This is a genomic window from Jiella avicenniae (genome assembly GCF_021390325.1).
GTDB classification, from domain to species: domain Bacteria; phylum Pseudomonadota; class Alphaproteobacteria; order Rhizobiales; family Rhizobiaceae; genus Jiella; species Jiella avicenniae.
In genome coordinates this window covers 1-56405 of record NZ_JAJUWU010000010.1, presented here as the reverse complement: position 1 = coordinate 56405, position 56405 = coordinate 1, and the positions used below count along the sequence as shown (strand labels likewise).

At 65.5% G+C, this 56405-nt stretch carries 50 protein-coding genes and 1 tRNA gene (1 of these 51 running past the window's edge); 16 read left to right on the top strand and 35 right to left on the bottom strand.

Features of this window, described 5'->3' with window-relative positions:
- From LZD57_RS11705 to edd, 7 genes are all read left to right on the top strand, one after another.
- Nucleotides 1-1190 carry the 3' portion of a glutamine synthetase family protein gene (locus LZD57_RS11705; protein WP_233719812.1) on the top strand. Its footprint begins 241 nt before the window's first position, so 1190 of the gene's 1431 nt are visible here — the last part of the coding sequence; its start codon lies beyond the left edge, outside the window; its stop codon occupies nt 1188-1190.
- 23 nt (nt 1191-1213) lie between these two features.
- Nucleotides 1214-2497, top strand: a complete 1284-nt coding sequence (locus tag LZD57_RS11700) for an NAD(P)/FAD-dependent oxidoreductase (protein ID WP_233719806.1) — start codon at nt 1214-1216, stop codon at nt 2495-2497.
- Between the two features lie 373 nt (nt 2498-2870).
- On the top strand, nt 2871-3524 hold the full coding sequence (locus LZD57_RS11695) for a biliverdin-producing heme oxygenase (protein WP_233719805.1): 654 nt from the start codon (nt 2871-2873) through the stop codon (nt 3522-3524).
- Entirely contained in the window at nt 3521-6130 is a 2610-nt protein-coding gene (locus LZD57_RS11690) for an HWE histidine kinase domain-containing protein (RefSeq protein ID WP_233719804.1), read from the top strand. Before LZD57_RS11695 ends, LZD57_RS11690 begins: the two co-directional genes overlap by 4 nt.
- Nucleotides 6131-6383: 253 nt before the next feature.
- Nucleotides 6384-7862 carry a glucose-6-phosphate dehydrogenase gene (zwf, locus tag LZD57_RS11685; protein WP_233719803.1) on the top strand — a complete coding sequence of 493 codons (1479 nt, stop codon included), beginning with the start codon at nt 6384-6386 and terminating at the stop codon, nt 7860-7862.
- Between the two features lie 73 nt (nt 7863-7935).
- Nucleotides 7936-8640, top strand: a complete 705-nt coding sequence (pgl, locus tag LZD57_RS11680; RefSeq protein WP_233719802.1) for a 6-phosphogluconolactonase — start codon at nt 7936-7938, stop codon at nt 8638-8640.
- Between the two features lie 118 nt (nt 8641-8758).
- Complete coding sequence (edd, locus tag LZD57_RS11675) at nt 8759-10576, top strand: phosphogluconate dehydratase (protein WP_233719801.1); 1818 nt, start codon at nt 8759-8761, stop codon at nt 10574-10576.
- 51 nt (nt 10577-10627) lie between these two features.
- Here the strand turns inward: edd and LZD57_RS11670 are convergent, their stop codons facing one another.
- From LZD57_RS11670 to aptA, 9 genes are all read right to left on the bottom strand, one after another.
- Complete coding sequence (locus tag LZD57_RS11670; RefSeq protein WP_233719800.1) at nt 10628-10960, bottom strand: hypothetical protein; 333 nt, start codon at nt 10958-10960, stop codon at nt 10628-10630.
- Between the two features lie 245 nt (nt 10961-11205).
- Complete coding sequence (locus LZD57_RS11665) at nt 11206-11907, bottom strand: SDR family oxidoreductase (protein ID WP_233719799.1); 702 nt, start codon at nt 11905-11907, stop codon at nt 11206-11208.
- A 140-nt stretch (nt 11908-12047) separates the two neighbouring features.
- A complete protein-coding gene (locus LZD57_RS11660) occupies nt 12048-12413 on the bottom strand; it encodes an endonuclease domain-containing protein (protein ID WP_233719798.1) in 366 nt (121 codons plus the stop codon).
- Between the two features lie 95 nt (nt 12414-12508).
- On the bottom strand, nt 12509-13960 hold the full coding sequence (hydA, locus tag LZD57_RS11655; RefSeq protein WP_233719797.1) for a dihydropyrimidinase: 1452 nt from the start codon (nt 13958-13960) through the stop codon (nt 12509-12511).
- Nucleotides 13957-14331 carry a type II toxin-antitoxin system PemK/MazF family toxin gene (locus LZD57_RS11650; RefSeq protein WP_233719796.1) on the bottom strand — a complete coding sequence of 125 codons (375 nt, stop codon included), beginning with the start codon at nt 14329-14331 and terminating at the stop codon, nt 13957-13959. Before LZD57_RS11650 ends, hydA begins: the two co-directional genes overlap by 4 nt.
- On the bottom strand, nt 14328-14564 hold the full coding sequence (locus LZD57_RS11645) for an antitoxin MazE-like protein (protein WP_233719795.1): 237 nt from the start codon (nt 14562-14564) through the stop codon (nt 14328-14330). The genes LZD57_RS11650 and LZD57_RS11645 overlap by 4 nt, the downstream gene beginning before the upstream one ends.
- Nucleotides 14565-14682: 118 nt before the next feature.
- Nucleotides 14683-15288, bottom strand: a complete 606-nt coding sequence (locus LZD57_RS11640) for a DUF1643 domain-containing protein (RefSeq protein WP_233719794.1) — start codon at nt 15286-15288, stop codon at nt 14683-14685.
- A complete protein-coding gene (locus tag LZD57_RS11635; RefSeq protein WP_233719793.1) occupies nt 15288-16535 on the bottom strand; it encodes a Zn-dependent hydrolase in 1248 nt (415 codons plus the stop codon). The genes LZD57_RS11640 and LZD57_RS11635 overlap by 1 nt, the downstream gene beginning before the upstream one ends.
- Nucleotides 16536-16865: 330 nt before the next feature.
- The gene (aptA, locus tag LZD57_RS11630; protein WP_233719792.1) at nt 16866-18194 is read right to left on the bottom strand and encodes an omega-aminotransferase AptA; all 1329 of its coding nucleotides are present in this window, start codon (nt 18192-18194) and stop codon (nt 16866-16868) included.
- A 153-nt stretch (nt 18195-18347) separates the two neighbouring features.
- On the opposite strand from aptA, the gene LZD57_RS11625 reads away from it, so the two are divergent.
- Entirely contained in the window at nt 18348-19007 is a 660-nt protein-coding gene (locus LZD57_RS11625) for a TetR family transcriptional regulator C-terminal domain-containing protein (protein WP_233719791.1), read from the top strand.
- A 200-nt stretch (nt 19008-19207) separates the two neighbouring features.
- On the opposite strand, the gene LZD57_RS11620 is transcribed toward LZD57_RS11625, so the two are convergent.
- Both LZD57_RS11620 and preA read right to left on the bottom strand, forming a co-directional pair.
- Nucleotides 19208-21655, bottom strand: a complete 2448-nt coding sequence (locus LZD57_RS11620; RefSeq protein ID WP_233719790.1) for a putative bifunctional diguanylate cyclase/phosphodiesterase — start codon at nt 21653-21655, stop codon at nt 19208-19210.
- A 359-nt stretch (nt 21656-22014) separates the two neighbouring features.
- The gene (preA, locus tag LZD57_RS11615) at nt 22015-23358 is read right to left on the bottom strand and encodes an NAD-dependent dihydropyrimidine dehydrogenase subunit PreA (RefSeq protein WP_233719789.1); all 1344 of its coding nucleotides are present in this window, start codon (nt 23356-23358) and stop codon (nt 22015-22017) included.
- Between preA and LZD57_RS11610 the strand changes: the two genes are divergently transcribed.
- Nucleotides 23327-23788 (top strand): type II toxin-antitoxin system HicB family antitoxin, encoded by a 462-nt coding sequence (locus LZD57_RS11610; RefSeq protein WP_233719788.1) that lies wholly within the window; start codon nt 23327-23329, stop codon nt 23786-23788. The genes preA and LZD57_RS11610 overlap by 32 nt on opposite strands.
- The gene (locus LZD57_RS11605; protein WP_233719787.1) at nt 23745-23900 is read left to right on the top strand and encodes a type II toxin-antitoxin system HicA family toxin; all 156 of its coding nucleotides are present in this window, start codon (nt 23745-23747) and stop codon (nt 23898-23900) included. Before LZD57_RS11610 ends, LZD57_RS11605 begins: the two co-directional genes overlap by 44 nt.
- Nucleotides 23901-24098: 198 nt before the next feature.
- Here LZD57_RS11605 and LZD57_RS11600 read toward each other — a convergent pair whose 3' ends face one another.
- The 3 genes from LZD57_RS11600 to LZD57_RS11590 form a co-directional block, all read right to left on the bottom strand.
- Complete coding sequence (locus LZD57_RS11600; RefSeq protein ID WP_233719786.1) at nt 24099-25469, bottom strand: NAD(P)-dependent oxidoreductase; 1371 nt, start codon at nt 25467-25469, stop codon at nt 24099-24101.
- Nucleotides 25470-26200: 731 nt separating this feature from the next.
- Nucleotides 26201-26650, bottom strand: coding sequence for a type II toxin-antitoxin system PemK/MazF family toxin (locus LZD57_RS11595; RefSeq protein WP_233719785.1), 450 nt, complete (start codon nt 26648-26650; stop codon nt 26201-26203).
- The gene (locus tag LZD57_RS11590; protein ID WP_233719784.1) at nt 26647-26916 is read right to left on the bottom strand and encodes a type II toxin-antitoxin system Phd/YefM family antitoxin; all 270 of its coding nucleotides are present in this window, start codon (nt 26914-26916) and stop codon (nt 26647-26649) included. Before LZD57_RS11590 ends, LZD57_RS11595 begins: the two co-directional genes overlap by 4 nt.
- Nucleotides 26917-27280: 364 nt before the next feature.
- Between LZD57_RS11590 and LZD57_RS11585 the strand changes: the two genes are divergently transcribed.
- Nucleotides 27281-28057, top strand: a complete 777-nt coding sequence (locus tag LZD57_RS11585) for a glutaredoxin family protein (RefSeq protein ID WP_233719783.1) — start codon at nt 27281-27283, stop codon at nt 28055-28057.
- A gap of 31 nt (nt 28058-28088) precedes the next feature.
- On the opposite strand, the gene LZD57_RS11580 is transcribed toward LZD57_RS11585, so the two are convergent.
- From LZD57_RS11580 to LZD57_RS11565, 4 genes are all read right to left on the bottom strand, one after another.
- Nucleotides 28089-28721: a PQQ-dependent catabolism-associated CXXCW motif protein gene (locus LZD57_RS11580; protein WP_233719782.1), complete on the bottom strand. Its 633-nt coding sequence runs from the start codon at nt 28719-28721 to the stop codon at nt 28089-28091.
- 1 nt (nt 28722) lies between these two features.
- A complete protein-coding gene (locus LZD57_RS11575) occupies nt 28723-29646 on the bottom strand; it encodes a substrate-binding domain-containing protein (RefSeq protein ID WP_420844797.1) in 924 nt (307 codons plus the stop codon).
- Nucleotides 29647-29649: 3 nt separating this feature from the next.
- On the bottom strand, nt 29650-30471 hold the full coding sequence (locus LZD57_RS11570; protein WP_233719781.1) for a c-type cytochrome: 822 nt from the start codon (nt 30469-30471) through the stop codon (nt 29650-29652).
- Between the two features lie 307 nt (nt 30472-30778).
- Nucleotides 30779-32626 (bottom strand): methanol/ethanol family PQQ-dependent dehydrogenase, encoded by a 1848-nt coding sequence (locus tag LZD57_RS11565; protein ID WP_233719780.1) that lies wholly within the window; start codon nt 32624-32626, stop codon nt 30779-30781.
- Between the two features lie 746 nt (nt 32627-33372).
- Between LZD57_RS11565 and LZD57_RS11560 the strand changes: the two genes are divergently transcribed.
- Nucleotides 33373-34320, top strand: a complete 948-nt coding sequence (locus tag LZD57_RS11560) for a quinoprotein relay system zinc metallohydrolase 2 (RefSeq protein ID WP_233719779.1) — start codon at nt 33373-33375, stop codon at nt 34318-34320.
- A gap of 292 nt (nt 34321-34612) precedes the next feature.
- Entirely contained in the window at nt 34613-35395 is a 783-nt protein-coding gene (locus LZD57_RS11555; protein WP_233719810.1) for a quinoprotein dehydrogenase-associated SoxYZ-like carrier, read from the top strand.
- An 18-nt stretch (nt 35396-35413) separates the two neighbouring features.
- Here the strand turns inward: LZD57_RS11555 and LZD57_RS11550 are convergent, their stop codons facing one another.
- The 3 genes from LZD57_RS11550 to LZD57_RS11540 all read right to left on the bottom strand — a co-directional run bounded on the left by LZD57_RS11550 (nt 35414) and on the right by LZD57_RS11540 (nt 37579).
- Entirely contained in the window at nt 35414-35758 is a 345-nt protein-coding gene (locus tag LZD57_RS11550; RefSeq protein ID WP_420844799.1) for a hypothetical protein, read from the bottom strand.
- Between the two features lie 304 nt (nt 35759-36062).
- Nucleotides 36063-37085 (bottom strand): YVTN family beta-propeller repeat protein, encoded by a 1023-nt coding sequence (locus tag LZD57_RS11545; RefSeq protein ID WP_233719778.1) that lies wholly within the window; start codon nt 37083-37085, stop codon nt 36063-36065.
- Nucleotides 37082-37579, bottom strand: a complete 498-nt coding sequence (locus LZD57_RS11540) for an SRPBCC family protein (RefSeq protein WP_420844798.1) — start codon at nt 37577-37579, stop codon at nt 37082-37084. Before LZD57_RS11540 ends, LZD57_RS11545 begins: the two co-directional genes overlap by 4 nt.
- 274 nt (nt 37580-37853) lie before the next feature.
- Here LZD57_RS11540 and pimC point away from each other — a divergent pair, with 274 nt between their 5' ends.
- A complete protein-coding gene (pimC, locus tag LZD57_RS11535) occupies nt 37854-39056 on the top strand; it encodes a pimeloyl-CoA dehydrogenase large subunit (protein ID WP_233719776.1) in 1203 nt (400 codons plus the stop codon).
- A gap of 337 nt (nt 39057-39393) precedes the next feature.
- Nucleotides 39394-40545 carry an acyl-CoA dehydrogenase family protein gene (locus tag LZD57_RS11530; protein ID WP_233719775.1) on the top strand — a complete coding sequence of 384 codons (1152 nt, stop codon included), beginning with the start codon at nt 39394-39396 and terminating at the stop codon, nt 40543-40545.
- A gap of 64 nt (nt 40546-40609) precedes the next feature.
- Here the strand turns inward: LZD57_RS11530 and ligD are convergent, their stop codons facing one another.
- From ligD to LZD57_RS11505, 5 genes are all read right to left on the bottom strand, one after another.
- On the bottom strand, nt 40610-43348 hold the full coding sequence (gene ligD / locus LZD57_RS11525; protein ID WP_233719774.1) for a DNA ligase D: 2739 nt from the start codon (nt 43346-43348) through the stop codon (nt 40610-40612).
- A gap of 3 nt (nt 43349-43351) precedes the next feature.
- Nucleotides 43352-44392, bottom strand: coding sequence for a non-homologous end joining protein Ku (gene ku, locus LZD57_RS11520; protein WP_233719773.1), 1041 nt, complete (start codon nt 44390-44392; stop codon nt 43352-43354).
- A gap of 126 nt (nt 44393-44518) precedes the next feature.
- Nucleotides 44519-45133, bottom strand: coding sequence for a hypothetical protein (locus LZD57_RS11515; RefSeq protein WP_233719772.1), 615 nt, complete (start codon nt 45131-45133; stop codon nt 44519-44521).
- On the bottom strand, nt 45130-45468 hold the full coding sequence (locus LZD57_RS11510; RefSeq protein WP_233719771.1) for a DUF167 domain-containing protein: 339 nt from the start codon (nt 45466-45468) through the stop codon (nt 45130-45132). The genes LZD57_RS11515 and LZD57_RS11510 overlap by 4 nt, the downstream gene beginning before the upstream one ends.
- 23 nt (nt 45469-45491) lie before the next feature.
- Entirely contained in the window at nt 45492-45794 is a 303-nt protein-coding gene (locus LZD57_RS11505) for a YggT family protein (RefSeq protein ID WP_233719770.1), read from the bottom strand.
- A 241-nt stretch (nt 45795-46035) separates the two neighbouring features.
- Between LZD57_RS11505 and LZD57_RS11500 the strand changes: the two genes are divergently transcribed.
- A tRNA-Ala gene (locus LZD57_RS11500) sits at nt 46036-46111 on the top strand.
- Between the two features lie 140 nt (nt 46112-46251).
- Here the strand turns inward: LZD57_RS11500 and LZD57_RS11495 are convergent.
- The 9 genes from LZD57_RS11495 to LZD57_RS11455 all read right to left on the bottom strand — a co-directional run bounded on the left by LZD57_RS11495 (nt 46252) and on the right by LZD57_RS11455 (nt 55955).
- Complete coding sequence (locus tag LZD57_RS11495; RefSeq protein ID WP_233719769.1) at nt 46252-48003, bottom strand: hypothetical protein; 1752 nt, start codon at nt 48001-48003, stop codon at nt 46252-46254.
- Complete coding sequence (locus tag LZD57_RS11490) at nt 48000-49154, bottom strand: protein-glutamate methylesterase/protein-glutamine glutaminase (RefSeq protein WP_233719768.1); 1155 nt, start codon at nt 49152-49154, stop codon at nt 48000-48002. Before LZD57_RS11490 ends, LZD57_RS11495 begins: the two co-directional genes overlap by 4 nt.
- A 9-nt stretch (nt 49155-49163) precedes the next feature.
- Nucleotides 49164-50054, bottom strand: a complete 891-nt coding sequence (locus LZD57_RS11485; protein WP_233719767.1) for a CheR family methyltransferase — start codon at nt 50052-50054, stop codon at nt 49164-49166.
- A gap of 251 nt (nt 50055-50305) precedes the next feature.
- Nucleotides 50306-50773: a chemotaxis protein CheW gene (locus LZD57_RS11480; RefSeq protein ID WP_233719766.1), complete on the bottom strand. Its 468-nt coding sequence runs from the start codon at nt 50771-50773 to the stop codon at nt 50306-50308.
- A gap of 73 nt (nt 50774-50846) precedes the next feature.
- Nucleotides 50847-52574 (bottom strand): methyl-accepting chemotaxis protein, encoded by a 1728-nt coding sequence (locus LZD57_RS24150; protein WP_233719765.1) that lies wholly within the window; start codon nt 52572-52574, stop codon nt 50847-50849.
- A gap of 12 nt (nt 52575-52586) precedes the next feature.
- Nucleotides 52587-53066, bottom strand: coding sequence for a chemotaxis protein CheW (locus tag LZD57_RS11470; RefSeq protein WP_233719764.1), 480 nt, complete (start codon nt 53064-53066; stop codon nt 52587-52589).
- Nucleotides 53063-55132, bottom strand: coding sequence for a chemotaxis protein CheA (locus tag LZD57_RS11465; protein WP_233719763.1), 2070 nt, complete (start codon nt 55130-55132; stop codon nt 53063-53065). Before LZD57_RS11465 ends, LZD57_RS11470 begins: the two co-directional genes overlap by 4 nt.
- Entirely contained in the window at nt 55129-55497 is a 369-nt protein-coding gene (locus tag LZD57_RS11460; RefSeq protein WP_233719762.1) for a response regulator, read from the bottom strand. Before LZD57_RS11460 ends, LZD57_RS11465 begins: the two co-directional genes overlap by 4 nt.
- Nucleotides 55498-55628: 131 nt before the next feature.
- On the bottom strand, nt 55629-55955 hold the full coding sequence (locus LZD57_RS11455) for an STAS domain-containing protein (protein ID WP_233719761.1): 327 nt from the start codon (nt 55953-55955) through the stop codon (nt 55629-55631).
- Nucleotides 55956-56405 lie beyond the last annotated feature (450 nt).

Sequence of the window (56405 nt, the reverse complement as noted above, 5' to 3'; positions counted from 1 at the left end):
ACACGATCTCCGGCGAATATCCGGAAGAGAGCGGCGAGTTCCGCTATTCGCCCAACGACGGCGACCTGAAGCTTGTGCCGGACCTTTCGACGTTGTCGCTGGTTCCCTGGGAGAACGATCCGACCGCCCAGGTGATCTGCGATCTTGTCGATCATTCGGGCAGCGCCGTCGGCTATACGCCGCGCAACGTCCTCAGGCGCGTCCTGGCGCTCTACGAGAACAAGGGCTGGAAGCCGGTGGTCGCGCCGGAGATCGAATTCTACCTCGTCTCCAAGAACGTCGATCCCGACTATCCGCTGGTGCCGCCGATCGGCCGCTCCGGTCGGCAGATCCAGTCCGGCCAGTCCTATTCCATCGGCGGCGTCAACGAGTTCGACGAGCTAATCGACGACATCTACGACTTTTCCGACGCCCAGGGGCTCGAGATCGACACGCTGATCCACGAGGAAGGGGCCGCGCAGCTCGAGATCAATCTGCGCCACGGCAACCCGCTGGAACTCGCCGATCAGGTCTTCATGTTCAAGCGCACAATCCGCGAGGCGGCGCTCGGCCAGGACATCTACGCGACCTTCATGGCCAAGCCCATCCAGGGTCAGCCGGGCTCCGCGATGCACATCCACCAGTCGGTGGTCGACACGGCGACCGGCCGGAACGTCTTCTCGAACGAGGACGGCACGGCCTCCGACCTCTTCCACCACTTCCTCGGCGGCATGCAGCATTACGTGCCGAAGTCGATCCTGATGATGGCGCCCTACGTCAATTCCTATCGCCGGCTGACCTACGGCATGGGCGCGCCGACCAACACCGCCTGGGGCTTCGACAACCGCACCACGGCTTTTCGCGTGCCGAATTCCGATCCGGCCGGGCGGCGGGTCGAGAACCGCCTGCCCTCCTCCGACGCCAACCCCTATCTCGCCATCGCCGCCTCGCTCGCCTGCGGCTATCTCGGCATGGTCGGCGCCATCGCGCCGGGCGAGCCGACCGATCTCACCGTCAACGAGGACGGCGAAATCGCGCTTCCCCGCGGCCTGCTCGAAGCGGTGGCGGCCTTCGAGGCGGAGGACCACTTCAAGGACGTGTTCAGCCGGGAATTCGTCGCCACCTATGCCGGCGTCAAGCGCGGCGAGCACGAGACCTTCATGCAGGTGATCAGCCCCTGGGAGCGCGAATTCCTGCTCCTGCAGGTCTGATGCCGCGCGAAAGGTCCGACGCCATGGACAGCTACGTCTCGCCGATCGCCCCCGGCCGCTCCTACTATCAGGACACGGTCGAGCGCCCGCGCCATCCCCGCCTCGACCAGCGCGTCGAGACCGACGTCCTCGTCGTCGGCGGCGGCTTCACGGGCCTCTCCGCCGCCATCCATCTCGCCCGCGCCGGCGTCGACGTCACGCTGGTCGAGGCGCATCGCCTCGGCGACGGCGCTTCGGGCCGCAATGGCGGGCAGATGGGCACCGGCCAACGCATCTGGCCGGGGGAAGTCGAGGCGCTCTACGGCTTCGAACGGTCCAAGGCGCTGTTCGATCTCGCCGAAGAGGCCAAGGCCCATCTCTTCGAGTTCATCGCCGCCAACGGCATCGACGCCGACCTGCGCATGGGCCAGCTCTCGGTCGTCCACAAGCGCTCCTATGTTCCCGAATATCGCGGTCAGGTCGAAGCGCTGAAGGCCCGCTACGGCTACCGGAGCGTCGCTTTCATGGACGCTGGCGAGACCGCCGAACGGCTCGGCTCGCGCCGATATTTCGGCGGCATCCGCGACGGGGGCACGGGCCACGTCAATCCGCTGAAACTTCTCGTCGGCCTCGCCCATGTCGCGACCGCGAGCGGCGCGAGGATCTTCGAGGAGACGAAGATCCTCTCGACCCGGCGCGAGAACGGCCGGACCGTCGCGGCCACGGCACGCGGCGAGATCCGTGCCGAGCGGATCCTCTATGCGGTGAACGCCTACGGGCCGGGGCTCGACAAGGCGATCGACGCCCATGTCATGCCGATCGGCTCCTTCATCGGGGCGACCGAGCCGCTGCCGGACAGCGCCGGCGTGCTGCCGGGCGGCGAGGCCTGCGACGACTCGCGCTTCGTCGTGCGCTATTTCAGGAAAAGCGTCGACAACCGGCTGCTCTTCGGTGGTCGCGAGGCCTATACGTCGGAGGCCGGCGACATCACCCGCCACATCCGCAAGCAGATCGCCGAGGTGTATCCGCATCTGAAGGGCGTCCGCCTCACCCACGCCTGGGGCGGTTCCGTCGGCATCACCATGCAGCGACTGCCCTTCGTGCGCACGCTCTCGCCGGGCGTGACCACCATCGGCGGCTTTTCCGGCCATGGCGTCATGCTGGCGAACTTCGCCGGTCGTCTCTACGCCGAGCGAATCGTCGGCAATCGCGACCGCCTGGCGGAGTTCGAGGCCCTGGACATCCCGTCGTTTCCCGGCGGAAGCCGCCTTCGGGCGCCCCTTCTGTTCCTTGCGATGACGTGGTTTTCCCTGCGTGACAAGATATAAGTCGACCGTAATGTTTTTCACTTTGAACTCGGCCGCTGCAGCTTGCAGTCTACGAAAGTCCGTTTTAATTTTGCCGGCTACTGAATGATTGTGCCGCCGATCGACCGAATTCGTCTTTCGGAGCCTCAATTTCTCCATCAGGTGACTAACTATCATGCTCGTCGAGTCGCGGGGTGCCGATTCGCCATGGTGAAAACGCGTCCGAGACGGGGATCGGATCTCGAGGGCCTTCGAGCGAAAAAAAGCCAATTCGGCGCAGACCCGGATTGGCCAGTCAATTCAATGGCCCCCGCCCCGACGGTGGCTGCAGACCTCGGACCGGGAGGCTGCAGACCCTTGTAAGTGCGTAAAATGACATACATTTCGGGTTCCGATGAACGAATTTGCGGCTATCAGAACAATCGGTTCCACGGCGATTTCCACTCCTCCCGGCCCCGACGCCCTGCGGTCGTTTCTCCGCGACCATACGGCAGAGAGCCACGCGCGGCTCGATAACCGCTTCGGCGCGTTCGCAGGCCCGCGAACGGTCGAGAGCTATCGGCGATTCGTGGCGATGAACCTGCTCGCTCATCGCGCACTCTCGGCCTTCTTCACCGACGCGCGGGTTTCAGCCGCAACGCCGCTGCAGACGTCGGTGCGGACGAATCTGATGCATCTCGAAGCCGATCGTGCGGCGATGGACCTCGATTGCGCGACGGCCTGCGAGTTTTTCGTGGAAACCCTGGGGGCGGCCGAGATCGCGGGTCTCACCTATGTTCTGGACGGCTCCCGGCTGGGCGCTCGCTTCATCCACCGCCGCCTCGAAAAGGCCGGCGCTCTCGACTCGCAAGGCGGCGAAGCCTCGGCGCGGTTCCTGCGGTCGGCTTTCGACCGGGACGGGGCGGGCCCTCATGGCATCGAGACCCCCGGCGCGGACGTTGAGACCAAGGAACGCGCGCTGGCTGCCGCCCTCGCGACATTCGCTCTCTTCGAGCGTTGTCTCGATCGGATCGTCGCACACGAGGTCGGGAAGGAACCGTCGCGATGAGTTTCACCGTCCCGACCACCGACGAACTCGATCTGTCGAACTGCGACCGCGAGCCCATCCACCAGCTCGGACGCGTACAGCAGTTCGGCTATCTCGTGGCCATCTCGATGGACTGGATCATCCAGCACGTCTCTGCCAACGTCGCCGAGATCTTCGGCAGCGGTCCGGACGATCTGCTGGGTGTGCCGCTGGCGGACATTCTGCCGCAGTCGGCGATCCATGCCATTCGCGGCAAGCTCCAGCTTCTCTCGCCCAATGACGGCTCGGAGCGGATCTTCGGCGCCGATTTCCTCGGCGACGGCCGGCGCTTCGACGTCGCGGTCCACATCGCGACGAACTCGATCATCATCGAGCTCGAGGCGACGACGGAGCACGCCCTCGGCAACGGCAACCCCGGTTCGCTGATCAAGGCGATGATTGCCCGGATCCAGCGCGCCGAGGCGACCGATGCCGTCTTCAAGGAATGCGTCCGGCAATTGCGCGCCGTGACGGGTTTCGACCGCGTCATGCTCTATCGCTTTGCCGACAACGGGTCCGGGGCGGTCGTTGCCGAAGCGTTGAACCGCGATCTCGAACCGTTCTTCGGCTTGAACTATCCGGCGACGGACATTCCGCGCCAGGCCCGCCGCCTCTACGTGAAGAACCGCGTGCGGATCATCTCGAACGTCGAGGCACAGGACGTCGACATCGTCCCGCCCACCAATCCGCATGGCGAGCCCCTCGACCTGTCGCTCTCGGTGACCCGCGCCGTCTCGCCGATCCACGTCGAATATCTGAAGAACATGGGAGTCTCGGCTTCCTTCTCGATCTCGATCGTCATCGACGACAAGCTGTGGGGGCTATTCGCCCTCCATCACTATTTGCCGCGCCATCTCTCCATGGAGATGCGCTCGACGATGGAACTCTTCGGCCAGGTGATCTCGCTCGTCATCGAGGGTCGGCTCGCCAAGGAAATGCGCCTTGTCGAAGAAGAGGCCAGGGACGTCCACGACCGCGTCGTCGGTCGGCTGATCGCGACCTCGCCGACCATGGAGGAACTCGTCGACTTCGCCGACGACTTCCGCGAACTGATCCCCTGCGACGGGTTCGCCGTTTGGGCGAAGGACGTGGTGCGGACGGTCGGCCATTGCCCGTTTCCGGACCAGATGCCCGGCATCGCGCGCTTCCTCAATCGCGCTTCGGCAAGCCGCGTCTATGCGACGGACGAACTCTCTTCGGTCTATCCGAAAGCCCACGAGTTCGTCGATCGTGCCGCCGGCCTGCTCGCCATTCCGATCTCCCGCTCGCCGCGCGACTACCTGATCTTTTTCCGCAAGGAACTCGTCGAGACCGTCACCTGGGCGGGCCGGCCGGACGACAAGCCGGTCGAATACGGGCCGAACGGTCCGCGCCTGACGCCGCGCAAGAGCTTCGAAGCCTGGCAGGAGACGGTGCGCGGCAGGTCGCGGCCGTGGTCGAATTCCAATCTCAAGGCCGCCGAAGCCCTGCGCGTGTCGATCCTCGAGGTACTGCTGCGCTTCAACGAGGAGGCTGAGCGCCAGCAGACGCTTGCGACGGAACGGCAGGAACTCCTGATCGCCGAACTCAATCACCGGGTTCGGAACATTCTGAGCCTGATGCGGGCGCTCGTCGTCCAGAGCCGGGCCAGCGCCAAGAGCGTCGACGACTTTGCGACCATCATCGGCGGCCGCATCCAGGCGCTCGCGCGGGCGCACGACCAGATCACCGACGACAAGTATCAGGCGCAGAGCCTCAGATCGATCATCCAGACGGAGATCGAGGCCTATGTCGGCCACAAGGTGGCGCGGGTCCACCTCAACGGGCCGCCGATCCTCGTCGAAGCCAAGACCTTCTCGACGCTGGCGCTGGTCTTCCACGAGATGGTCACGAATTCCGCCAAGTACGGAGCGCTCTCGGATTCCCTCGGCGAAATCTCCGTCGATTGGCGCATCGACGAGAACGACAGCTGCGAGATCCGCTGGCGCGAAAGCGGCGGGCCGCCGGTCCAGCCGCCGTCCCGCCGCGGCTTCGGCACGACGATCATCGAGCGGTCGATCCCGCACGATCTCGGTGGCGAGGTCTCGATCGAATATCATCTGGCCGGAATCCGGGGGCGCTTCCTGCTGCCGCCGCAGAGTTTCTGGCTGGCCGACGAAACGAACACGAAGACCCACTCACCGGGAGAAGAAGACGCCGCCTTGTCCAACGAAGCAATGCAGCCCCTCACCGACGCGCGGCTTGCCGGCAAGTGCGCCCTCATCGTGGAAGACAACATGATCATCTCGCTCGACGCAGAGCAGATGCTCCTCGACAATGGTGCGGCACGGGTCATGACGGCGATGAGCGTCAGGGAAGCCAAGCGGATCGTCGAGAACGAGGCTCTGGACATCGCCCTTCTCGACGTCAATCTCGGCGGCGAGACCAGCTTCGCCCTCGCGCCGATCCTCAAGCAGCGCGGCATCCCCTTCGTCTTCGTCACCGGCTACGGCGAAAAGCTGGATCTGCCGGAGGAGATCGACAGGGAGGTCGAGGCGATCAAGAAGCCCTTCGCGACGGATCAGCTGGTCGCCGCGCTGGATCGCGCCCTCGCCCGCAATTCGGAATGAGCGGCAGCCAGCGCAAAGCGCCCGCGGTTGCCCCGAGGGCGGCTGTGATAGATCCTCCGCCAGCCGGTAGAAATCCTCTTGCCGCCCTGCAAACCCCGGCCCCATCGCCTCGAAACGACGCGGGGAGAGGCGAGGCGGCGAAACAGGGGATTTTTTATTGGCACTGGAAAAATTCAAACGATTAGACTAGAGCACCGCAAGAGTGCCCCGCAGGATACGGCGCGGGCGCCGCATCCCGATCAAGAAGTGACCGATGTCCAGCCAGATCATTCCGGTCGATCCATTCGACTACGTCGTCTTCGGCGGCAATGGCGACCTTGCCGAGCGCAAGCTCCTGCCGGCCCTCTATCATCGCGACCACGACGGGCAGATTCCGGCCGAAGCGCGGATCGTCGGGGCCTCGCGCTCGGACCTTTCCGACGAAGACTATCGCGAATTCGCCCGTGAAGCGCTGTCGAAGCACGTCCGGCCGGAAGACATCCACGAAGTCTCGCTCGAACGGTTCCTCTCGCGGCTCCACTACCGGACCGTCGACGCCCAGGCGGATGGCGGCTGGGAGGAACTCCGCGCCCTTCTCGACGAAGTCGGCCACTCGCGGATCCGCGCCTTCTACCTGGCCGTCGGCCCCACGCTCTTCGCCCCCATCGCCGAGCGGATCGCCGGCAAGGGACTTTCCAACGAGCGCTCGCGGCTGATCGTCGAAAAGCCGGTAGGCCGGGACCTCGCCTCGGCCCGTGAACTCAACGAGACGATCGGTCGGCACTTCGCCGAGGAACAGATCTTCCGCATCGACCACTATCTCGGCAAGGAGACGGTGCAGAACCTGATGGCGCTGCGCTTCGCCAACGCCCTCTACGAGCCGGTCTGGAACTCCACCCATATCGACCACGTGCAGATCACCGTCGCCGAATCCGTCGGCCTCGAGGGCCGGGCCGGCTATTACGACAAGGCCGGCGCACTGCGCGACATGGTGCAGAACCACATCGTCCAGCTGATGTGCCTCGTCGCGCTCGAGCCGCCCTCGGCGCTCGACGCCGACGCCCTGCGCGACGAAAAGCTCAAGGTCCTGCGGGCTTTGAAGAAGATCGACCCGTCCAACGTCGAGAGCCGGACCGTGCGCGGCCAGTACAAGGCCGGCGCCTCGGGCGGGGCTGCGGTGAAGAGCTATCTCGACGATCTCGGCGACGGCGACAGCGACACCGAGACCTTCGTCGCGATCAAGGCGGAGATCGACAACTGGCGCTGGGCCGGCGTTCCCTTCTACCTCAGAACCGGCAAGCGACTGTCCGAGCGCATGTCGGAAATCGTCGTGACCTTCCGGCCGATTCCCCACAACATCTTCGACAGGGTCGCCGGCAACATCTCGCAGAACCAGCTGGTGATGCGTCTGCAGCCCGACGAAGGCGTGAAGCAGTGGCTGATGATCAAGGATCCGGGCCCGGGCGGCATGCGGCTGAAGCACGTACCGCTCGACATGACCTTCGCCGAATCCTTTAGGACCCGCAATCCCGACGCCTATGAGCGCCTGCTGATGGACGTCATTCGCGGCAACCAGACGCTGTTCATGCGCCGAGACGAAGTCCAGGCGGCGTGGGAATGGGTCGATCCGATCCTCAAGGCCTGGGACGAAAAGGGCGTCAAGCCGCAGGGCTACACCGCCGGCACCTGGGGGCCGTCGGCCTCCGTCGCGCTCATCGAGCGCGACGGGCGCACCTGGCACGAGCCGGACTGACCGGAACGGACGGACGACCGGCGGGCCGGACCTTCTGAAGGGCCGTATCTCCGACGTGGAGCGAGGCGAGCGCATGAGCGAACCGGTGATCCATCGCTACGAAACCCGCGAGGCGCTCGCGGAGGGGCTGGCCGCCGGCGTCGCGGCGGTGCTTGCCGGCGCCGTCGCCACGGAAGGCGAGGCACGACTGGCTGTGTCCGGCGGTTCGACGCCGAAACGCTTCTTCGAAAGGCTTGCGGCGGCTAAGATCGACTGGCGCAACGTGACGATCACCCTCGTCGACGAGCGCTGGGTGCCGGAAGACAACGAGCGCTCCAACGCCGCCATGCTGCGCCGGCACCTTCTCGCCGGCCCGGCGGCGGCGGCGCGCTTCGTGCCCTTCTACGAGCCGAGCACCATGCCGGAAGAGGTATTCGACACGTTGAACGACCGCTTCCACCCCATCGGCCGCCGTTTCGACGCGGTGATCCTCGGCATGGGCGGCGACGGGCACACCGCCTCGTGGTTTCCGCACGCGCCGGGGCTCGCCGAATGCCTCGACCCGGCGACCCATGACACCATCGCCATCGTTCATCCCCTCGGCATGGACGAGCCGCGGGTGACGCTGACCTTGCCCCCGGTCGTGGACGCGCGGTTTCTCGCGCTCCATATCGAAGGGGAGGAGAAACTCGCGACGCTCGAAGCCGCGAAGACCGGCGGGCCCGTTGCCGACATGCCGGTGCGCGCCGTCCTCGGCGCCGCGCGGACCGAGCCGCTCGCCGTTTTCTGGGCGCCCTGACGACGAAGTCGCGGCGATACCGAATGGAATCGGCGGCCTGCGTGCACATGAAACCTCCGGCGCGTTCGAAGCTTTGCTGCCCGACGCGCCTCCATCGTTCGACAAGGAACCGCAAGCGATGACTGCCGACCGTCGCATCGAAGAGATCACGAGCCGCATCCGCGAGCGGTCCGCGCCGACGCGCGAGCCCTATCTCGCCCGGATCCGCGCCAAGGGCGCCGAAGGGCCGAAGCGCTCGACGCTGACCTGCGGCAATCTCGCCCACGGCTTCGCCGCCTGCGGCCCGCTCGACAAGGAGCGGCTCGCGGGCGATCGCACGCCCAATCTCGGCATCGTCACCGCCTATAACGACATGCTTTCGGCCCACCAGCCCTTCGAGCGCTATCCGGAGCTGATCCGCGAGGCGGCGCGTCAGATCGGCGGCACGGCGCAGGTCGCCTCCGGCGTTCCGGCGATGTGCGACGGCGTCACGCAAGGCCAGACGGGCATGGAGCTGTCGCTGTTCTCGCGCGACGTCATCGCCATGGCGACCGCCGTCGGCCTGTCCCACGACATGTTCGATGCGGCCGTCTATCTCGGCGTCTGCGACAAGATCGTGCCTGGGCTCGCCATCGCGGCGCTAACCTTCGGCCATCTGCCGGCGATCTTCATCCCCGCCGGGCCGATGACCTCGGGCCTTCCCAACGACGAGAAGAGCCGCATCCGCCAGCTCTATGCCGAAGGCAAGGTCGGCCGGGATGAGTTGCTTCAGGCCGAATCCCAGTCCTATCACGGGCCGGGCACCTGCACCTTCTACGGCACAGCCAACTCCAACCAGATGCTGATGGAGATCATGGGCCTGCACACGCCGGGCTCGTCCTTCGTCAACCCCAACACGCCGCTGCGCGACGCTCTCACCCGCGAGGCGACGAAGCGCGCCCTGGCGATCACCGCGCTCGGCAACGAATACACCCCGGCCGGGCTGGTGGTGGACGAGCGCGCGGTCGTCAACGGCGTCGTCGGCCTGCATGCCACCGGCGGCTCGACCAACCATACGATGCACCTCGTCGCCATCGCCGCGGCCGCCGGCATCCGCCTGACCTGGCAGGACATCTCCGACCTCTCCGACATCACGCCTCTCTTGGCCCGCGTCTATCCGAACGGCCTCGCCGACGTGAACCACTTCAACGCCGCCGGCGGCATGGGCTTCCTCATCCGCGAGCTTCTCGACCGGGGCCTTCTGCACGAGGACGTGCGCACCGCCTGGGGCCAGGGGCTTCGCGCTTATGCCATCGAGGCGAAGCTGTCGCCCGACGGCGAACACGTGGTGCGCCACGACGCGCCGCGCGAGAGCGGCGACCCGAAGGTGCTGACGACGGCCGACAAGCCGTTTTCCAACAATGGCGGCCTCAGAATGCTGAAGGGCAATCTCGGCAAGGCCGTCATCAAGGTCTCGGCGGTCAAGCCCGAGCGCCGCATCGTCGAGGCGCCGGCAAGGATCTTCCACGACCAGAACGAGCTGAAGGTCGCCTTCGACGCTGGCGAGCTCGACCGCGACTTCGTCGCGGTGGTCCGATTCCAGGGACCGAAGTCGAACGGCATGCCGGAACTCCACAAGCTCACGCCCCTCCTCGGGGTGCTGCAGGACCGCGGCCACAAGGTCGCGCTCGTCACCGACGGGCGGATGTCCGGCGCAAGCGGAAAAGTGCCGGCGGCGATCCACGTCACGCCGGAGGCGAAGACCGGCGGCCCGATCGCCCGGCTCAAGGACGGCGACATGATCCGCCTCGACGGCGAGACGGGGACGCTCGAGGTACTGGTCGACGCGGCGGAACTCGACGCCCGCACGCCCGAGATGCCGGATCTCTCCGGCAACGAATTCGGCCTCGGCCGCGAACTCTTCGCCGCATTCCGCTCGGCGGTGGGGGACGCGGAGAGCGGCGCGAGCGTGTTCTGAGGGCCGAGGCTGCCGTCCTCCGCCGCTGAAACGGCGCCGACGGCAGCGCCCTCACCCCTTCGCCTGCGGCCAGACCATCAGCAGGAAGCCGACAAGGCCGAGGCCCATGCCGACCAGCTGGGTGAGCGGCGGCCGCTCCTGGAAGACGGCGAAGGCGATGACGTTGATGAGGATGAGCTGGGCGACCGAGGAGGCCGAGATCGCGACGCCGAGCCCGCTCTCGCGCATCAGCCGGACCATCATCAGATTGCCGACGCAGTAGAGCGTCAGCGACCCCGCGAGCACCCACGGCAGGCCGTTGTTCAGGTAGGACCGCGTCGCCGACGCGGCGGCGAGAAACACCGGCACGGTGCCGGCCAGCCACAGGATCGCCGCCGCGTTCATTGCCCCCGCATCCTCTGAGAGTGATTTTCGACAGAGCTATATCGGCTTTGAAGCCGGTTGCCACGCCCTGATTCAGCGACGCCGCGGCAATCCAGCACTCCTCATTCTCAGCTCACGGGTCCGGCGCTCGTCATCCTGAGCCTGTCGAAGGGCGACAGGCTCGGCGCGCCCCGGACCCTTCGCCTTCATGGCGCGACAAGCGAACCATCAGGCGAAGGACCATGCCGGCTTGGAGATGCCGAGGCTCACACCGACCGCGTGATGCCGCCGTCCACCCGGATGTTCTGGCCGGTGATGTAGGCCGCGCCGTCGGAGGCGAGGAAGGCGATGGTCTCGGCGATCTCCTCGACATGGCCGTAGCGCCCCATCGGGATCTTCTCGCGGAAGGTCTCCTTTTCCGGGAGGCTGTCGACGAAGCCCGGCAGGACGTTGTTCATCCTGACGTTCCTCGCCGCGTACTGGTCGGAGAATAACTTGGTGAAAGAGGCGAGCCCGGCCCGGAAGACGGCCGAGGTGGGGAACACCTCGCTCGGTTCGAAGGCGGCGAAGGTCGAGATGTTGATGATTGCCCCGCCGCCGTTCTCCGCCATGATCGGCGCGACGAGCCGGGCGGGCCGCACCGCGGAAAGGAAATACACCTCCATCCCCCGATGCCAGTCCTCGTCGGAAATCTCGAGGATCGGCGCACGGGGGCCGTGGCCGGCGCTGTTCACCAGAACGTCGATCCGACCCCACCGATCATGGACGGTCTCGACCAGCCGGCGGACGTCGTCGTTCGACTGGTTGGAGCCGGTGACGCCGATGCCGCCGAGCTCTTTCGCCAGCGCCTCGCCCTTGCCGGAAGAGGAGAGGATCGCAACGCGAAAGCCCTTTTCCGCAAGCTTTCGCGCGGCGCCGGCACCCATGCCGGACCCGCCAGCCGTGACGATCGCGACCTTGTCGGTCATCTGACGCACGCTCCCTTCGATTCGTTGCCCCCGCATGCTGCCCGTCGCCGGGCGATCAGATCAAGGCCGAGGGCTCACTGCAATGCCCGCCCCCTCCCCCTTGTGGGGAGGGGTAGGGGTGGGGGTCACGGCGCTGGTTCTCACCGCTTCAGTCCCAGAACGCCCATGATCTCCTCGATGCATCCGTCGAAGGCGTCGCTGATGTCTCCGGTGCTGAAACGAAGGACCCTGTAACCCTGTTGATTCAGCCACGCATCCCGGACAGCATCCCGCGCCAGACGATCCGGCCATTGATGAAACTCGCCGTCGACTTCGATCACAAGACGCTCGGCATGAGCGGCGAAGTCCGCGATATAAGGTCCGATCGGCGCCTGTTTGCGGAAATGGATGCCAAAGTGCCGCCGAAACGTCTTCAACTCGTGCCAGAGGCGCGTCTCGCCGTCCGTCATCGTTTTGCGCAGCTGGCGCGCCCTCTCGACGGATCTGCGCTCGATGCGCGTCGGCATGATCCAGCTTCTCCCAGGCCGCCAGTGTACCCCCACCCCTGCCCCTCCCCACAAGGGGGAGGGGAACGGCTAGCCTTCCAACGTTGCCGTCCAGATCACACCCCGCTCATCGGAATGCCCGTCCGCTCGACCTTCCGCGGCGCCGTCAGTTCCTTCCACGTCGAGAGCGCCTTGTTGACCGGCGCGTTGGCCGGCCGTTCGACGAAGCGGCCGTCGCCCTTTTCGGCGCGCACGTCGCCGTCCTTGTAGACGAGCTTGCCGCGGGAGAAGGTCATCACCGGCATTCCGGTCACCTCGACGCCCTCGAAGACGTTGTAGTCGATCGCCGACTTCTGGGTCTTGGCCGAGATGGTCTTCGTCGCCTTCGGATCGAAGACGATCAGGTCGGCGTCGGCGCCGACGAGGATCGCGCCCTTCTTCGGATAGACGTTGAGGATCTTGGCGATGTTGGTCGAGGTCACCGCGACGAACTCGTTCATCGTCAGCCGGCCGGTGGTAACGCCCTTGGTCCAGAGCACCGACAGCCGGTCCTCCAGCCCGCCGGTACCGTTGGGGATCTTGGTGAAATCCCCGAGCCCCATGCGCTTCTGCTCGGTGGTGAAGGCGCAGTGATCCGTCGCCACCACCTGCAGCGAGCCCGATGCGAGGCCGGCCCAGAGCGAATCCTGGTGGCTCTTGTCCCGGAACGGCGGCGACATCACGCGGCGCGCCGCATGATCCCAGTCGGGGTGGGAATATTCCCCGTCGTCGAGCACCAGATGCTGGATCAGCGGCTCGCCATAGACCCGCATGCCCTTCTGCCGCGCCCGGCGGATCGCCTCGTGCGCCTGTTCGCAGGAGGTGTGGACGACATAGAGCGGCACGCCGGCCTGGTCGGCGATCATGATCGCCCGGTTCACCGCCTCGCCCTCGACTTCGGGAGGCCGCGAGAAGGCGTGCGCCTCCGGGCCGTTGTTGCCTTCGGCCATGAGTTTTTGTTGGAGGAAAGCGACGACGTCGCCGTTTTCGGCATGGACGAGCGGCATCGCGCCGATCTCGGCGCAGCGCGTGAAGGAGGCGAACATCTCGTCGTCGTTCACCATCAAGGCGCCCTTATAGGCCATGAAGTGCTTGAAGGTGTTGATGCCGGCGTCGACCACCTGCGGCATCTCGTCGAAGAACTTCTGGCCCCACCAGGTGACGCCCATGTGGAAGGAATAGTCGGTGCGGGCCGGCCCCGCCTTCTGGAACCAGACCTGCAGGGCGTCCATCGGCCCCTGGTCCGGCGCGGGCAGGCAGAAATCGACGCACATCGTCGTGCCGCCGGCGAGCGCCGCCGCCGTGCCGGTGTCGAAGTCGTCGGCCGAATGGGTGCCCATGAAGGGCATTTCCATATGGGTGTGCGGATCGATGCCGCCAGGCATGACATAGGCGCCGGAGGCGTCGATCACCTCGTCGCCGGACAGGTCCGGCCCGATTGCGGCGATCCTTTCGCCGTCGACCAGGATGTCGGCCTTGTAGGTGAGATCGGCGGTGACGATGGTGCCGCCTTTGATGACTGTGGTCATGGCTTATCCCTGTCTATGGGCGAGCTATCGCCCTTGGCGCGAAGTGGATCGAGCGCGAGGAGCATCATCAGCGCCCGATCGACATCCAGCATGGTTTCGTCATCGAGATGGCCGATGGCATCGCGCACGCGATGGCGCGGCAGCGAGTAGAGCTTGTCGACCATGACGCGGGAGCGCTTTGCCAGACCATTTTCGTTTGTCGGATCGACTGCGACCCGCAACACCCGCGCGCCCTCGTCGAAGGTAGTCAGAAGCGCGATGACAACGCTATCGAGCCGGCTGTCCATACGATCGTTTTGAAGAACGACGGCAGGTCTTGCCTTTCCGTAGTCGCCCGGCAGCGCCACGATGACGACATCGCCGCGCTTCATCCCGCCTTCTCTTCCATTTCTTCGATGAGGCGAAGCGTCTCGCGCAGGGCTTCCTCCGTCCAAAGGTCGACGTCGGCGCGTTCTTCGGACGCGGATATCAGCCGGCAATCCTCCTCCACCTGCGCCCAGATTTCGTCCGACCAGATGTCGGGCAACCAGACTTCAACGGGACGATAACCTCTCGACAGCAGGCCTTCCCGCTGCCCCTGCGTCAGTTCACGCGGACGTCCCATCTGCGCCTCCGCTATTTAGTCAAGTACCAATGCGTCATTAGTACTAGCCTGGCTGAATTTCGATAATGATACACTGCTTGGCGCCTTACCATGTAGTGATTGCAAACGCCATTTGCGATCATATCGTATCATATCGTTCTGGCAGCCAATCATGACGAGTGCCCTGCCCTGGGTGTCTCGGACTTCCATCTGCATTGACGCCTATCCTCCAAAGCCCGAGACTTGATGAGGATTCCGATCGAGCGATACGGATACATTCTAGAAGAATCTGTGCAAACCTCCGCGCATGGCGGTTCCTGCCCCAAGAAGTGATCGCCGCATCAAATCTACTAATGTCGGCGGCAATTTTTGCGTAGCTTTCAAGGATGAGATCTTGGCTTGCTGAGCTCACCCAATCTTCGAGAATTTTTGGATTACCGTTTTCGATTGGAAAAACATTGTAGGCGATACATCCGTCAAACCCCCAGCGCCAGGATAAGGAAATCATATTCCACCCTACACCGCGCTTTTTGAATGGCTGCAACTGGTGGCTGATAGTGTTGCCGGCAGGATTTAGACTAACCCATGGCACGAGTACTGCCTTTGGGTCATCCAGGCGGCTCCATTGGCGTATTCTCTTCCAACGCGCGATATCGTTGAGGCGATAATCTGACACAATGCCCCGGTCGGGCCCGTTTCCACGTCGCATCTCTGGACTACGGAGGACACGCTCGACCGACTGCATTACTCCACCACTCCCGCCGTCTCCACCACCGCATGCATCAAGACGTTCGCGCCGTTCCGCGCCCAGTCCCTGGTGATCTCCTCGGCCTCGTTGTGGGAGAGGCCGTCGACGCAGGGGCACATGACCATGGCCGTCGGCGCGACGCGGTTGATCCAGCAGGCGTCGTGGCCGGCGCCGGAGACGATGTCGGTGTGGGTGAGGCCGAGCCGCTCGGCGGCGTCGCGCACGGCCTTGACGCAGCCCTCGTCGAAGGTCACCGGGTCGAAATGGCCGGCGATCTCGATCTCGTGGCCGATGTCCAGCGCCTCGCATATCGTGTCGATGCCGTCCTCGATCCGCTCGCGCATCTCTTCCAGCGTTTCCAGCGAGGGCGAGCGGATGTCGATGGTGAAGACGCACTTGCCGGGGATGATGTTGCGGGAATTCGGATGGACCTCCATGTGGCCGATCGCGCCGACGGCGTTCGGCTGGTAGTCCATCGCCACCTCGTGGACGAGTTCGGTCACCCGCGCCATGCCGAGGCCGGCATTGCGGCGCTTCGGCATCGGCGTCGAGCCGGTGTGGCTCTCCTTGCCGACGAGCGTCACCTGCAGCCAGTAGAGGCCTTGGCCGTGGGTCACGACGCCGATGTCGATCCTCTCGTCCTCGAGGATCGGCCCCTGCTCGATGTGGAGTTCGAAGAACGCGTGCATCTTGCGCGCGCCGACGGGCTCGTCGCCTTCCCAGCCGATACGCTTCAGCTCGTCGCCGAAGGATTTTCCCTTGGCGTCGATGCGGGCCTTGGCCCAGCCTTCCTCATGGACGCCGGCGAAGACACCCGAAGCGAGCATCGCCGGGGCATAACGGGTGCCCTCCTCGTTGGTCCAGTTGGCCACGACGATCGGATGCTTCGTCCTGATGTTCAGATCGTTCAGCGTCCGGACGATCTCCAGCGCGCCGAGGACGCCGAGCACGCCGTCGTACTTGCCGCCGGTCGGCTGGGTGTCGAGGTGGCTGCCGACATAGACCGGGAGAGCCTCGGGGTCGGATCCTTCGCGGGTGAAGAACATGTTGCCCATGGTGTCGACTCCCATGGTCATGCCCGCCGCTTCAGCCCAGGACTGGAAGAGCTTTCGCCCCTCGCCGTCCTCGTCGGTCAGGGTCTGGCGGTTGTTGCCGCCGGCGACGCCCGGGCCGATCTTCGCCATCTCCATCAGCGCGTCCCACAGCCGGTCGGCATTGATCTGGAGGTTGGAGAGCTGGCTCATGGGGTGTTCCTTTTGAAGGCTAGGCGAGGTGGCCGCGCGGTCTTTCACGGCATCTGATTTAACGCTCGCGGCGACATGTCCGAGCGGGCGCCGCACCTCTCCGCGTCGTCATTCTCGGGCCCCGTCCCGAGAATCCAGAGATCGTCGAGCGCCGTCCGCATCGACTGCAGAAGCTCGAAGCCGCCGATGCTGCGGCCTCCGCCCTGGATTCTCGGGACGGGGCCCGAGAATGACGAAGTTTTGGGGGCGGCGCCTTCTCCGGCAACGTGCCAGGGTTCCCGCGCTCCGTCAGCGGCACGTCCCGACGTTCCGCCACAATGGCGGTCGCGCTCACTCCAGCCCGGCCAAAATCCCCTTCAGCGTGTCGACGATCTCGCCGATCTGGTCCTCCGAGACCATCAGCGGCGGCGACAGCGCGATGATGTCGCCGGTGGTGCGGATCAGAAGCCCCTCCTCGAAGGCCTTCACGAAGGCCGAGAAGGCGCGCTTGGTGGGCTCGCCCTTCATCGGCTCCAGCTCGATCGCGCCGATCAGGCCGATGGTGCGGATGTCGGTGACGTGGCGGGTGCCCTTCAGCGAATGGATCGCGTCGGCCCAAACCGGCTCCAGGGCCTTCGCCCGCTCGAACAGGCCCTCTTCGAGATAGGTTTCGAGCGTTGCAAGGCCCGCCGCGGCGGCGATCGGGTTACCGGAATAGGTGTAGCCGTGCGCGAACTCGATCAGGTGTTCCGGCCCGGACATGAAGGCGTCGTGGATCTTCGCCGAGGCAAAGACCGCCCCCATCGGGATGACGCCGTTGGTCAGGCCCTTGGCGGTGATCATGATGTCCGGCGTCACGCCGAAATAATCCGCCGCAAAGGCCGTGCCCATGCGTCCGTAGCCGGTGATCACCTCGTCGAAGATGAGCAGGATGCCGTGCTGGTCGCAGATTTCGCGCAGGCGCTTGAGGTACCCCTTCGGCGGCGGCAGGACGCCGGTCGAGCCGGCGACCGGCTCGACGATGACGGCGGCGATGGTCGAAGGATCGTGCAGCGTCGCGATGCGGACGAGGTCCTCGGCAAGCTCGACGCCGTGCTCGGTCTCGCCCCTGGAATAGCCGTTCCGCTCGGGATCGTGGGTGTGGCGCATGTGGTCGACGCCGGTGAGGAGCGTGCCGAACATCTTGCGGTTGCCGACGATGCCGCCGACCGAGATGCCGCCGAAATTGACGCCGTGATAGCCGCGCTCGCGGCCGATCAGCCGGAACCTCGCACCGTCGCCCTTCGCCCGGTGATAAGCGAGCGCGATCTTCAGCGCGGTCTCGACCGATTCCGACCCGGAATTGGTGAAGAAGACGTGGTCGAGGCCGTCCGGCGCAATGGTCGTCAGCCGCGAGGCGAGTTCGAAGGCCTTGGGGTGGCCCATCTGGAAGGCCGGGGCGTAGTCGAGCTCGGCCGCCTGGCGCTGAATCGCCTCGGTGATCTTCGGTCGGCAATGGCCGGCATTGACGCACCACAGCCCTGCCGTGCCGTCGAGAACCTGGCGTCCGTCCGAGGTGGTGTAGTGCATGTCCCTCGCGGCGACGAACATGCGCGGCGCCTGCTTGAACTGCCGGTTGGCCGAGAACGGCATCCAGAAGGCTTCGAGATTGTTGGGGGCGATCCGCGTCTGCTCGTTCATCGATGTTGCCTTCACCGATCCGGCCGGGCTTGCGCTCGCGGCCGGATTCTTGACTATTTGGTCAAATCGGAGGCTAGAAGCTCCCCCGGAGGCGGTCAAGCGCAATCGCGGGGCACGCATCCGTGGCCCGATGGCGGCAAAAAAGGATCAGATTTGGACGCGAAAGTCGAAGACCGTCTGGGCTCCTTTGCGAATCATCGCCAGCCGACGCGGATCCAGGCGATCAATCGCGAGATCATCCTCGACGCGGCGCTGGAAGTCTTCGCGGCTCATGGCTTCCGCGGCTCGACGGTCGATCAGATCGCCGCGAAGGCGAAGATGTCGAAGCCCAACCTCCTCTATTACTTCCGCCGCAAGCAGGACATCTATCGCGCCGTGCTGGAGCATACGCTGGCCGACTGGCTGGCGCCGCTCGCCGCGATCGATCCGGCGGGCGATCCGATCGAGGAGCTGCGCCGCTACATCACCCTGAAGCTCGCAATGTCCGCGGAGCGGCCGGCGGCCTCGCGGCTGTTCGCCAACGAGGTGCTGGCCGGGGCGCCGGTGATCGGCGATTTTCTCAGGACCCGGCTGCGCGAACTCGTTCACGAAAAGGCCGGCGTCATCCGCCGCTGGGTTTCGGAGGGTCGCCTCGCGCCGGTCGATCCGGTCCATCTGATCTTCATGATCTGGGCGGCGACCCAGCATTATGCCGATTTCGACGTTCAGGTCCGCGCCGTCCTCGGCTCACAGGTCGACAAGCCGGGCTTCAGCGAGCAGACCGCGCAGGCGGTCCTGTCGATCGTCCTCAACGGCATTCGACCGCGCGGGTGAACCGACGCGCACGGGCGGGCCGAGGCGCGCAGGTGCCGGGCGAGGCCCGTCATAGAGCGCCGTGCGTCCAATCGGACGCACAAAGGACGCTCTAAGCCATTGAATCGACGGATCGTGCTTTCCGAAAATCGATTCCGATTTTCGGGCCGATCCTGTCGGCCCGCAATGGCGTTATCCGGCCCTTGCCATCGGAATTGTTCCTATGCCGCCAGCGTCTTGCCGGCGGCGACCTCCAGATCGCCGGTCCATCGCCTGGTGATGTCGGCGATGACGCGCGGCAGTTCCTCCTTCGGCTGCGGCGTGGAGAAGAAATAGCCCTGCATCTCGCGGCACCCTTCGGCCAGAAGCCCGCGCATCTGCTCGTCGGTCTCGATGCCCTCGGCGATCACCTGCATGTTCAAGGATTTCGACAGGCCGATCACCGATCGGACGATGGCGAGATTCTCGGCCCGTCCCATGTCGCGGACGAAGGACTGGTCGATCTTGATCTTGTTGAAGGAGAAGCGGCTGAGATAGCCGAGCGAGGAATAGCCGGTCCCGAAATCGTCCATCGACACCGTGAGGCCGCGCCGGCGCATCTCCTTCAGGATGTCGAGAACGCGGTCGCTCTCGTCGAGGAACAAGGATTCCGTCACCTCGATCTGCAGCCGTTCTGCGGCGAGGCGCGAATTCGTCAACGCCCGGTCGATGTCGGACAGGAGCGTCGCGCTCTTGAACTGCATGGGCGAGAGGTTGACCGAGATCGTCATCGATTCCGGCCAGGTCGCCGCTTCGGCACAGGCGGTTTCCAGGCACCAGATACCCAGTCGTTCGATCAATCCGGCTTCTTCCGCAAGCGGGATGAAGACGCTCGGGGAGATCATGCCCTTTTCCGGATGGCTCCAGCGCAGCAACGCCTCGAAACCGCTGACCCGCTTGTCCGCCATGTCGACGAAAGGCTGGTAGTAGAGCTCGAATTCCTCCGCATCGAGGGCCGCCTTCAGATCGAGCTCCATTTCCCGACGCTGTCTCAGATTGGCCCGCAGCGCCGGCTGGAAAAGCTCGAAGGCGCCGCTGTCGGAGCGCTCCTCCTTGGCCCTGTAGAGCGCCAGGTCGCAGTTCTGCAGCATGATGTCGGCATTGGTGGCGTCGGCCTCGGTGATGCTCGGATCATGGGCGACGATGCCGACGCTCACCGATGCGAAGATCCGCCGCCCCTCGACCTCGAAGGGCTCGGCGAAGGCCCTGACGATCGACTCGCCGAGCGCGCTCGCCTCGGCGGCGGACTTCGCCTGAGGCGCTATGACGGCGAATTCGTCGCCGCCCAGCCGCGCGACGCTGGCCCTCGCATCGACGAGGCCGGCCAGGCGGTCGCCGCAGGATTTGAGCAGCGCGTCGCCGACCGGGTGGCCGAAGGTGTCGTTGATCGATTTGAAGTTGCGCAGGTCGACGACGACCAGCGCGAAGGGCTTGCGGGTCGTCTTGAGGAGCTGGTCGAGTTCTTCGCCGAACTGCCGGCGGTTGGGCAGGTCCGTGAGCTGATCGTGACCGGCGAGGTATTTCAGTCGCTTGGAAATCCGCTCGCGCTCGGTGATGTCCTCGAAGGTGATCAACAGCCCCTTGCCCGGCATTCCCCGGCGCTTCACCTCGAGGATCGTCCCGTCGGGCATCGTCATCTGCAGGGAGTCGTTTTCGTTCTCCCGCAACGAGGTCGTCAAGCTCTGGTCCGAAAAGAACTTCTTGGCCGGAGTCAGGATGTCGAATTCGCCGAAACGCTCGTTGAAGACACCATTGGAGAGCAGAAGCCGGCGCTGGCCGTCGAGCATGCAGAGGGCCTGGGTCATGTTGTCGAGCGCGGCCTGGAGCTGTCCCTGCTGGGCCGCGATCTGGGTCGACAGCATGTCGGTCTTGGCGTCGAGCGTCGACTGCAGGACCATATAGCGATCCTGCATTTCCTTGAGGGCCGAAAAGACGCCGCGGACCTCGCCCGGACCGATCGGCCGGATCGTCAGGTCGTCCGCGCCGGCGAGCAGCGCCCTGGCGGTTTCGGAGAGCCGCCGCAACGGCGAGGAGACCGACCGGATCAGATAGACGAGGAGACCGAGCATGGCAGAGAGCACGGCGCCGAGGCCGATCGCCTGCTGCAACGTTCCTCCCTCGAACGACTGGTTCGCCGCCTCGCCCCGCGCATCGAGATCGGCCCGCAGGATCCGCACGGACGATTGCAGCCCGAGGGTGATCTTCTCCAATTCGCGCATCACCGTCGGCTTCGAAACCGAGGCATAGCCGGTCTCGATCAGCCCGACGGAATAGACGAGGCCGCGCAGATCGGCCTTGGCTTCTTCCGGGATGTCGGATTGGAGGACGACACCCACCGTCTCGCGCACCTCGGCGACCGCCCCCAGCACTTCCTCGAGATCGCGACCGGTGAGCGCCGTTCGTCTCGCGGATTCGCCTTCGAGCTGAATCCGGTTGTCGATGCGGCTGCGAACCTCGTTCATGCCGACGAGGCTCGCCTGGAGCTGCGTCAGCGGCTCGACCCCGGCGTCGACGAAGGCGCCGAGTTTCTCGACTGCATCGACCTGGCCGCGATAGGACAACAGTCCGAAGGCGATCGTCAGGCCGGCAAACACGAGAAAGCCCAGGATGAGCCTCACCTTGATCGACATTACGCGTCTTTCTCGGCCTTGAAAGTGAAACACTCGCCAGCGGTTGCAGCATGCTCGCTCGCCAGAGGCGCACTATGCCCCGCGCAAGGTTACTTCGACGTTACGTCGAGATCTCCGCATGTGTTTTCGCTCCGGGCAAAGCAAAGGAGACGTCTGGCCGCAGGGTTCCACCAAGCGGCCGTCGATGCGAAAACCGTCCCTGCGCCGCAAGACTGGCCAGTCCGCACAATGGAACTCGACACCGCCTCGGGCGCGCGGCCGGCGGTCGAGGAGAGGTCTGTCGCTCGGCTTCCTGCCGCCGGAGCGGCGGGGAAGACGATCCGCCGCGTACGCGTCTCACCTACAGCGGGTGGAAATCGTCACTCGGCCGCATCCGGCATCGTCACCGGCTCCGGTGCATGCTGCTTCTTCTCGGCCGATGCCGGATTGTTCGGATGCCGGGTCCAGTTGTCGTATTCGTCCGGAATGGGCTTGCCGGTCCTCGGATCGAAGCCGGAGATCCTCTCCATGGTGATGCAGTCCTCGACCGGGCAGACGTTGACGCACAGATTGCAGCCGACGCACTCCTCGTCGATCACCTCGAAATGCCGCCTGCCCTCGACCATACTGGTGATCGCCTGATGCGAGGTGTCCTCGCAGGCGATGTGGCAGCGGCCGCAGGAGATGCACTTGTCCTGGTCGATCCGCGCCTTGGTCACGTAGTTGAGGTTGAGATACTGCCAGTCGGTGACGTTCGGGACCGCCTTTCCGCGGAAGTCTTCGATCGTGGCGTAGCCCTTCTCGTCCATCCAGTCGGCGAGGCCCGAGATCATCTCCTTGACCACCTTGAAGCCGTAGGTCATCGCCGCGGTGCAGACCTGGACGTTGCCGCAGCCGAGCGCGATGAACTCCGCCGCGTCGCGCCAGGTGGTGATGCCGCCGATGCCGGAGATCGGCATGTCGGCCGTCGCGGCATCGCGGGCGATCTCGGCCACCATGTTGAGGGCGATCGGCTTGACGGCCGGGCCGCACATGCCGCCATGCGAACCCTTGCCGTCGATCGTCGGCGTCGGCGCGAAATTGTCGAGGTCGATCGACATGATGGAACTGACGGTGTTGATCAGCGACACCGCGTCCGCCCCGCCCTCTTTGGCCGCCCGGGCCGGATAGCGGATGTCGGTGATGTTCGGTGTCAGCTTGACGATGACCGGCAGCCTCGAATGCTGCTTGCACCAGCGGGCGACCATCTCGATGTATTCCGGCACCTGGCCGACCGCCGAGCCCATGCCGCGCTCGGACATGCCGTGCGGGCAGCCGAAGTTGAGTTCGACGCCGTCGGCGCCGGTCTGTTCGACCAGACCCAGGATCTTCTGCCAGGGCGCCTCCTCGCAGGGGACCATCAGGGAGACGATCAGCGCCCGGTCCGGCCAGTTGCGCTTGACCCTCGCGATTTCCTCGAGGTTCGTATCGAGCGCCCGGTCGGTGATCAGCTCGATGTTGTTGAGGCCGAGCAGCCGCCGGTCCGGTCCCCAGATCGCCCCGTAGCGCGGACCGTTGACGTTGACGACGGGCGGATCCTCGCCCAGCGTCTTCCAGACCACCCCGCCCCAACCCTGCTCGAAGGCTCGCTGGACGTTGTATTCCTTGTCCGTCGGCGGGGCGGAAGCCAGCCAGAACGGGTTCGGCGAGGAAATGCCGAGAAAGGACGTAGAGAGATCAGCCACGTACTTGGCTCCTTTTCTGGCAGGCCGTACCGAAGGTTGCTATGGTGACCGTCGATCGCGAAAGATTGCGAGGTGCGTCGTGAGCGGAACCATCACCTACACCATTCAACTCCGGCCCGAGCCGGAGGGTGGGTTCACCGTATTGGTGCCGGCGCTTCCGGAGATCGTAAGTTATGGCGAAACGGAAGAAGACGCGTTGCAAATGGCTGAGGAAGCCATCGCTCTCTGCCTCGAAGTGAGACGGGACGAGGGAGAACCGATCCCGGAGGACGTCGTGCCACTGGTTCGGCAGGTGTCTGTCTTTCAGGCGGCTCCAAATACCCCCGCTGCCTGCGCTCAGCGGGAAGACGATCGTGCGAGCCTTGCAACCAGGCGGGGTTCTTCGGATGAGCGGCAGCCACCATGTCCTGCGGCATCCCGAGCGGCCTGAATCGAAGGTCAGTGTGCCCGTCCATGGAAGTCGCGACTTGCCGACCGGCACACTGCGTTCGATACTCGACAAGTCGGGTTTGACGACGAAGGAATTCGTCGATTTGCTTTGACGGTGGGACTGCTTTGCCGCCCTCGGGAACATACGCTTGCGCTGCGTTCCTGCAGGCCCATGCCGTGTCCGATGCAACACTTTCCCGAAACGCATCTCGGTCCGATGGTGCGTGAGGCTTGGGCAGTGCTTTCTCGGCCCTGTCAGTGCAAGCGCCTGAAACTCGGAGGACATGACCCGCGTAATCTCGCCCACGGCATTACTCCGCCGCCACCCTGTCCGCGGCCGTCAGCGCCGCGTGAATGTCCATGGCCGCGATCTTGCCGTCCTCCACCGCGACGACGGTCAGGTCCTCGCCCCCGGCAATGCAGTCGCCGCCGGCCCAGACGCCGTCGAGCGAGGTGCGGCACGCGGCGTCGACCTTCATGCGGCCGCGCTCCAACGCGATCCCCTCCCCCTCGTGATCGGTGCCCTCGGCGACGAAGCTCTGGCCGATCGCCTTGAAGACCTGGTCGGCCTCAAGCGTCACCGTCTCGCCGGTCAGGACCAGCGTTCCACCGTCGCTGCGGGTGCGCTCCATCTCGATGCCGGTCACATGGCCGTTTTCCGCCAGGATCCGCTTCGGCTGCAGATTGAAGCGCAGGTGCACGCCGCGCGTTGCAGCCACCTCCTGTTCGTAAGGGCTCGCGTTCATCGCCTCGCGGCCGCGGCGATAGGCGATCGTCACCTCCTCGGCGCCGAGGGCCTTCGACTGGACGGCTGCGTCGATCGCCGTCATGCCGCCGCCGATGACCACCACCCGCCGGCCGACGGGAAGCTGCGAAAGCTCCGCCGTCTGGCGCAGATCGGCGATCCAGGCGACGGCGTCGTGCGAGCCGCCGGCCGTCTCGCCCTCGGCCCCGAGCGCGTTGACGCCGGCGAGGCCGAGACCGAGGAACACCGCGTCGTAGTCACGACGCAGATCGGCGAGATGCACGTCGCGGCCGAGCGCCTTGCCGGTTTCGATGGCGATCCCGCCGATCTTCAGGAGGAATTCCACTTCCCGCTGGGCGAAGTCCTCCGTCGCCTTGTAGGCGGCGATGCCGTATTCGTTGAGCCCGCCCGGCTTTTCGCGGGCGTCGAAGATCGTCACGTCGTGGCCGAGCATGGCGAGGCGATGGGCGCAGGAAAGGCCGGCCGGCCCGGCGCCGACGACGGCGATCCGCCTGCCGGTCGGCGCGGCGCGGCGGAACGGATGGTTCCCCGTCGCCATCAGCGCATCGGTGGCATGGCGCTGCAGGAGGCCGATCTGCACCGGCTTGCCCTCGGCCACCTCGCGCACGCAGACCTCTTCGCAGAGCGTCTCGGTCGGGCAGACGCGCGCGCACATGCCGCCGAGAATGTTGGCCGAGAGAATCGTCTTCGCCGCGCCGATCGGATTGCCGGCCTGGATCTCGCGAATGAACAGCGGAATGTCGATGCCGGTCGGACAGGCCTGCATACAGGGCGCATCGTAGCAGAAATAGCAGCGGTCGGCCTCGACGAAGGCTTCGTGCGGCTCGAACGCCGGATGGAGATCGGAAAAGCCCGTCGCGAGCACCTCGGCGGAAAGCCGCCCTGCCCTGACGTCGACTCCTGCGGGATCGGTCATCGCGGTCATCCCCTCTCGGCGCCCGTGTTTTCAGCCCGGGCCTCGCCCGTCTGCACCGCGCGGGTTCGGCGCTCACCCGCTCGAAAACGAGAATGATTCCATTTTTCGCCGCCGTCAATTTTTTTATCGTTTGGTCAAAATTCGAACGACGCCGATCCATCCGCGCTTCGGCCGCGGTGTCGGCGTCACAAAACCCTGACTCTATCCGGCCGAAGCATGACTCGGCTTGCGCAAAAGTCTGACTCGATCCGTCGACGGACACGGAGATGCCGTCCTCTCGGTCGAGCAAGGCACAAAAAAACGCGCCGACTGACGTCGACGCGTCCTAACAGAACGTGGATTTTATCGCGACGACGCCTCGTCGCTTCGGCCTCGGCCGAACAGCATCACCGGTTCCCATCGATGCTCGGCATGGTCGCGCGTCAATTCCAGAAGGCGAGGCGATCCTCGACCTCGCGCCGTGTCGCGGGCAAAGGCATGAAGATCGCCATAGGCACCAAGCGCGCCGGGACGTTCAGGGCGGCGATCGGAAACGACCGTCAGAGCCTAACGGACGCCTTCGTCTCCCTCGCTCAAGGCTCGGAAGCCGGCCTCCATGATATCGTGACCGTCCGCATCCGGACCGGTCAGGTTCGTTCCGAAGATCCTGACGCCCCGGATGGCGTCGCCGAAGTCCAGTTCGTCCACGACCGGCACCGTCACCGGACGCGATGAAACCCATTTCGGTCTGGTTAGCCCGAGCGCTTAACAAGTCGAAACCGCTGCTGGTTGCGATGTTCGGCGATCGATGAGCCGATTTTAGTTAATAAGGATTGTGGGATATAGCCATACACGCATGACGCATCAGGCTTTCCTCGATCGACAGTAGTTGGGCGAAGATCGGGGCCGGGCCAAACGAACGTGTTGAGTTCGTCCGTGACCACGTAAGATACGTCGTCATCCAATCCTAATCGGTCTTTGATCCTCGGGTCGATGGCAATCGAACCCTGCTTGCCGCGGGGAGGTGAATGAGTAATTGCAGCGACCGTAACGTAAAGAACGCCGTCTTTCATATTTTTAGAGAGAACTACGACTGCAGGTCGGTCCTTGATTCCCTCTTCCCTGCCTTCTTTCTGCTCATCCGCCCATAAATAGGAGTAGCCTAAAACCAATCCCGGATGAACGTCATCAGGAATATTCATGGCGCATAAGACACTTCATCGGGTTCCCAATTGTGTTCTTCGGGAACTTTCGCTTCCAAGATCTGTCTCATGTCATCATCGCTAAGATCTCCAACGAAGGAGGCACGCCGGTAGCAGAGTAGCATCTGCTCGAATAGGTCTGCCGAAACGAGATAGGACGTCGAACGTCCGTGGTTGGTGATAGCCACCGGTTCCTTCATGGCCATGTCGTGGACGCGACCGAATTGGCGTTGCACTTCGGATGCCGTAACCGTTTGCGCTTTCATAATCACCTCCATTCCGGATTTTTCGTATATTACGTATTATTTTCTCGGCTGTCTATATTCATGGCGAACTCGGAGTGAAATCCAGAGAGTCGGCCTTCCGTGACGAACGGCGTCAAAGAGTCGATCTTTCATGACGACGGAGTCGGACTGTCGTGACGCCAGCGCACGAGAAACGATGGCTCCTCTGCCATGGCAGAGTCAGCCTTTCCTGGTGCCCGACAGCGGTCGCCGGTCCGGGTCCTTCGGGAGGCGCGGGACCGCGACACCGTCTCTGCCTTGACCTTCCAGCGACTGGAATGTCCATCTGCGTTGCAACACATGAATTCAAGCAAGGGGCCGGGCCCCGTAACGATGGGACGAATCAATGAGCACGATCTCCACTTCCTCGGACCCGGGAAAGCGGGCCGTCCTCTACCGGATGGTCATGGAAGAGCATGTCTGCCCCTTCGGGCTGAAGTCCAAGGACCTTCTGGAGCGGGAGGGCTTCGCCGTCGAGGATCGCTGGCTGACCACCCGCGAGGAGACCGACGCCTTCAAGGCGGAACACGCGGTCGAGACGACCCCGCAGACCTTCATCGCCGGCGAGCGCGTCGGCGGCTATACCGAACTGCGCGAACATTTCGGCAAGGCCGTCAAATCGGCGGACGACACCACCTATCAGCCGGTGATCGCCATCTTCTCCGTCGCCTTCCTGATGGGATTGGCGATCAGCTGGGCGGCCTACGACACGATTTTCACCCTGCGGGCGATCGAATGGTTCTTCGCCATTTCGATGACCCTGCTCGGCATCCAGAAGCTCCAGGACGTCGAGAGCTTCTCGACGATGTTCCTGAACTACGATCTCCTCGCCAAGCGTTGGGTGCGCTACGGCAAGATCTATCCCTTCGCCGAGACGCTGGCCGGGCTCTTGATGATCGCCGGGGCGCTCACCTGGCTTTCGGCGCCGATCGCGCTGATCATCGGGACGATCGGAGCCGTCTCGGTGTTCTACGCCGTCTACGTCCAGAAGCGCGAGCTGAAATGCGCCTGTGTCGGCGGCGGGTCGAACGTGCCGCTCGGCTTCGTCTCCCTGACGGAAAACCTGGTGATGATCGGCATGGGCCTTTGGATGCCGATCCGCATGATGATCTGGGGCGGATGAGCCTCTGAAGGCTGCTCGTCCCGCCGACGGTTCACTTCGAAGGGCTGGAGCCAGCCGCTCCCTCGTCGGGGCGCGGTTCCGGCTCGCGCTTCTCCAGCGGGCGGCCCGCCTCTTCCCAGCCCTCGGTTCCTTCGGGATACCAGTAGACGGCGGTATAACCGGCCGCGATCACGCGCTTGGCGGCGTTGTAGCTCATCCAGCAGTCGCGTTTGCAGTAGAAGAGGACGGGGGCAGCCTTGTCGCCTCCGGCCGCCGCCGAGACGCCGTCCAGGAGGTATCGCTCCATCACCGGTGCGAGTTCGCCGTAGCCGGTGTCCACCAACCAGATCGAACCGGGAATGTCCCGTCGCGGCTCCGGTCGCCAGATCGTATCCTTCGGAAGGTTTTTCGGCCGCGGCGGACGCGGCAGGACGTCGATGAAGGGAACGCCCTCGTCGTGAAGACGAAGGGCGGCCGCGGTATCGACGACCGTCCCGCCCGTCAGCCTCGCCGGGACCGGGGCCCGGTAGTCCTCCATGCGGTAGCCCTCGGGCTCCGGCACGGCGACCGCCGCACCATGCGCCGCGGGTTCGGCCGCCAGAGCTCCCGGCACCGCAGGGCCATGGTTCGCCGTCCACGGCACCGTCAGCGCAGCGAGGGCGGCGATGATGCTGCGGCGAACCATCTCAGCCCTTCGATCCGGAGCCATCGGACGCATTCGCGTCCGGCGGGGCGGGCGAGGCCGCCTCTCCCGAGGGCTCGATCGGGCGATCCTGCTCGTCGAGCAGCGGGACGCCGTAGGACAGAAGAATGTCGTTGATCTCGCTCTGGTTTGCCGCGATGACGCGGTTGAGGGTCCGCTTCCACTCCTGATCGGCGGGGCGCACGCCCATGGTGATCCGGAAGGCCATGGCCGGTCCCTTGCCCTCGCGGGTGAGCGGCACGACCGTGAAGTGCTCGTCGGCTTCCTTGGCGTAGTAGCCGGCCATCGGACCCCAGAGGACGGCGGCGTCGATGTCGCCCTTGGCCAGATCGTCGATCATCGATTTGGCCGAATTTTCCACCCGCGTGTCGATCATCAGCTGATAGGGCTTGGCCTTGCCCATCAGGCCGGCCCTGGCGATGTAGGTGGCCGGCGGCGTTCCGGCGACGACGCCGATCCGCTTGCCCTTCAGCTTGGCATCCTCGAGCGTGGTGACGCCGTCGAGGTCGCCGCCCTTCGGAAACACCAGCGAATAGGCCGTGCGGTAATAGGCGTTGGTGTTCTGGACCAGTTCGTCACCCTGCGGATAGCTCATGATGACGTCGCAGAGATTGGAGCCGAGCGTCATCCGCACGAAGCCGGTGGCCTGCGGAAAATAGCTGTAGGTTACGTCGCTGCGGCCGAGCTTCTTGGCCAGAAACTCCGCGACGGCCTGTTCGAAACCCTCGCCGGCCTGGTTCGAGAACGGCATGTTGTTCGGGTCGGCACAGACCCGCAGCACATCCGGATCGACGAGTTCGATCTCGCCGCCGAATTCCCGGTCGACCTGCGCCATCGCCGCGCCCGACAGCGCGACGAGGGCGACTAGGGCGGCGAGAAGAGCGTCCAGGCTGGTGCGTATGCTCATCGATCAAAATCCCAGGCAGCTGTATTCCTCGTCCTGCGCAGCCTTGTTGTTGCCGATCCGCTTGGGTTCGCCGCGGCCGACGACGCCATCGGCGCGAGCGCGCAGATAGATGTAGATCGCGTCCATCGAGCACATGACGTTCGGATCCTCGCCCCAGGCGGGCATCACCGAATTGCCGCTCGGATTCCACTTGTTCTGCTGGCCGCTGACGACGATGCCGGCGAAGTCGTAATAGCTGAGAGCCTGGAGCTGGTCGGTCAGGTTGGGTGCGAAGGACGAGCCGAGACCGTCCGGACCGTGGCACTGCATGCAGTTGGCCATGTACTTCTTGTAGCCGCGCCAGGTGTACCAATCGGCCTTGCCGTCGGCATCGACGAGATAGGTCGGGTTGCCGCTGGGATCGGTATATTTTCCGAGATCGCCTTCGGTCGGCTCGTTGCCTTCCGTCGCGGTGTCCTTGGAGGGATGGGCATCCGGCTTCATGTGCTCGGCGTCTGCCATCTTCGCGTCGCCCGAAACGGGCGTCGTCGGAGCCTCGCCGCCGGCCGCCGCTGCCTCGCCGTTGCCGTCGGGCTGGCTGGTGCCGCCGCCCGCAGCCTGGCCGCCGCCGGAGGCCTGCGCTGCCGCCCCGCCGGAGCCCTCGGCAGGTGCCTGGCTCGCAGCCTGGCCGCCCGAAGTGGCCGCGGCCGCGGCCGCTCCGCCCGACGTCTGCCCGGGCATGCTCTGCCCCTGAGGCACGATGGTGGTGCCGGAATTCTGCGCGAAGGCGAGACCGGAAACCGAGAGCACCAGGGCGCCGGCGAGTGCAGTCATCTTGGTCGTCATGCATTTCCTCAAATACTGGCGCGACACGCGCATCGTCTATCGGCCTGCCTTGGTTCTATCTCGGCTTTCCGGTCTTCGGCCGGCATACGGCCCGGCGGGCGCGACGACCGGCCGTTCGCAGCGACCGCCATCGGCTTTCCGAGGGGATCGTTCGTGCTCCCATTCGACCGTCGGGACCCGCCGCAGAGCGCCCCGAGACCCGCAGAACATCCAGATTCGGGAAGAAATCCCGGTTTCCAGACCTCTTCACGGAACGAGCCCCGCGATGGATCGCGAGGCTCGACGTTTCGGTCCGCCGTCTTGGCGCTTACTTCGAGGCGGTCTGGTCAGGAACGGTGAAGACCGTCAGCTGACCACCGAGCGCGGTGTACTTCGACAGCGAGGCGTAGCCGCCGACCGCGCCGAGACCGGCATTCGGATCGGTGAGGCCTGCCGCGAGGCCGATGCCGGCCCAGCCGCCGATGCCCGACAGGACGCCGACCATCTGCTTGCCGCCCTGCTCGTAGGTCATCACGTTGCCGATGATGCCCGACGGGGTCTTGTACTTGTAGAGTTCCTCGCCCGTCTTGGCGTCGACGGCCTTCAGATAACCCTCGAGGGTGCCGTAGAAGACGACGCCGCCCTTGGTGGCGAGAGCACCGGACCACACCGAGAATTGCTCGGGCAGCGACCAGACGATCTCACCCTTGCCGGCGTCCCAGGCGATGAAGTTGCCCATGCCGCCGTGGCTGTTCGGAGCCGGATACATCGACAGCGTGGCGCCGACGTAAGGCTGGCCGGCGGTGTAGGCGACGCGGAACGGCTCGTAGTCCATGCAGACGTGGTTGGTCGGCACGTAGAAGAGCTTGGTGTCCGGCGAATAGGCCGCCGGCTGCTGGTCCTTGGTGCCGAGCGCCGCCGGACAGACGCCGGTGGTGTTGACGTCCTCGCCGTTGTTCTCGGTCGAGTACTGGTCGACGACCTGAGGACGGCCGTACTGGTCGGAACTCTTGTCCATGACGACTTCGGTCGCCCAGTTCACCGCCGGATCGTATTTCTTGGCGACGAGCAGTTCGCCGCTCTCGCGATCCATGGTGTAGGCGAAGCCGTTGCGGTCGAAGTGAACGAGGGCCTTGTGGTCCTGCCCGTCGACATTGACGTCGGCGAGGATCATCTCGTTGACGCCGTCATAGTCCCACTCGTCGTGGGGCGTCATCTGGTAGAGCCACTTCGCCTCGCCGGTGTCGAGATCGCGGGCGTTGATGGTCATCGACCACTTGTTGTCGCCCGGGCGCTGCGCCGGATTCCAGGTCGAGGGGTTGCCGGTGCCGTAATAGACCGTGTTGAGGTCCGGATCGTAGGAGACCCAGCCCCAGGTCGTGCCGCCGCCGATCTGCCACTGGTCGCCTTCCCAGCTCTGCAGGGACGAGTCCTTGCCGACCGGCTTGCCGAGCACCATGGTCTTTTCCGGATCGACCAGCATCTCCTCGTCCGGACCGGTGGAATAGGCCTTCCAGGCCTCCTTGCCGTCGGCGAGATTGTAGGCGGTCATACGGCCGCGGACGCCGAATTCGCCGCCGGAGATGCCGACGAGAACCTTGTCCTTGGCGACCATCGGCGCCATCGTGCCGGTCTCACCCTTGGAGGCGTCGCCGTTCTTCACCGACCAGACGACTTCGCCGGTCTCGGCGTTGAGCGCCACCAGCGTCGTGTCGGCCTGATCGAGAATGACCATCGCCGGACGGTCGCCGTCGGCCGGTGCGTAGGCGACGCCGCGATTGACGGTGTCGCAGCACATGACCGGAATGACGTTCGGATCCTGCTTCGGCTCGTATTTCCACTTGATCGTCGCGTCGTTCGCCAGATCGAGCGCGTAGACGATGTTCGGGAACGGCGTGTGCACGTACATCGTGTCGCCGACCACCAGGGGATTGCCCTCGTGACCGCGCAGCACGCCGGTCGAGAACGACCAGGCCGGCACCAACTTCGAGACGTTGTCCTTGTTGATCTTGTCGAGTTCGGAATAACGCCAGTTGGCGTAGTTCCCGGTCGGCATCGCCCAGTTGGACGAATTCTTCGCCAACTCGACGAGCCCTTCGGCGGCGGAAGCCGCACCGCCGCCAAGCGCGATTAGCAGGCTCGAAGCGAGCGCAGCCTTGGTAATGGTCTTAAGCATGAATTCTTCTCCCATGGGACTGATGCACGCGCCGGGGCACGGATGGCACCGACGCGATTCCAGCGATGAATGGGGAAGGCTTCCGGCAGCGTGTCACGACCTCCAATAGGGGTCTTGGTGGGCACCGTTGATCTATACCCTACCAGTGGCCTTCGAGATTCGGGGCGCTCCCAACACCCCGATCTTGAAGCCGGAAACCATGAGAGGCACCCTAGTGCGGGAATTTTTCCTGCGCAAGCATCGATCTGGAGTTTTTCTATTTGCACTGCACAATATCGCATTCGTTACGGCGTCTCGACGCGTCCCGCCCACTCGTAATTTTGTCGTATACGCAATTATTGTTGAGCATCGAATTCGATTTATACTTTTGAATATTTACGTCTTCGTCGCATCCTGCCAGACCAAATCTCCATCAAGACGTGATTTTTTCGGCGAATTTTCTGCTCGCCGGGGCCGAAAGGACTGGAAGCGGCGTCTCGGTGCCTCGAACCCATCAAGGGAAGGGCGAGCGAGATGTTGCAGCGCCCCCGCCCAGATTGGCTGACGCAGCTTTTTTTGCGCTGCGGAAAAGACTGCCATCATGCCGCAGGCGAAGCTATGCAGACGCGCGGTCGGGGTTCATGCTCCGAAACCATGGCCCAACGGTCCGGGCATCGCGCCTCTTTTGCGGCGTCAGACCCGGCCGGCGAAGGCGTCGACGGGTGCCGGTCCGTCGGGGAAGAGGACCGGAAGCAGGGAGTGAAGACATGAGAGGATCGAGCGCGCGCAACGCCGTGTGCCTGGCAATCGCGGCGATGGCGATTCTGGTGGTGGGGCCGGCGAAAGAAACGGCCGCTGCGGCATCGCGATTCGAAGAGATCGCCCCCGGCGTCTACGCGCGGCACGGCCTCGTCGCCGAGGAGACGCCGGAGAATCAGGGAGCCATCGCCAATATCGGCTTCGTCGTCGGCGACGAGGCCGTGGCCATGATCGATTCGGGTGGCAGCGTGGCGGATGGCGAAGACGCCCTCGAAGCGATTCGCCGGGTGACGGACAAGCCGGTGGCCTATCTGATCGATACCCACATGCACCCCGACCACCTCTTCGGCAATCAGGTGTTCAAGTCGGCGGGCGCGACGATCGTCGGCCATCGCCGGCTGCCGGCGGCCCTTGCTGCCCGCGCCGAGTTCTACAAGCAGTCCATGGCCGCGCAGATCGGGCCGGAACTGGCCGGCGCGGTCTCGGTGACCCCGCCGGACGAGACCGTCGAGGACGAGCGGCGCATCGACCTCGGGGGGCGGACCCTCGTCGTCAAGGCATGGGGGACCGCCCACACCGACAACGACCTGACGGTCTTCGACGAAGAGACCGGGACGCTGTTTGCCGGCGACCTCGTCTTCATGGATCACTGTCCGGTTCTCGACGGCAGCCTCAAGGGCTGGCTGGCGCAGATCCCGGACCTGATGGCGATCCCGGCAAAGCGGGTGGTGCCCGGCCACGGTCCTGTGAGCGCGCCGTGGCCCGCCGCGATCGAGCCCGAACGCCGCTACCTCGAAACCCTGGCTGCCGATATCCGCAAGGCGATCGCCGCCGGCATACCGCTCGCCGATGCGGTTGCCGACGCGGCGGCCGGCGAAAGCGGGAAATGGCAATTGTTCGAGGACTACAATCCTCGCAATGCCACCGCAGCCTATGCCGAACTCGAATGGGAATAGCGCCGTCCAGGCGACGGACGCCGCGCGGGGCGGGCAGCAGGGCCGTCATCCGGGCGTCGGTCGGGCCGTTCCCGCGTCCGTGAAAGGCTTGAGCCTTGCCGCAGAAGCCGATGCAGGCAACATTGAAGCATGGGCTGCACGGTCAGCGGCGGCGCGAAGCCGGATCGCCGCCGCGAAACGGGAATTCGCACCGGCAGTCTTGTCGAAGATCAACGGGAGGAAAGTCATGGCCGAGAACGGCAGGAACCGCACGACGTCCCGAGGCACGGCCCTCGCCCTCACCGCATCGGCCATGCTCGCCTTGGCGCTCGCCGGACCGAGCCGGGCCGAAACGGCTCTCTCGCCGGAAGAAAAGGCGGCCGAAGCGGACTCTGCGTGGACCGAGCTGAAGCCCGATCTCTTCGGCGACCGGCAACTCGTCGAAGGCACCGACACCATCGCCATCGAGGCACCGAAGCGGGCGACCGATCCGGCCATCGTCCCCGTGAAGCTCAGCTTCGATCCGGAGATGGACGTGCGCAAGGTCACCCTGGTCATCGACGAGAACCCCTCCCCCGTCGCCGCGACCTTCGAATTCGCGCAAGGGGCGGACATGAGGTCGCTGTCGACCAGGGTGCGGGTCAACGCCTATACCGACATCCACGCCGTCGCCGAGACCGCCGACGGCAAGCTCTACGTGACCAAGACCTTCGTGAAGGCCGCCGGCGGCTGCGCCGCACCGGCGGCGAAGGATCCGGAGGTGGCCGCCAGGGAGATGGGCAAGATGAAGATGCGCGAATTCGGGACGGACGAGGCGCCGGTCCACGAGGCGCAGCTGATGATCCGCCACCCCAACAACTCCGGCCTGCAGAAGGACCAGGTGACGCTGCTCTACATTCCCGCCCACTTCATCACCGACCTTCGGGTCGACAAGGGCGGCAAGCCGCTCTTTTCCATGACCGGCGGCATTTCGATCTCGGAAGATCCGAGCTTCCGCTTCGCTTATGGCGCGGGCGACTCCGGTCCGTTCCACGCGAAAGCCTCCGATACCGAAGGCGCGGTCTTCGAAAAGACGTTCACGGGCGAGCAGTCGTAGAGGGTCGGGCCGAGCAGCTTACTCGAAGCAGCGGATCTCCGCCTCCGCCTGGGCGCGCCTCAGGTCGCCGATGGCGGCCTTCGATTCCGCCGCGTCGCGGAACAGGCTGCCCTTCTCGCCGGTCACCTGGCGCATCGACAGCCAGGTCGATGCCTCGACGTAGCGATCATAGGGAACGAGCGAGGCGACGACGTCGAAGGAGCAGGAGCACTGCTCGAGCGCCGACTGGGTTTCGCCGTTGGTCGCCATGCAGGCGAAGACGTAGTCGGCGATGGCCGCGGTCGGATAGTCGGAACGGGTGACGGACGTCCTCTCGGCGGATTGCGTCGGGATGCGGGTGGCGCCCGGCGCTTCGCCGCTCATGGTGCCGTCGCCGCCATCGCTCTCCCGGCCTTCCCGCACGGGCGAGGCACCGGGTGTCGCACTCGTCGTCTGGGCCGCGGCGTGAAATCCCGGCCCGGCAAGAAGCGAGCCGGCAAGAGCGAGCACCGCGAGCGCCGGCCGCATGTGAAGAATGGACGTCATCTGGCTTCCTCCCGAAGCGGGCGGGCACGCGGCCCCGCCTCTCGTCATGCTCGACCCGAAATCGTCGTGCCTTCCTCAGGGCATCCGTCAGAGCCGTTGTCCCGCAAATTCCGGCGGGAATGGTTCCCGATTTCATTCCGGGTCACTCGCTTTGCGTCTCCCCGCCCGCAGCCTCCGGAGCGGCCCGCACGAATGCGCCGAAGGCCCGCGGCCCGTCCGGCACGTCGACGCTGCCGACCTCCTCGAGGCTTGCGGCATCGAGCTTCACCAGCGTGTTGGCGAACCAGTTGGCGACATAGACATGCGCCCCGTCGGTGCCCGGCGCGATCCCTTCGGGATAGTCGCAGCAGTCGAGCTGCCCGATCCGCTCGCCGTCATCGGGATCGAAGACGGTGACCGTGCCGCCATACTGGTCGGTCACGAAGACCTTATCCATCGTCTCGACCGCGTCGTAGGGGTGCGACCCCACGGGCACGGTCCGGATCACGAAATGGCCGCGCGCATCCACGACGCTGACGCTGTCCGATCCGACATTCGCGGCATAGACGCGCGCCCCGTCCGGCGAGAACGACACGCCGAAGGGACGTTCCCCGACGGTGACCCGTGCGATCACGGCGCCGGTCTCGGCCGAAAAGAAGGAAACCTGGTCGGAGTCCCGGTCCGCCGTGACGACGATGTCGCCGTCCCTGGACACCGCGACGCCCGAGGGCGACTTTCCGGTCTCGAAGCGTCCGACGACAGCCCGCTTCTCCGGATCGACCAGCAGCAGCGAATGGGAATACCAGTCGGCGACGTAGACCGGCGCGCCCGAGGGATGAACGGCGATGCCGAGCGGCCCGCCGCCGACATCCACCTCGCCGAGCAGCTTGCGGGCAGCCGTGTCGACGATGGCGATCTGCCGGGAATCCGGCTGCGACACATAGGCGCGGCGCCCGTCGCGGCTGACGGCGATGCCGGCCGGCTTGCCGGGAATGGCGATCGTCGCCTCGACCTTCATTACATCGAGATCGACGAAGGAGAGAGCTCCGGCTTCCTGGCTGGTCACATAGCCGATGTCACCGGCCATCGCCTGACCGCCCGCGGCAAGCGCCACCAGGGCGGAGAGGCCGAGCGCCGCGCCATGGCGCGCCGTCGCCCGGCGACGCCGGTGAAGGCGACCGCTCACGAGCCCGATTCGACCGTCTTCTTCAGGTTTTCGAGACCCTCGGTGATGTAGGCGCTCACCCCCTTCACCGCCGCCTCGTCGTTGAGCTCGGCCGGCGGCTCGTTGTTGGGATAGCCGCGATAGAAGGCGGCCCGCCAGGTGACCTCCGACTTCGCCCCGCCCTCGGCCGGCTTCACCGTGATAGTCGACGAGTAATTCGTCGCCGGCAGGATGTCGGTGTTCACATGGCCGATGAAGGTCGAATAGGTCATCTTGTCGGCGTCGTATTTGGAGAGTTCCTCCTCCATCATCCCGCCGGAGGTGAAGCCGAGCGTGCGCACCGAGCCCTTCTCGTTGCCCTTCGGCGCGTCGTCCATGGCGACCCGCGGATGCCAGGACATATCGCCGAAATTCTCGATCGTCGCCCAGACCTTCGCCGGGGCCGCATCGATGGTGATCGTCTCGCTCGCCTTCTGGCGCGTCGGGCCATGGGCCGCAGCCAGCCCCGGCAACATCGACAGCGCGACGACGAAGGCCGCCAATTTTCTGAACAAGGACCACTCTCCTCTATGCGACTCGGTGCCCACCCGAACCCATGGTCGCGCAAACCCTAGTCACATCGCGGCAGGAGGAAAAGGCCCGGCGATCGACCCAATAGCTCGTAGCGAATTTACTCTTACGTTCGCGTCAATTATTGTGTTGGCAGCGCTGGCCCACCAGGTGCATGCGAAAAGCGACAAACGGCGGCCCGGGATTCCCGCGACCGGCCGCAGATCGGAAGGACGATCGATGGACCTGACATTCACGCCCGAGGAGACCGAGTTTCGCGCCGAGGTACGCGGCTTCATCGCCGGGAACGTGCCGAAGGACGCGCAGGAGACGCTGCGCGCCGGGCGCCACGTCTCCAAGGACCAGCTGGTGCGCTGGACGCGCATCCTCAACGACAAGGGATGGTCCGTCCCGCACTGGCCGGTCGAATACGGCGGCACCGGCTGGGACCCGATCCGCCAGTACATCTTCCTCGACGAGATGCAGCGGGCGCCCGCGCCGCAGATGCTGCCCTTCGGCCATTCGATGGTCGGGCCGGTGATCTACACCTTCGGCTCGAAGGCTCAGAAGGATCGTTTCCTGCCGCGCATCGCCAATCTCGACGACTGGTGGTGCCAGGGCTTTTCCGAACCCGGCGCCGGCTCCGACCTCGCCGGACTGACGACGCGGGCGGTGCGCGAAGGCGACCACTATGTCGTCAACGGCCAGAAGACCTGGACGACGCTCGGCCAGTATGCCGACTGGATCTTCTGCCTGGTGCGCACCGATCCGCAGGCGCCGAAGAAGCAGATGGGCATCTCCTTCCTCCTCATCGACATGACCGCGCCGGGCATCACCGTCCGCCCGATCCGCACCATCGAGGGCGGCCACGAGGTCAACGAGGTGTTCTTCACCGACGTGAAAGTGCCGGCCGAAAATCTCGTCGGCGAGGAGAACCGCGGCTGGGACTATGCCAAGTTCCTGCTCGGCAACGAACGCACCGGGATCGCCGGCGTCGGCGCCACCAAGGAGCGCATCCGCCGGCTGAAGGAGATCGCGAAGGCAGAACCCGCGGGCGCCGGCGTCGTCTGGGACGATCCGCGCTTCCGGGAAAAGGTCGCCGCCGTCGAGATCGAACTGAAGGCGCTGGAAATGACCCAGCTGCGCGTCGTCTCCGCCGAGGCGCGGCGCGGCCACGGCAAGCCGGATCCGGCCTCTTCCATCCTGAAGATCAAGGGTACGGAGCTTCAGCAGGCAACGACCGAGCTGTTGATGGAGGCGATCGGCCCCTTCGCCCTGCCCTACGAGGCCGAGGCGGTCGAAGGCCGCAACGAGCCGCCCGTCGGCCCCGACTACGCCGCGCCGATCGCGCCGAACTATTTCAACATGCGCAAGGTCTCGATCTACGGCGGCTCCAACGAGATCCAGAAGAACATCATCGCCAAGGCAATCCTGGGGTTGTGAAGGATTTGCAGCCTCGGCCGGACGGGCTCGCCGGAAGACACGTCCTTCGTCGGACGCGTCGGTGCCTGCACACCCCCCTCTGCCTGCCGGCATCTCCCCCACAAGGGGGGAGATCAGACCGGCGTGACGTGCTCACCGCCGATCTGAAGCGTCTGCGATCGGCAGAAACGTCAGCGATGAAACGGCAACGGCGACGCAGCTGATCTCCCCCCTTGTGGGGGAGATGCCGGCAGGCAGAGGGGGGTGCCTCGGCACTGCCTGATCAAAACATCAGGTCGACGCTGCCGTTGCAGCAGGCGGCCGACCATCCACACGCAGATTTTCCGGGAGGAAACCCATGGATTTCGATCTTTCCGAGGAACAGAGCCTCATCAAGGACTCGGTCACCCGGCTCCTGCGGACCGAATACGGCTTCGAGGCGCGCGAGAAGCACCGGGCCGAGGCGTCCGGCTTTTCCGAAAAACTCTGGGCCTCCTTCGCCGAGCTCGGCCTCCTCGCCATTCCCTTCGAGGAGGAGGACGGAGGCCTCGGCGCCGGGCCGGTGGAGACGATGATCGTCATGGAAGCGTTCGGCCGCGCCCTCGTGGTCGAGCCCTATCTCGCCTCGGTCGTCATGGCCGGCGCCGCGCTGCGCCATGCCGCCTCGCCGGAGCAGCGGGCCGCGATCGTTCCCGGCATCGTCGAGGGATCGAGCCGCCTCGCCTTCGCCCTCGCCGAGCGGGACACCCGCTACGACCTGTCGAGGATCGCCATGAAGGCCAGCCGAGAGGGCGACGGCTTCCGCCTCTCCGGCGAAAAGACGCTGGTGCTCCATGGCGACACCGCGACGGGCTTCGTCGTCGCCGCCCGCACCGCCGGCGCACCCGGCGAAGCCGCCGGGCTCGGCCTCTTTAACGTGCCGGCGGGTGCCGACGGCCTCACCCGACGCGGCTTTCCGACCCAGGACGGGATGCGTGCGGGGGAGCTCACCTTCGCGAACGTCTTCGTGCCGAAGGACGCCGTTCTGGGCGATCCGGAAGGCGCCTGGCCGGCAATCGCCCGGGTCGAGGCGGAGGTGAGCGCCGCGCTGTGCGCCGAGGCGGTCGGGTCGATGGAGCGGATGGTCGAGCTGACCGTCGCCTATATCAAGGAGCGCAAGCAGTTCGGCGTGCCGATCGCCGCCTTCCAGGTGCTTCAGCATCGGGCTTCGGAGATGTACATGGCGCTGGAGCAGGCCCGCTCCATGGCGATCTTCGCCGCCATGAACGCCGCCGAACACGACGAGACGGCGCGGCGAACGGCGATCTCCGCCGCCAAGGTCCAGATCGGCCGGTCCGGCCGGTTCATCGGCCAGAACGCGGTGCAGCTCCATGGCGGCGTCGGCGTCACCATGGAGTACGAGATCGCCCATCACTTCAAGCGGCAGGCGATGATCGACCTCGCTTTTGGCGACGCCGACTATCATCTCAAGCTTGTGGCGGACGCCGGCGGGATGGACGAGCGGGACTGACGCCGGTCCAGCATCTTTCGGGATGATCGCGACCGCCTCGGCACTGCCGGTGGCGGCTGCGGTGTCAGAGCCCCAGCTTGCCCATCGTCTTCTTGGTGATCGACTGACGCAGCGTCGGCCGTTCGAAAGCCTCGCCCGCCTCGATGCGGGCGATCACCCGCTCCATGGTGAAGGCGTCGGCGGATCGAAGGCCATCGAGTTCCTCCCAGGCGAGCGGCACGGCGCAGCGCGCGCCCGGCCGGGCCCGGACCGAATAGTCGGCGATCGACGTCGCGGCATGGTCGTTGCGGAAATAGTCGATGAAGATCCGGCCCTTGCGCTTGGTCTTCGACATCGTCGCGACATAGGCTTTCGGCGCGTCCGCGACCATCTTGTCCGCGAAGGCCTCGGCAAAGGCCTTGATCTCGGGGAACGCCCGGCGTCGGGCGATCGGCACCACGACATGCAAGCCCTTGCCGCCGGTGCATTTGACGAAGCTGTCGAGGCCGAGCCCGTCCAGCCGGTTGCCGAGATCCCGGGCGGCGAGCTTCACCGCCTCGAAGGGGATGCCCTCGTCCGGGTCGAGATCGAAGACGAGACGATCCGGCACGTCGACCTTGTCCACCGCCGAGGCCCAGGGATGCAATTCGATCCCGCCCATCTGGGCGAGTTCGAGGAGACCCTTCTCGTCGTCGACGTAGAAGTACTCGGTCTTCTTGCCGTCATGGGTGACGTCGACGGGCTTGATCTCCGCGCCCCAGCCCTTGCCGGCCGATCGCTGGAAGAAGCACTCCTCGCCGATGCCGCCCGGACAGCGCAGCAGCGAGACCGGATGGCCAGCGATGTCGGCCAACATCAGCTTCGCCACCTTCCCGTAATATTCGGCGAGATCGCCCTTGGTCGGCCCATCCTCGCCGAAAATCGGCCGGTCGGGGTGAGTGATCTCGACACCGGCGACGCGGATCGGCTTGTTCGAACGCCTCCTTGTCGCCGCGGGCTCCGACTTCGCAGCCGGCTTCGCCTCTGACGCGGCGGCCTTCGAGGGCCTTGCGAACGAACGCTTGTCCGACGAAGGCTTCGAACGCTTGCTCTTCGCCTCGCCGTCGCCGGCCGCTTCCTCGACCGCTTCGTCTTCGTCCTGCGACGTCTCGCGGGTCACTTCCTCGGCCGGCTTGTCCTCGCGCAGGCCCTTGAACGACGGGTGGCGGATCTTGCCCTCGCCGGTCCATTCGGTGAAGGCGACCTCGCACAGGAGCGACGGGGTCACCCAGGTTGCGCCGCGCTTCTCAGTGGCCGAAAGAGTCTCCACCGGCGGCGTCTTGCGGGTCATCTTCTCCAGCCGGGCGCGCAGCGCCTGGGCCGAGACGTCGGAAAAGCCGGTGCCGACCTTTCCGGCATAGACGAGGCCGTCATCGCCCGAATAGCCGAGATGCAGCGCGCCGATCGCACGAGCGCCGCCGGCCGCCTTGGTGAAGCCGACGATGACGAATTCCTGCCGCTTGATGCACTTCGACTTCAGCCAGCTCTTCGACCGGCCCGAGCGATAGGGCGCGTCGGCCTTCTTCGAAACGATCCCCTCGAGCCCCATCGAGCAGGACCGCGCGATCATCTGGTCGCCCTTGCCGGTGATGTGGTCGGAATAGCGCAGGATCGACTTCGCCTGCTTTGCCTGCCCGCCCAGAACCGCCTTCAGCCGCTCCTTACGGTTCGCCAGGGGCTCGCCCGTGAGGTCCTCGCCGCCCAGATGGAGACAGTCGAAGACGAAGGCGACGATGCCCTTGTCCGTTTCCTCGGAGAGAGCGTTCTGCAGCATCTGGAAGTCGGACCGGCCGTCCTGGTCGAGAACCACGGCCTCCATGTCGAAGACGCCGTCGGTGACGTCGAGCTTCTCGACCGTCTCTGCCAGACGGCCGAACTTCGAGGTCCAGTCCTTGCCGTTGCGGGTGAGCAGCCGGGCCTTACCGCCGCTGACCAGGGCGAGCAGGCGGTACCCGTCGAACTTGATCTCGTGCAGCCAGCCTCCGGCTTTCGGTGGTTCGTCGACGAGGGTCGCGAGCTGTGGCTTGCCGTAGCGCTTGGCGAGGTCGTCCAGCGATGCGGCCTTCGCAGCACCCTTCGCCTTCTTTTTCGCGCTGGACCCCGCAGCCGCCTTCGGCGCCTCGGCCTTGCCCTTGCGCCGGCCCGAAGCGGACGTCCTGCCGCCCTTGCCGCGGGTTGCGTCGCTCGACCACTGGTCGCCGCCTTCGCCGCCCTCCTCTTCGGCAATCTCCTCCATCGAGCGGCCGGTCTTCACACTGGTGGCTTCGCCCTCGAGGAAATCCTCGCCGTCCTCGTCCGGATGGGCGAGGTCGTCCTTCTCCTTGATCAGCAGCCAGTTCTCGCGCTTTTCCTTCTTACGCGGTTTCATCCGCACGAGCACCCAGCGCCCCTTCAGCCGCTCGCCGGAGACTTCGAACTTCAGCTCGCCCCGTTCCAGGCCTTCGGCGACGTCGCCGAGCGGCGACCACGTGCCGGTGTCCCAGAGCATGACCGTTCCGCCGCCATACTGGCCCTTGGGGATCGTGCCCTCGAAGGAACCGTAGTCGAGCGGATGATCCTCGGTGCGGACGGCGAGGCGCTTGTCGGAGGGGTTGTAGCTCGGCCCCTTGGTCACCGCCCAGGAGAGCAGCACGCCGTCATGTTCGAGACGGAAGTCGTAGTGCAGCCTGGTGGCGTCGTGCTTCTGGATCAGGTAGCCGCGCCCGGCCTTCCGCCCGGCCTTGCCCTGCGGCTCCCGGGTGCGGGAAAAATCCCGCTTCTGATTGTAGGTGTCGAGCGAGGCCATCGCTTACGCTGCCTTGGTACTCTTCGACCGGCCACCCGATTTCTTCGCGCCCGCCTTCGACGACGAGTTCCCGTCGCCGGATTCGGCCGTCTTCGAGGACGTGGATTTCGAGCCGGACTTGGCGGAGCCGGAGGACTTCGCCTTCGAACTCGAGGATGACGTCGCGGAGTCGGACGCTTTCGATCCGCTCGTCTTCGTCCTGGAAGACGAGGACTTCGCGCGGGAAGAGCCCTTCGAGCCCTTGCCCGCCGCGCCGCCCGACTGTTCGAGGCTCCTGCGCAGCGCGTCCATGATGTCGATGACGTTGCCGCCGTCTTCCTCCGGCGCCTCTTCGGCCTCAGGTTCCTTGCCGGCGATCTTCGCCTTGATGATCTCCATCAGCCCCTGCTGATAGGTATCGCGGAACGCCTTCGGATCGAAGGGCTTCGACTTCTTCTCGATGAGCAGTTGGGCGAGTTCGAGCTGTTCGTCGTCAATCTCGGCGTCGTCCTTCACCTCGTCGAAGAACTTCTTGGCGTCGCGCACCTCCTGCGCGTAGCGCAACGTCTCCAGCATCAGCCCGTCGCCGCAGGGCTTGATCGCGGCAATCCGCTCCTTGCCCGATATGACGATCCGGCCGAGCGCCACCTTCTTCGCCTTGCGCAGCGCCTCGCGGATGGTGACGTAGGCATCCTGCACCCCGTCCTCGTCCGGGGCGATGTAATAGGGTCGGTCGTAGTAGATCGGGTCGATGTCGGACGCGTCGGTGAACTGGGTCAGTTCGATGACGTGGTTGCTCTCGGCCTTGAGCCGCTCGATCTCCTCGTCCTCGACGGGGACGTAGCGACCCTTCTCGTATTCGTAGCCCTTGACGATGTCGTCGCTCTCGACCGGGTCCTCGTCCTTTTCCGACACCTTCTGATAGCGGATCCGCTGGCCGGTGTTCTTGTCGTACTGGTGGAGCTGGATCGTCCGCGCCGGGCTCGTCGCGGCGAAGAGACGAACCGGAAACGAGACGAGAGACAGCCTTATGTGGCCGGTCCAGTAGGCGCGTGGGGTGCTCATGACTCGCTGAACGGGAATCCCGGCGAGTGGTTCAGCGACGGCGCGAAGATTCTTCCCGTAGAGTCACTTCGACGGTTCGCCGCGGCAGCGGCGGTCGGCACCGGGTCGATCGCCGGGTGCCTGCCGTCAGTTCTGAACGGCCGTCGCCGTGCCGCCAAGTTCGCTCACGTCGCCATGATAGCGCGGCCTGTCCGTCCCGCAGTCGAAGCCCCGCGCCTCTTCGTCCGCCACCTTTCGGGCAAGGACGTTGGCGTTCGCATTGACGCTGGCGTCGACATAGCCGACGGGACAGCTCTCCCGGCCCTTTCCGCCGATCGTATAAACGCCGAGGACGCTCGCCGTCTTGCCCGAGCCGTCGCCGGGATCGAGGTGGAAGCGCAGGATCGCGGCGAAGGGCTCCTTCCCCGAAAGCCGCCACTCGACCGTCTCGCCGGGCGAATTGAACGGACCGAAGGTGCCGCCGTTCTGGCTCTCCTCGCCGAAGGCGACGACCGTGCGCAGATCACCCTCGGACACGAAGACCGGAATGCCCGCATAACCGGCGCACTGCAGGTCGATGCCGCCGCCTTCCTCGTATTCCTTCAGGACGTCGCAGGCGTCGAGATCGAGCTTGGTATAGGCGCTGTCGATGCCGGCAGCCCGGGCCGGAGCGCCGGCAAGCGACGCGAATGCGACGAGGCCCAGCACCGCCGCCGTACCGACGGCGCCGCGACCCAACCCGTTCCAAAGCCCTCGCCTCATCTTCCCTGCCCTCCCTCGCCGGCACCGGTCGCCTGCAGGATCGCAGCGACGGCGTCGTCGGCCCCTGTCAGCTTAAGCGTCTTCTGTCGCATGGTAAAACCCGAGACGACGTCGATGGCCGATTTCGGGATCTTCCAGCTCTTGGCGAGGAGAGCGATCAGCGCCTTGTTGGCCCTGCCGTCCTCGGGAACGGCCCTGAGACGCACCGCCAGACGCGTGTTTCCGTCGGCGTCGGTGACGACGCCCTCGACCGCGTCCTTCGACGCGCGGGGCGTCACCCGCACGAACAGGAGAATACCGTCGGCGTCGGTCTGGAAGAAGCCCCGACCAGCCATCCCTCAACGGCCGGGCGAGCGGCTCAGACCCCGGCCCGCATGATCGCCGGATCGACGTAGACGACGATGAAATACTGCAGGAACATGATGGCGAAGAGGACGACCAGGGGCGACAGGTCGATGCCGCCGAGATCGGGCAGGAAGCGCCGGATGCGGCGATAGACCGGCTCGGTCATCTGCCACAGGAAGCGGCCGATGGAATCGACGAAGGGATTGCCCGGATTGACGATGTTGAAGGCATAGAGCCAGGACAGGATGGCCGATGCGATGACGATCCACCAATAGAGATTGAGCGCCTGATAAAGGACGAAGGTGACTGCCAGCATTGATCCCGTGCCTTGTTTTCGGTTGCCGCGGATGTAGACATCGCGTCACCGGGGCGCAAGCAGCACGGCTTCCGAAGCGTTAACGCTCCTTTCGAATGGCCCCTGCCCGCCCATGCGGAAAAGCTCGAAAGCGCTGCGCCGGAGTCGCTCCGGCCCGCCTTTCAAATCCGGCCGCGAACTGCACGGAGCCCGTTGACAGACGCCGGCCCGAAGCTCTAAAAGCCGCTTCGCAACGGTGGACGGGGCTGTAGCTCAGTTGGGAGAGCGCGTCGTTCGCAATGACGAGGTCAGCGGTTCGATCCCGCTCAGCTCCACCAATGCTTCCCTTTCGATGATCGCGATGCGCTCGGCCGGCTGATTCCGGCGAAGACCCGGGCGTGCCCGCCCTTGCCGCAGATACCGGCAACGATGGCACGCCTTCGCTGACCCGGGACCCCGCCGGAATGCGTTTGCGACGTCAAAACAGCATGGCATCGATGTCGACGGCGCCATCGTCGATGCCGGCAGCTTCGGCCGCCGGCCGGCCATCGCCACCGAGCACGGCGTCGTGGACCTGGCGCTCGGCCTCCATCGTATAGGCCGCGCGAAGTTCGGCGAAGAGAGCCGCATGGTCCTGCGAGGGCGCATCGAGGCCCTCCGCTTCGTCGCCGGCGACCATCGCCAGATCGGCCTCTACCTCGCTCAGATCGTCGACGAGCCCGTCCAGCCTGCCGAGCGCCGCCCCGGCGTCGAACGTCAGCATCGCCACCCTCTCGCCGAGTTCGCTGAGGACCGTCCCGACGGTCTCCAGTCGGCCGTCGACCGTCTGCAGGAGGACGAGACTGCGCTCGGCCTCGGCGACCAGCGTCGCCATGCTGCGCTCGGCCGAAACGCTTCGGACCTCGGAGAGTTCGGCGGCGATCGTGCCGAGTTCGGAGAGCGCGCCCGCGACGGCCTCCGACCGCGTCACCATCTCGCCGACCAGTTCGCGCATCTGCAGAGAGACGACGCCGAGCGCCTTGCCCTCCCGGCCGAGATTGGAGCAGGTGATGGCGGTGTTCAGGCTGACCAGACGCATCTCGAATTCGAGCGTGCGCATCTCGTCGGAACAGGCCCTGAACAATTCGACGTCGCCTCCGATCGTCTGGGCGAGCGCGTCGACGTGCGCGTGCTCGGCTTCGGACTGCGACAGTTCCGCAGCCGCCTCGCAAACGTCCGATGCAAGGCGCTGGGCGCCGGGCTGGTCGGCTCCTCCGGCCTTGGCGAGTTCGCCTTTCAGCGCGGTGAAGGAACGATCGATCCTGCGCGACAAGACCAGGATCGCGTCGCGGATATAGCTGGTTTCCGAGACGAGATGGTCGCGGCTATCGGCAAGCTGCGCCAGTTGCAGCCGCATGATCGCGGGCCGGGCCGCCGCATGGTCGCCGGCGATGGCGAGCGCAGCCGTGACGTGCTCCAGACGCTGGCGGGTGTTGTCGCCGATCTGCATCGACGCGACGATGGTGGCAACCTCCTGGGCGATCTCCTGCGAGACCGACGTTGCCGACGATCCCACCTTGCCGGCCTGGATGCGCTCGGCGACGGCGCCGCGAAGATTGGCCTCGGTCCGCTCCTTCAGGGTCTGCGTGGCGGTGCGGAAGTTCCGTTCGAAGGTCTCGCTGCGGGTCGAGGCATCGCCCAGAAGCTTGCGCAGCCGCACCTGTCCCTGCTGCAACTCGTCGACCACGGCCGAAGCGCGCTTCGACAGTTCGAGCACGTCGTCGGTGAAAACGGTCAGTCCGGAATTGCCGTGGTCGCGCATGCCGGCGGCGGTCACCCGCGCATTGATTGCGATCGCCGCGATCATCGCCACAGTCTGTCGCAGTTCGTCGATCCGCGGGGCCGCCGCCGCCAGCGCCCGCGACAGCCGCTCGATCAGCGAGCGCTCGTGCTGCAGCCGCTCGACGAGACCGAGACATTCGCCGACGAGCGCGCGAATGGCGGTTTCCGCCGAGGCGAGCTCCGGGCTGTCATGGGCCGTGGTCACGGCGCCGAAGGCCGATTGCATGTCCCCGAGAATGCCGACGCAGGTGACGAGGCGCTCGCCGATGCCGAGAAAGATCTGTTCGACCTCGGCGGTCGTGCCGTTCAGCCTCTGCCGGTGTCCGAGCAGCGGCGAGGGACGGGCGCCGGCACCGCGGAAGCCGTCGTCGCCGGACTGACGGTCGGAAATGGCGGCTACCGCGCTCATGATGCGGCCTGGACGGTGTGGGGGGCCTGGGCGGTCGCGGCGCAGTGGCGGAGGATCTCTTCCGCGACCTTGTGCAGCGGAAGCACCTTCCGGGCCGCTCCGAGTTCGATCGCCTCGCGCGGCATCCCGAAGACGATGCTCGTCTCCTCGTCCTGGGCGACGGTGTGAGACCCCATGTCCCGCATTTCCGATAGTCCCCTCGCGCCGTCGTCGCCCATACCCGTCAACAGGACACCCATGGCGTTGGCGCCGGCATTCTGCGCCGCCGTGCGGAAGAGCACGTCCACCGACGGGCGATGGCGGCAGACATAGGGGCCCTCCTCGATCGCGACGGTATAGCGGCTGCCGGTCCGGCGCAGCAGCATGTGCCGGTTGCCGGGGGCGATCAGCACGCGACCGGCGACCAGCAGATCGCCGTCGGCCGCCTCCTTCACCGCGACCTGGCAGATGCCGTCGAGCCGGCGGGCGAATGCGGCGGTGAATTTTTCCGGCATGTGCTGGACGATCAGGATGGGAGGGCTCGCCGCCGGCAGCCGCGTCAGAACCGCGGCGAGCGCTTCCGTACCGCCGGTCGAGGCTCCGATGCAGACCAGCGGCTCCGTCCTCGGGATCGAGCGCCGCAGCGAGGCGGTCCGGGTTTCGGAAATCGGCGGAACGACGACGTCCGCCATGTGCTTGGCCTCGACCACCATCTTCGGCTGACGGCGGGTGCCGGCGCGCACCCTGGCATGCGCTGCCGCCTTGGCGACGTCGCAGATCAGCATGCGCGACTCGTTGAGGAACTGCGCCGTGTCCACCCGTGGCTTGGTGATCACGTCGACGGCGCCGGCAGCCAGAGCCTCCATCATCACGTCGGATCTGTCGGTGGCGAGGCTCGAGCAGATGACGACCGGGATCGGGCGCTGCGCCATGATTTTCCTGAGGAAGGTCAGACCGTCCATGCGCGGCATCTCGATGTCGAGGAACAGGACGTCCGGCACCTGGGCGCGGATCTTCTCGGCCGCGAGATAGGGATCGGCCGCCGCGCCCATCACCTCGAGCTCGGGATCGCCGGAAAGAATGGCGCTGAGGGTGGTGCGCACCGAGGCGGAATCGTCGACGATGAGGACGCGGATCTTTCCGGCACCGTCCCTGGAGGCTTGGCTGGCCATCGATCCCTCCTAGGATTTCTGGAAGACGGTCGGCCCGACCTGCCGAACGTCCGCCGCGTTGACGACCATCGATTCGGAATGGCCGACGACGAGATAGCCGCCTCGGCGCAGATGGCCGACGAGACGGGAGACGACCGCTTCCTGATTGGCCTTGTCGAAATAGATCAGAACGTTGCGCAGGAAGATGATGTCCACGTCCCGATCATAGGGATATTGCGTATCCATCAGGTTCATCCGGTCGAAGCGCACGCGCCGGCGCAGTTCCGGGACGATCCGCACCTCGCCGCGCAGTTCCGGCACGCGGCTCTCCATGACGTAGCGCTGGCGCTTGTCGGCCGGGACCGGCGCCATCGCCTCGACCGGATAGACCGCCCGGCGGGCCTGTTCGAGGACGACGGTCGAAATGTCCGTGCCGAGGATCGCGTAGTTGAAGGTCCGTCGCTTGCGGGCGATGTCTTCGAGCACCATTGTGATCGACCAGGCTTCGGCGCCGTTGGAACTCGCCGCGCTCCAGACCTTGAGCAGCGGGCGCGGCCGGGTCTGCGACAGAAGGGCGTCCACCATGTGATTCTCCATGAAATGGAGATGCTCGGGCTCGCGGAAGAAATCCGTCTTGTTGGTGGTCACCACGTCGATCAGGTGAACGATCTCGGATTCGAGCCCGCCCTGATCGAACAGGAAACGACAATAGGCGTCGAGATTGGGGCGATTGCAGGCACGCATGCGCTTGCGCAGCCGGCCCTCGATCATCAACCGCTTCGCCGGGGGCAGCTTGATCCCCGTCTTGCGCGTGACGAGGTCCGCGAGCCGCCCGAAGTCGGCCACGCTGATCTGGTCGCTCGGAACCGGCGGCCGCGCAGCGCGGGTCCCCGTGTCGACGACCGCAGAAGAAAGAGCCATTCTCGTCATCCCGTGGCGACGGCGCGGGGTCGACGTCGATCCCTTGCAGTCGAAAGCTGAACCATCAGACAATTCGTCATCATCGCTCTCCGACCCTCGGCGGCCGTGCCGGAAAGCTCCCGGAACAGCGGCTCCGTGCCGGACCGGCTCCGCCAGCGCGGGACGAGATGAGCTCCGCTCGTCATCCCGCTGTATTTTCCCGTTTGCGCATGATCCTCCCGAGAGGCAGGTCCCGCGTTCGGAATCGCGCTCTAGGCGGCGACTTCCCCCACCGCCTCGCCGTCCATGGCGAACAGGCGATCGAGGTCGAAGACCGTGACGAAGGCGCCGTTGCGCCGACCGACCCCGGCGACGCAGTCGGCCTGCCAGCGCGTTCCCATCCGCACCGGCGGCTCGAGCGAACCATCGTCGAGTTCGGCCACCTCGAAGACCCGGTCGGCTCTCAGCGCGACCTTGCGCCTCCCCCCGTCGATCTCGACCTCGAGCACGATGACGCGGGTGTCGAGCGTGTCCTCGGCGGGCTGCATCGCAAGGCGCAGGCGCAGGTCGGTCACCGGGACGCCCTGGCCGCGGACGTCGATGACCCCGAGGAAGTCGGCCGGTGCCCGCGGCATCCGTGCCAGCGGCTGCGGCTCGAGGATTTCCTGGACACGGGCGACCGGGATCGCGAACAGGCTGTCGCCAACGCCCAGGGTCACGTATTGTGTGCGCTCGGCCATCTCACGCTCCTTTTCGGTTGAGCTGCCGCGCGCCCCGGTCTGAAACGAGGGGCAGGCGGCAATCGGGCTCGGCTCAGGCGGCTCGACCGCTGCGCGAGAAGCGGCTGTCCAGTTCGTCCCCGCCATCGTCGAGGTCGAGGTCGAAGCCACCACCCTTGGCCTTCGAAGCCTGCTTGAAGCCCGACATGGCCGGAGCGGCGACGCGGATGGCCTCATGCATGTCGGCAACGCCGAGGCCGGAGGTCTTCCTCGAAGGCTGCGTCCTGGCCGGTGCCGGAGCCTCCGCATTGGCCAGGCCGGAGTGATTGAGCCGGAAGTATGCGATGGCCTGCTGCAACTGGTCGGCCTGGCCTGCCAGCTCTTCCGAGGTCGACGCCATTTCCTCGGCGGCCGAAGTGTTCTGCTGGGTCACCTTGTCGAGCTGCTGGATCGCCATGTTGATCTGTGCGGCGCCGGCATTCTGCTCGCGGCTGGCATTGGAGATCTCCGAGACGAGTTCGGCCGTGCGCTGAATGTCGGGGACGAGCTTCGTCAGCATCTCGCCCGCCTGCTGCGCCGCCTTCACCGTATCGCCGGACAGGCCGGAGATCTGCTGGGCGGCCGCCTGGCTGCGCTCGGCGAGCTTGCGGACTTCCGACGCCACCACGGCGAAACCGCGGCCGTGCTCGCCGGCCCGAGCCGCCTCGACCGCCGCATTGAGGGCGAGAAGGTCGGTCTGGCGGGCGATCTCCTGGACCACCAGGATCTTTTCGGCGATCGTCTCCATGGCCTTCACGGCCTTGCCGACGGCTTCGCCGCTGGCCTGGGCGTTCTGGGCGGACTGCCGCGCGATCGTTTCCGTCTGCAGGGCATTGTCGGCGTTCTGCTTGATGTTCGAAGCCATCTCTTCCATCGACGAAGACGCTTCTTCGGTCGAGGAGGCCTGCTCGGTCGCACCCTGGCTCAACTGCTCGGATGCGGCCGACATCTCCTGGCTGCCGGAAGAGACGTTGCGGGCCGAACCGGCGACGTCGGTGATGATGCTCTCGAGCTTGGCGACCATGTCGCGGGCCGCTGCGAGCAGGCTGTCGTTGTCGCCCTTGCGGGTCGCGACCTGGACGGTGAGATTGCCGCCGGCGATGTCGCGAATGACCTCGCGGGCATAGTCGGGCTCTCCGCCGAGAGCGCGCAGGACGTTGCGCGTCAGGAAGACAGCCGTTCCGATGCCGAGCAGCAGTGCGGCCGCCACGACGGAAAAGATGGTCGTCTGCGCCTGGGCATAGTTGGCGTCGCCGGCGTCGCTGGCGGCGCGGCTTCCCTCGGAATTCATGTCGACGAGCTTGGTCAGGTCGTCGGAGAAGGAATTGTAGATCTCGCCCGACTGGTCCAGCAACCTGGCCGCCTGCTCGTTCTCGTTGCGCCGGGAATATTCGAGCATCCTGCCGCTGCTGGCGAGGTAGTTTTCGTACTTTTGACTGAATTCGTCGTAGAGGCTCCGTTCTTCCTGGGACGAGATCAGCTTTTCGTAGTGTTCCCGCAAATCCGAAAGACGACTGGCCGTCTCCTTCAGTTGCGTCTCCGCCGCCTGCATGTCCTGCGGGTTCGTCGACACCACGTGCTTGAACTCGAGGATGCGGTAGTCGGAGGTGGTCGTATTGATCCGATTGACCGTGTCGACGCTGGGCAGCCAGTTCTGCGCGATCTCCGTCGACTTGCTGTTGATCTGCTGCATCTGGATGATCGCGACCGCCGCGAGCGCAACGATCAGCAAAAGCATGATTCCGAATGCACTGGCGAACTTCGCCTTGAGTGAGAGCTTCACCGAGATGTCCTTTCAGTGGGTTTCGGGGGCGAGGTTCGCTCTCGCGCCGAAGATTTGTTGCATGTTCGGTATGATCACGAATTGATCGTCGCGCCGGCCGATGCCGCGCACGAATTCGGCCGGCCAGCGCATGCCGACCCTGGGCGCCTCCTCGATCGAGGCGGCGGTGATGTCGGTCACGTCGTAGACCTTGTCGGCGAGGATCCCGGCCACCATCGGCTCGCCGTCGAGATCGATCTCCATGACGACGATCCGGGTGTCGCCGTCCGGCGGCGGGCGGTCCATTCCGAAGCTCACCCTCAAATCGGCGAGCGGCACGACGCTGCCGCGGACGTTGATGAGCCCGCCGACGAAGTCGCCGGCGTTCGGCACGCGGGTAATCGGCACCGGGTCGAGGATCTCGCGAACGTTCGTCGCTTCGAGCGCGAACATCTCGTCCTGGAGCCGGATCGTCAGGGCATGCATTCCTTTGGTCTCCTGGCCGTCGCTCATGCGGCCCTCCCGAGCGTCTCGGCGCGCCGCCGCTCCTCGATCCTCTGACCGAAGGTGACGAGGTTCATGACGTCGAGGATCAGGGCGACGGTGCCGTCGCCGAGGATCGTCGCGCCGGAGAAGGTCTTCACGCCCGAATGCAGCCGCGACAACTGCTTGATCACCGTCTGGTTGTTGCCGATGATCTCGTCGACGACGAGGCCGACGCGGGTGGTGTCGGAAGCGACGACGACCACCTTCTGGAAGGGGTCCGGCTCGCCTTCGGCATCGAAGAGGGTCCGCAGCTTGAGGAAGGGAACGAGATCGCCGCGCAGATTGAGGAAGCTGCGGCCACGGCCGTCGGTGTCGGTTCCGTCGGGCAGCTCCAGGCACTCTTCCACCGCCGCGAGCGGGATCGTGTAACGGTCGGCGCCGACGCGCACCAGCAGCCCGTCGATGATGGCGAGGGTCAACGGGAGGTGCAGGGTGACCGTCGTTCCCTTGCCCGGCCAGGTGTCGACGTCGATCGAACCGCGCAGGCCGTCGATCGTCCGCTTGACCACGTCCATGCCGACCCCGCGGCCGGACAGCGACGTCACTTGCGCGGCGGTCGAAAATCCCGGCTGGAAGATCATCCGATGGAGTTCGCCGTCGGAGATCGACTGGCCGGGCGACAGCAGGCCGGCTTCCTCGGCCCGCCGGCGAATCCGCTCGCCGTTCAATCCCGCGCCGTCGTCGGAGACGGTTATGGCGACCTCGGCGCCGCGATGGCTCGCCGACAGCCGCAACGTGCCCGTCGCCGTCTTGTCCGCCTCGGCGCGTCGTTCGGGGCTTTCGAGCCCGTGGTCGACGGAGTTGCGGATGAGATGGACGAGCGGATCGGCGAGCTGCTCGATCACCGTCTTGTCGAGTTCCGTGTCCTCGCCCGCGGTGACGAAGTTGATCGGCTTGCCGAGTTCTTCCGAAAGATCGTGGACGAGACGGCGGAATCGCCCGAACAGCGAGCCGATCGGCACCATGCGGGTGCCCATCGTGGTGTCGCGCAGGCTCGCCGTGAGCCGTTCGATCTCTTCGGCCACGTTGACCAGCGAGGGATCGTGGATCGCGTCGGCAAGCTGGCTGAGCCGCGCCTGGGCGATGACCAGTTCGCCCACCCGGTCCATCAATTCGTCGAGCCGTTCCGCCGGAACGCGCAGCGTCGCGTTGCGCTCGACCTTGGCGGGCGAGGATCGCGCCGCGGGACCTTCCGCGATCGGGAGGTCGAGCGATGCCGGGCTTGCTTCGCCGAGCGGGCTGTCCTGCGCGACGTCGCTCCGTTTGCCGGGCGCGGCCGGATGCGTCTGCAGGCCTTCACTCGGGCCGGGTCGCTTCGCGTCGACCGCGAGCGGCTCGATGGTCAGTTCCATGTCGTCGCGCACGAAGAGGAAGACGTCGTCGACGGCCTCCTGCGGCACCTCGGCCTTCAGCGTCACGTCCCAGGCGAGATGGCAATACTGCGGCTCGATCCGGTCGAGCGGCGGAACGTCGTCGATGTCGGCAACCACCTCGCAGGGTCCGAGCTCGCGCAACTCGTCGAGGAGAAGCAGCGGGTTCGTGCCGAGCGTCAGGGCATCGGCAGGAAGCCGGAAGCGCACGTGCCAGCCGGACGGGGCGGACGAAACCGCTCCGCCGACACCCGCCGCCGCGCCGGGCCGCGATGCCTCGACCGCCGGCGCTTCGCCATTCACCGCCACCTTCAGGGCGGCGAGGATCGCCGCGCCGCGTGCCGGATCCACGTCGGGATCGTCGATGAGCCGGGCGACGTGATCGCGCGCATCGAGGGCCGCCGCGATCAGCCGCCGGTCGGCCGCAGCTTCCCCCTTGCGGACACGATCGAACGCCGTTTCGAACTCATGAATGAACTCGGACACCGCGACGAAGCCGAACATCGCCCCGGAACCCTTGAGCGTATGCAGGGCGCGAAACGCCAGGCCGACGAGTTCGCGGTCGTCGGGGCGTTTTTCCAGATCGAGAAGCGCCTCCTCCAGCGTCTCGATGAGATCGCCGGCTTCCTGGCGAAAAACCTCCGCGGGATCGAGATCGCTCATGCGCCGACGACCTTGCGCATGATCGCGAGAAGCTGATCCGGCTTGAAGGGCTTGACCATCCAGCCGGTGGCGCCGGCCTGCTTGGCCTGCGCCTTGAGGCCCTCGTCGGATTCGGTCGTCAGGAAGACGATCGGCACGCCGCTGCTCGCCGGCGTCGTCCGATATGCGCGGATGAAGGATAGTCCATCCATGCCCGGCATGTTGAGGTCGGTGATGACGGCGTCGACCCGATTGGCGCCGGCCTTCTGCAACGCCTCGCGACCATCGCAGGCTTCGACGACGCTGTAGCCGGCCTGCTTGAGCGTCATGCCGACCATCTGCCGGACCGAAGCCGAGTCGTCGACCATCAAGATCGTCTTGCTCATGAGAAGCTCCAAAGAATGAAGGCGTGAAATCTTTCCCCCACGGCCGGCCGAGCCCGGCGCAGAGGATTCCCGCTCATGCTCGTCGGCGGCCGACTGGCTTGCCGATCAGCTGGCTGCGGGGGGACGAGAGATTACGGAAGATCGGGAACCAGAACGTCGCGGAACGTCGAACCCAGCCCGGCCCTGTCGACGGCCGTGCGCAGGGTGCCCGCCGATTCCGCCACGACCCGCATGGAGCAGCCCCTGGCGGCGGTCGATTTGCGCGCCGAGACGAGAAGTTGGAGGACTGCGACATCGACGCCCGTCAATCCACGTGCATCGATGAGAATATCGCCGGTGCGCTGCTGCAATCTCTCAGCAATGTCGGCGGCATTGCGGATATTGCAGTCGCCGGCAAGCTCGAACGGTCGAATTTCGTCAGGTAAACTTACAATTTTGACTTGTTCGGCTTGTTTCATTTTACTGCTTTCATCGTTCTTTTCGAGAGATAAGGGGAGAGTTTCAAGATTCTCCTAACATCCTATCTGCAGAACGACTTGGGCAACCAAACTCATGCACTGCTCGACGGCGGCCTCGCATGGTCCGGAATTTTGCCTTGGCCCGTCAAACACGGTCTCGCAGCCAGACGCGCGAGGCGGCGACGCAGCAAAGGACGCGACGGACGAGGCCGCCTTTTCGTTTCCGGTGGCGACGCGGCTCGCCTGCTTCGGCGTTCGACCATGCATTCGATGCGGTTTCGATCTCCGTGAGGGCGAAAGCCACGCTCGCTGCAAGCGTCCGACTGTCGCTAGCGTTTCAAGTTGTCCGTTTTTGATAGCACACGAAATGTCCGCTTCTGTTTTTGGTTTGGCCCTGTGGACCCTGTGGTCAGGCGCGGTGAGCGGCTGTCCACAAGTCCACAGGCTGGC

Coding starts and splice junctions, on each gene's coding strand:
- LZD57_RS11700 (WP_233719806.1), top strand. CDS start 1,214: ATGGACAGCTACGTCTCGCCGATCGCCCCCGGCCGCTCCTACTATCAG.
- LZD57_RS11695 (WP_233719805.1), top strand. CDS start 2,871: ATGAACGAATTTGCGGCTATCAGAACAATCGGTTCCACGGCGATTTCC.
- LZD57_RS11690 (WP_233719804.1), top strand. CDS start 3,521: ATGAGTTTCACCGTCCCGACCACCGACGAACTCGATCTGTCGAACTGC.
- zwf (WP_233719803.1), top strand. CDS start 6,384: ATGTCCAGCCAGATCATTCCGGTCGATCCATTCGACTACGTCGTCTTC.
- pgl (WP_233719802.1), top strand. CDS start 7,936: ATGAGCGAACCGGTGATCCATCGCTACGAAACCCGCGAGGCGCTCGCG.
- edd (WP_233719801.1), top strand. CDS start 8,759: ATGACTGCCGACCGTCGCATCGAAGAGATCACGAGCCGCATCCGCGAG.
- LZD57_RS11670 (WP_233719800.1), bottom strand. CDS start 10,960: ATGAACGCGGCGGCGATCCTGTGGCTGGCCGGCACCGTGCCGGTGTTT.
- LZD57_RS11665 (WP_233719799.1), bottom strand. CDS start 11,907: ATGACCGACAAGGTCGCGATCGTCACGGCTGGCGGGTCCGGCATGGGT.
- LZD57_RS11660 (WP_233719798.1), bottom strand. CDS start 12,413: ATGCCGACGCGCATCGAGCGCAGATCCGTCGAGAGGGCGCGCCAGCTG.
- hydA (WP_233719797.1), bottom strand. CDS start 13,960: ATGACCACAGTCATCAAAGGCGGCACCATCGTCACCGCCGATCTCACC.
- LZD57_RS11650 (WP_233719796.1), bottom strand. CDS start 14,331: ATGAAGCGCGGCGATGTCGTCATCGTGGCGCTGCCGGGCGACTACGGA.
- LZD57_RS11645 (WP_233719795.1), bottom strand. CDS start 14,564: ATGGGACGTCCGCGTGAACTGACGCAGGGGCAGCGGGAAGGCCTGCTG.
- LZD57_RS11640 (WP_233719794.1), bottom strand. CDS start 15,288: ATGCAGTCGGTCGAGCGTGTCCTCCGTAGTCCAGAGATGCGACGTGGA.
- LZD57_RS11635 (WP_233719793.1), bottom strand. CDS start 16,535: ATGAGCCAGCTCTCCAACCTCCAGATCAATGCCGACCGGCTGTGGGAC.
- aptA (WP_233719792.1), bottom strand. CDS start 18,194: ATGAACGAGCAGACGCGGATCGCCCCCAACAATCTCGAAGCCTTCTGG.
- LZD57_RS11620 (WP_233719790.1), bottom strand. CDS start 21,655: ATGTCGATCAAGGTGAGGCTCATCCTGGGCTTTCTCGTGTTTGCCGGC.
- LZD57_RS11610 (WP_233719788.1), top strand. CDS start 23,327: ATGCCGAGAAAGGACGTAGAGAGATCAGCCACGTACTTGGCTCCTTTT.
- LZD57_RS11605 (WP_233719787.1), top strand. CDS start 23,745: ATGAGCGGCAGCCACCATGTCCTGCGGCATCCCGAGCGGCCTGAATCG.
- LZD57_RS11600 (WP_233719786.1), bottom strand. CDS start 25,469: ATGACCGATCCCGCAGGAGTCGACGTCAGGGCAGGGCGGCTTTCCGCC.
- LZD57_RS11595 (WP_233719785.1), bottom strand. CDS start 26,650: ATGAATATTCCTGATGACGTTCATCCGGGATTGGTTTTAGGCTACTCC.
- LZD57_RS11590 (WP_233719784.1), bottom strand. CDS start 26,916: ATGAAAGCGCAAACGGTTACGGCATCCGAAGTGCAACGCCAATTCGGT.
- LZD57_RS11585 (WP_233719783.1), top strand. CDS start 27,281: ATGAGCACGATCTCCACTTCCTCGGACCCGGGAAAGCGGGCCGTCCTC.
- LZD57_RS11580 (WP_233719782.1), bottom strand. CDS start 28,721: ATGGTTCGCCGCAGCATCATCGCCGCCCTCGCTGCGCTGACGGTGCCG.
- LZD57_RS11575 (WP_420844797.1), bottom strand. CDS start 29,646: ATGAGCATACGCACCAGCCTGGACGCTCTTCTCGCCGCCCTAGTCGCC.
- LZD57_RS11570 (WP_233719781.1), bottom strand. CDS start 30,471: ATGACGACCAAGATGACTGCACTCGCCGGCGCCCTGGTGCTCTCGGTT.
- LZD57_RS11565 (WP_233719780.1), bottom strand. CDS start 32,626: ATGCTTAAGACCATTACCAAGGCTGCGCTCGCTTCGAGCCTGCTAATC.
- LZD57_RS11560 (WP_233719779.1), top strand. CDS start 33,373: ATGAGAGGATCGAGCGCGCGCAACGCCGTGTGCCTGGCAATCGCGGCG.
- LZD57_RS11555 (WP_233719810.1), top strand. CDS start 34,613: ATGCTCGCCTTGGCGCTCGCCGGACCGAGCCGGGCCGAAACGGCTCTC.
- LZD57_RS11550 (WP_420844799.1), bottom strand. CDS start 35,758: ATGAGCGGCGAAGCGCCGGGCGCCACCCGCATCCCGACGCAATCCGCC.
- LZD57_RS11540 (WP_420844798.1), bottom strand. CDS start 37,579: ATGTTGCCGGGGCTGGCTGCGGCCCATGGCCCGACGCGCCAGAAGGCG.
- pimC (WP_233719776.1), top strand. CDS start 37,854: ATGGACCTGACATTCACGCCCGAGGAGACCGAGTTTCGCGCCGAGGTA.
- LZD57_RS11530 (WP_233719775.1), top strand. CDS start 39,394: ATGGATTTCGATCTTTCCGAGGAACAGAGCCTCATCAAGGACTCGGTC.
- ligD (WP_233719774.1), bottom strand. CDS start 43,348: ATGGCCTCGCTCGACACCTACAATCAGAAGCGGGATTTTTCCCGCACC.
- ku (WP_233719773.1), bottom strand. CDS start 44,392: ATGAGCACCCCACGCGCCTACTGGACCGGCCACATAAGGCTGTCTCTC.
- LZD57_RS11515 (WP_233719772.1), bottom strand. CDS start 45,133: ATGAGGCGAGGGCTTTGGAACGGGTTGGGTCGCGGCGCCGTCGGTACG.
- LZD57_RS11510 (WP_233719771.1), bottom strand. CDS start 45,468: ATGGCTGGTCGGGGCTTCTTCCAGACCGACGCCGACGGTATTCTCCTG.
- LZD57_RS11505 (WP_233719770.1), bottom strand. CDS start 45,794: ATGCTGGCAGTCACCTTCGTCCTTTATCAGGCGCTCAATCTCTATTGG.
- LZD57_RS11495 (WP_233719769.1), bottom strand. CDS start 48,003: ATGAGCGCGGTAGCCGCCATTTCCGACCGTCAGTCCGGCGACGACGGC.
- LZD57_RS11490 (WP_233719768.1), bottom strand. CDS start 49,154: ATGGCCAGCCAAGCCTCCAGGGACGGTGCCGGAAAGATCCGCGTCCTC.
- LZD57_RS11485 (WP_233719767.1), bottom strand. CDS start 50,054: ATGGCTCTTTCTTCTGCGGTCGTCGACACGGGGACCCGCGCTGCGCGG.
- LZD57_RS11480 (WP_233719766.1), bottom strand. CDS start 50,773: ATGGCCGAGCGCACACAATACGTGACCCTGGGCGTTGGCGACAGCCTG.
- LZD57_RS11470 (WP_233719764.1), bottom strand. CDS start 53,066: ATGAGCGACGGCCAGGAGACCAAAGGAATGCATGCCCTGACGATCCGG.
- LZD57_RS11465 (WP_233719763.1), bottom strand. CDS start 55,132: ATGAGCGATCTCGATCCCGCGGAGGTTTTTCGCCAGGAAGCCGGCGAT.
- LZD57_RS11460 (WP_233719762.1), bottom strand. CDS start 55,497: ATGAGCAAGACGATCTTGATGGTCGACGACTCGGCTTCGGTCCGGCAG.
- LZD57_RS11455 (WP_233719761.1), bottom strand. CDS start 55,955: ATGAAACAAGCCGAACAAGTCAAAATTGTAAGTTTACCTGACGAAATT.